Below are 56,467 nucleotides of genomic sequence, written 5' to 3'. Positions count from 1 at the left end.
CGGATCGCGTCCAGCGGCGGGTTGGTGACCTGGGCGAAAAGCTGGTGGAAGTAGTCGTAGAGCAGCCGGGGCCGGGTTGACAGCGGCGCGATCGGGGTGTCGGTGCCCATCGAGCCGAGCGGCTCCGCCCCGGTACGGGCCATCGGGGCGAGCAGGATCTTCAGCTCCTCCTCGGTGTAGCCGAAGGCCTGCTGCCGGCGGCGCACCGAGTCGTGGGTGTACACCACGTGCTCCCGGGCGGGCAGGTCACCGAGGTCGATCAGACCGGCGTGCAGCCACTCGTCGTACGGCTGCGCGGCGGCCAGCTCGGTCTTGATCTCGTCGTCCGAGACGATCCGGCCGTTGACCGTGTCGACCAGGAACATCCGGCCCGGCTGGAGGCGGCCCTTGGCGACCACCGTGGCCGGGTCGAGGTCGAGCACACCCGCCTCGCTGCCCAGCACCACCAGCCCGTCGGCGGTCCGCCACCAGCGGCCCGGCCGCAGGCCGTTGCGGTCCAGCACCGCCCCGACGATCTCGCCGTCGGTGAAGGCGACCGACGCCGGGCCGTCCCACGGCTCCATCAGGCTGGCGTGGAACCGGTAGAACGCGCGCTTGTCCGGGCGCATGGCCGGGTCGTTCTCCCACGCCTCCGGGATCATCATCAGCACCGCGTGCGGCAGGCTCCGGCCGGCCAGGTGCAGCAGCTCCAGCACCTCGTCGAAGTTGGCCGAGTCGGAGGCGGCCGGGGTGCACACCGGGAACACCCGGCGGATGTTGCCGGGCAGGTGCGGGCTGCGCAGCAGCGCCTCGCGGGCCTGCATCCAGTTCCGGTTGCCCCGGATCGTGTTGATCTCGCCGTTGTGCGCGATGAACCGGTACGGGTGGGCCAGCGGCCAGGAGGGGAAGGTGTTGGTGGAGAACCGGGAGTGCACCAGCGCGATCGCGCTGTCGACCCGCTCGTCGGTCAGCTCCGGGAAGTACTCCGGCAGCTGGTCGGGGGTGAGCATGCCCTTCCAGGTCATCGTCCGCGCCGACAGCGACGGGAAGTAGGCGGTCACCCCCCGCTCGGCGGTCTCCCGCTCGGCCTGCTTGCGCACGCAGAACGCCACCCGGTCCAGGTCGATGCCGGACAGCGGGGAGCCCGCCGGGCCGGCCGGGGTGTCGGTGAGCCGGCGCGCGGCCAGGAAGAGCTGCCGGATGCGGGGCATCGCCGCCAGCGCGGTCTCGCCCAGGCCGCTCGGGTCGGTCGGCACCTCCCGCCAGCCGAGCACCTCGGCCCCCTCGACGAGGGCGTACTTCTCCACCACCTGACGGGCGCGGGCCTCGCCGCCGTCGTCGTCGGGCAGGAAGACCAGACCGGTGGCGTACTGGCCGGCCGGGGGCAGCGGGAAGTCCACCACCGCGCGCAGGAACGCGTCCGGCACCTGGATCATGATGCCCGCGCCGTCGCCGGTGTTCTGCTCGGCGCCCCGGGCGCCACGATGGTCGAGCCGGCAGAGCGCGCCGAGGCCGTTCGCCACCACCGCGTGGGAGCGCCGCCCGTAGAGGTCGGCCACGAAGGCCACCCCGCACGCGTCGTGCTCGTGCGCCGGGTCGTACAGACCGGTCGCGGAAGGGACCGGCTGCGGGCTGTGCGGGTACGGAAGGGCCACCGGGTCTCCTGTCGTCACTCAGGTTTTCTCATGGTCGGGACGACGTCGGCCCTGGGCGGTCTGTTGAGTCTACGTTAGGGCGACCCGGGCAGGGCCAGTGCGGATTGATCACACCTTCCAGACTCTGGGACGTGTAGTCTCGCGCGGTGGATCCTGCGCACCGCGACCTGTTCGACCGGTTGGAACGCTTCTACGACGCGGTGCCCCGCGACGCCGCCCGCGCCGAGGAACACGGCGGTCTGGTGCTGTTCGCCCGGGAGGGGGCCGGTTGGCCGTTCTACGCCCGCCCCCGCCTCGACGCCGACGCCCCACCGTCGCTGGCCGACCTGCACACCGTCCGGGAACGGCAGCGTGAGCTGGGCCTGCCGGAGGCCTTCGAGTGGGTGCACGAGACCACCCCGGACCTGCTCACCACCGCCCGCGCCGCCGGCCTGGGCGTGCTGGAGGCCCCGCTGATGGTGCTCGACCCGCAGGCCGACCCGCCCGACCCGGCGACGCTCACCGACGTACCGGTGCGGGTGCTGGACCCGGACGCGCCCAGCTTCGCGCTCGACGTGGCGGCCCGGCGCGCGGTCGCCGCGGTCGGCTTCTCCGCCGCCGGCACCGTCCCCGGCGACGCCGGCCCGGCCGAACGGGACGCCGCGATGACCGAGCTTGACGTGGCCGCGCTGGACGAGGAGCGGGCCGCGATCGCCGCCGGCCGCCGGCTGTCGGCGGTCGCCGGCACGCCGCAGGACGGGGTGCTGGCCAGCGGGATGGCGATGCGGGTCGCCGACGTCGCCGAGATCGCCGGGGTGGCCACCCTGCCGGCCGCCCGCCGCCGGGGGCTCGCCGCCGCGGTCACCGCCACCCTGGCCCGCACCCTGCGCGCCGCCGGCACCGACCTGGTCTTCCTCTCCGCCGGCAGCGAGGACGTCGCCCGGATCTACCTGCGCGTCGGCTTCCGCCGCATCGGCACCGCCTGCATCGCCGAACCCACCGCCCTCATCTGACCCGCCCTGACCCGGCCCTCACCCCGGTGATCAAGAGGTTTGCGGGTTGATCAAGAGGTTTGCGTCACCTCGGGCGCTCACCGTGACGCAAACCTCTTGATCACCGCCCGAAGGCGGCGCGCGGCGTGGGCGGGTGGGAGGGGGTCAGGGGGTGGGGGGACGCCAGGTGGCGGCGGTGGCGGCGGCACCGGAGAGCAGCCGGGGGGTGATCGTGCCGAGGGCCGCGTCGCGGGCGCGCAGGGCCAGCCGACCCCGGGTCTGGAGCACCGCCGACATCCGCCGGGTCTGCCGGACCACGGTGGCCGCGCGGGGCCGCCGCACCCGGTCGTACGCCAGCACGGCGTCGGGGAGCCGGGACTCGCGCAGCAACGACGACAGGGTGGCCGCGTCCTCGAACGCCAGGCAGGCGCCCTGCCCGAGGTGCGGTGGCATGGCGTGGGCGGCGTCACCGAGCAGCACCACCCCGCCCGGCCCGGCCGGGAAGCCGTACGAGCGGGGCAGCGGGCGCAGCTCACGGATCTCCTGCTGCACCAGGTCGGCGGGTTCGGTGGCGGCCAGCAGCTCACCGATCGGCGCGGGCCAGCCGGCGAACCAGCGTTGCAGGAGGGCGAGCTGGGTCTGCGGGGGCTCCGGCCGGGGTGCCCCGGCGGCGGTCGCCACCCAGTAGACGCCACCCCGGCGGGACGCCCCGGAGGAGCCGCGCTCCCCCAGCGAGGCGGCCACGAACCGGTAGCCGGCGCCCAGCACCTCGCCCCCGACCGGCTTGTCGGCCGGCACGGGGGCCCGGTACCAGGGGATCACCGCCCGCCAGGCGGCACAGCCGGAGCTGACCACGGCGGCCTCGGGGGCGAGCTGGCGGCGCAGCACGCTGTCCGTGCCGTCGGCGGCGACGACCAGGTCCGCCTCGACGAACTGGCCGTTCCACCCCACCCCGGGCCGCTCGGCGGCATCGGCCCGGACGTGGTCCACGGCGACCCCGGTGCGCAGCTCGACCCGCTCGCCGAGGCCGGCGATCAGCGCGTCGTGCAGGTCCTCCCGGTGCACCACCACCGGCATCCGGTCGGCCGGGGTGGGCCGGGGCTGCACCAGCCAGTGACCGTCGGGGCGGCGGATACCGCCGTCAGGCAGCGGGGTCGCGATGGCGTCCAGGCCGGCACCGACGCCGAGCACCTGCAACGCGCGTACCCCGTTGGGCCACAGCACCACGGCGGTGGGTTCCGGGCGCACCCGGTCGGCCCGTTCCAGCAGGGTGACCCGCCACCCGGAGCGGGCCAGCGCGCCGGCCACCGCCAGACCGCCGAGGCCGGCACCGACCACCACCGCGCTGCGCACGCCGCGCCCGCTCAGCTGTCCCGGTCGGTGGACCGGCCGGCGGCACCGGCGGACCGGTCGGCTCCGGCGGGCTCGTCGCCGGTGGACCGGTCGTCGGGGTCGGCAGGGGTATCACCGGCCGCCGGCCGGTCGACCCCGTCGTCGGCCGCCGGACCGTCCGCTGCGTCGGGCAGCACCCCGCTCTCCCGGTACGCGGTGAACTGTTCCTCGTCGACCACCCGGTACCCAGGCGGGGGGGCCGTCGGGCCCCCCTTGCCGGTGGCGGCGAGGTCGACCTGGGAGACGTCGCTCCCGGCGCCGTCGGTGGCGGGAACGGCGGCGGGGGCGTCGAGCGGGATCAGGAACTCGCGGGGCCCACGCACCCGCAGGAAGTAGATCAACGCACCGAGGAAGACCAGGCCGGCGGTCCACACGTTGAGCCGCAGACCGAGGATGTGGTTCGCCTCGTCGGTGCGCATCAGCTCGATCCAGAACCGGCCGGCGGTGTAGCCCATCACGTAGAGCGCGAAGGCCCGGCCGCGCCCGAACCCGAACCGCCGGTCCAGGGCGAACACCAGGCCGGCGACGCCGAGGTTCCACAGCGCCTCGTAGGCGAACGTCGGATGGTAGAGGCCGGGTTCCAGGATGGGCTGGTTGGCGTCGTCGCGCAGCGCGTGCCCGGGGTTGTCCGGGTCCATCCGGTGGATCTCCAGGCCCCACGGCAGGGTGGTCCGCCCGCCGTACAGCTCGTTGTTGAACCAGTTGCCCAGTCGGCCCACCGCCTGGGCCAGCGGCAGGCCCGGGGCCAGGGCGTCGGCCACCACCGTCAGCGGGATGCCGAGCTGCCGGGCGGCGATCCACGCGCCGACCGCGCCACCGGCCACGGCCCCCCAGATGCCGAGGCCGCCCTCCCAGATGGCGAACGCCTTCCACGGGTCGCCACCGGTGCCGAAGTACTTCTCGGGGGAGGTGACGACGTGGTAGATCCGGGCGCCGATGATGCCGGTCGGGACCGCCCACACCGCGATGTCGAGCACCGCGCCGGGGGCGACGCCGCGCTGGCGCAGCCGATGCTCGGTCACCAGGCAGGCGACCACGATGCCGGCGACGATGCAGAGGGCGTACGCCCGCAGCGGGACCGGCCCGAGCTGCCAGACGGCGGTGGTCGGGCTGGGCAGCGCCGCCAGGGGCGTCATCGAGACGAGGGTCACGGGGGAACAGGCTACCGCTGCGGACGCCCGCCGTGGCACCCCGGTCCGGTCGGACCCCGGCCCGACCGGCCGCGCCGTGGTCCGGCCCGGTGATCCGCGCACGCCACCCCGGCCGGCGGCACGCCGGCACCCCCTCGTCGGGGGGACCGTCGGGTCGCCGGCACGCCGGTGCGATCACCAGGCGTCGGGGCGGGGGTCAGCGGGCCGGGTTGCGGACGCCCTCGGCGAGTTCGGCGGAGAGGGTACGCAGGGCGGCCAGCCCCGCGTCGAGGTCCGGCGCGTCCAGCAGCCGGCGGATCAGCGCGCTGCCCACGATCACCCCGTCGGCGTACCCGGCGACGGTGGCCGCCTGCGCGCCGGTGCCGACACCGAGCCCCACCCCGACGGGCAGTTCGGTGGCCTCCCGCACCCGGGAAACCAGCACCGGTGCGGCGTCGGAGGTCTGCGACCGGGCCCCGGTGACCCCCATGATGGCGGTCGCGTAGACGAAGCCCCGGCAGTGCTCGACGGTCATCCGCAGCCGGGCGTCGGTCGACGACGGGGAGACCAGGAACGTCCGGTCCAGGCCGTACGCCTCCGAGGCGGCCAGCCACTCGCCGGCCTCCTCGGGGATCAGGTCGGGGGTGATCAGGCCGGTGCCCCCGGCGGCGGCCAGGTCCCGGGCGAACGCGTCCACCCCGTACTGCTCGATCGGGTTCCAGTAGGTCATGGTGACCACCGGGGCACCGGTGGCCGCGACCGCCTCGATGATGCGCAGCGTGTCGGCGGTGCGGACGCCACCGGCCAGGGCGATGTCGCTGGCCTTCTGGATCACCGGGCCGTCCATCACCGGGTCGGAGTAGGGGATCTCCACCTCGATGACGTCCACCCCGGCCTCGACCATCGCGGTCATCGCGGCGATGCTGCCGTCGACGGTCGGGAACCCGGCCGGCATGCAGCCGACCAGGACGGCCCGCCCGTCGGCGCGGGCCTTGTCGAAGGCCACCCCGATCCGGCTCACGGTCTCACTGCTCCTTGTCGAGGATGCCGAAGTACTCGCCGGCGGTGTGCACGTCCTTGTCGCCCCGACCGGAGAGGTTGACCACCAGGACCGGTTCCCGGCCCAGTTCGGCGGCGAGCTGCGGGGCGATCTGCACCGCGCCGGCCAGGGCGTGCGCGCTCTCGATCGCCGGGATGATCCCCTCGGTGCGGCAGAGCAGCTCGAACGCGGCCATCGCCTCGGCGTCGGTCACCGGCTGGTAGCGGGCCCGGCCGCTGTCGTGCAGCCAGGCGTGCTCCGGGCCGACGCCGGGGTAGTCCAGACCCGCGGAGATCGAGTGCGACTCGATGGTCTGACCGTCGGCGTTCTGCAGCACGTACGTGCGGGCGCCGTGCAGCACCCCCGGGGTGCCGCCGGTGATGCTGGCGGCGTGCCGGTCGGTGTCCACGCCCTCGCCGCCGGCCTCGAAGCCGTACAACCGCACGTCGGTGTCGGGGACGAACGCGTGGAAGATGCCCAGCGCGTTGGAGCCGCCCCCGACGCAGGCCAGCACCGCGTCGGGCAGCGCGCCGGTCAGGTCGAGGCACTGCCGGCGGGCCTCGTCGCCGATGCCGCGCACGAAGTCCCGGACCAGCTCCGGGAACGGGTGCGGGCCGGCGGCGGTGCCGATCAGGTAGTGGGTGTCGTCGACGTTGGCGACCCAGTCCCGCATCGCCTCGTTCATCGCGTCCTTGAGGGTGCGCGAGCCGGTGGTCACCGGGATCACGGTCGCGCCGAGCATCCGCATCCGGGCCACGTTGAGCGCCTGCCGCTCGGTGTCCACCTCGCCCATGTAGACCACGCACTCGAGGTCGAACAGGGCGGCGGCGGTGGCGGTGGCCACCCCGTGCTGACCGGCGCCGGTCTCGGCGATCACCCGGCGCTTGCCCATCCGCCTGGTGAGCAGCGCCTGGCCCAGCACGTTGCGCACCTTGTGCGCGCCGGTGTGGTTGAGGTCCTCCCGCTTGAGCAGCACCCGGGCACCGACCTTGGCGGAGAACCGCTCGGCGGGGTAGAGCAGCGAGGGGGTGCCGGCGTAGTCGCGCAGCAGGGCGTCGAACTCGGCGCGGAACTCCTCGTCGGTCATCGCCTTGCGGTACGCGGCGTCCAGCTCGTCGAGCGCCGCGACCAGCGCCTCGGGAACGAACCGGCCACCGAAGCGGCCGAAGTGGCCGGCGGAGTCGGGGAACCGCTCGGCCGTCTCCCCGGCGCTCACGCCGCCGCTCCCCGGCCGGTCGCGCGCCGACGCACCGTCGCGTCGCCGGTGACGAATCGCTCGCTCATCGCGATGTCCTCTCGCTGCGCGGATCTGCCCGTCGGGGTCAGCGCGCCGGGCGGGGCGTGGCCGGGTGGTTCCCGGCGTTGACCAGCTCGGCGACCGCCTCGCGGGGGCTCTTCTGGGTGACCAGCCCCTCGCCCACCAGCACGGCGTCGGCGCCGGCCGAGGCGTACCGGATCAGGTCGTGCGGGCCCCGCACCCCCGACTCGGCGATCTTGACGACGCTGCTGGGCAGGCCGGGGGCGATCCGCTCGAACACCGACCGGTCGACCTCCAGAGTACGCAGGTCACGGGCGTTGACCCCGATCACCTGCGCGCCGGCCTCCAGGGCCCGGTCGGCCTCCTCCTCGGTGTGCACCTCGACCAGCGCGCACATGCCCAGCGACTCGATCCGCTCCAGCAGCCCGACCAGGGCGTTCTGCTCCAGCGCGGCGACGATCAGCAGCACCAGGTCGGCACCGTGCGCCCGCGCCTCGTGCACCTGGTAGCTGGAGACCACGAAGTCCTTGCGCAGGACCGGCACCTGCACGGCGGCCCGCACGGCCGCCAGGTCGTCGAGGGAACCGCCGAACCAGCGCCCCTCGGTCAGCACACTGATCGCCCGCGCGCCGCCGGAGGCGTACTCACCGGCCAGTTCGGCCGGGTCGGCGATCTCGGCCAGCCGGCCCCGGCTCGGCGAGGAACGCTTCACCTCGGCGATCACGGCCACGCCGGGCTTGCGCAGGGCCGCGTACGCGTCCAGCGGTGGTGGCGCGGCGGCGGCCAGTTCCCGCAGCCGCTCCAGCGGAAGCTGCTCCTGCCGCCGGGCCACGTCCTCACGGACGCCGGCCAGGATCTCGTCGAGCACGCTTCCGGACGCCGCCGAACCGGCCCCGTCCCCCTCTGCGTGCGCATGCTCAGCAGTCACCAACGGACTCCCCTCTCCGGGTGTCATGGGCCGATGCTAGGGGGCGCCACCTGGCGACAGTCGCCGGGGGTATGGCGCTCCTCACGAGATGGGCTGTGGCATGATGCCGGACCTCCGGTGAACGGAATGTCACGCAGCGCCACCGGACCCGTCGGTGGGTGTCATCGACACCCGTCGTCCGGGACGCCCCAGACCATCGATCGATGCCCATACGCTATGAGATCACGCCCGGGCCCGGCGCGCAGCTCGACGGGAGCGGCCCGACGGCTGTGACCAAGCTCAAGAAGGGCCGTGCCGCGCAGGTGGGGGCCGTTGACCGGGCCGTCACCCGGGCGAAACGTGAGCCCGGCAGCATCGGTGTCGGGCAGACTCGACGATGCGCCTGCCCACCATCGGATCTCATCGTGCGGGGTGACCTATGAGCACTGCGGGGCCGAACGCCGGCATCGGACTCACCACCATCTCCCGGACCGTCGCCTCGCTGGCCGTCGAGGTGGTGCACACCGTCGAACGCGTCGTGGTGGGCGAGGGCCGGGTGCGTACCGCGCGGGGCAACGCCTGGGAGGCGGTCTGCGCCGACCGGGCCCGCGCCGACCAGCGCGCCGCCCTGGACCGCCTGGTCGCCGAGCTGGCCGCGAGCCGGGCCGCGACCCGGGACCGGCAGGCCGCCCGCGCGCCGCAGCCGGTCAGCTGACCGTCGGGTCCTCACCCCGGTCCAGCGCATCCCACGCCTCCCGGTTGCCCCCCTCGGCGATCGGCCGGCCGGCCGGCCCGTCGGCGCGGACCGTCCGCTCGTAGCGGGCACCCATCGCCGGCCAGGCCGCGCCGCGGCGCGCGGTGAGCAGCCCCCCACCGGCCGCCACCAGCCCGCCGAGCAGGCAGAGCGCCGGCCACTGCCGGTGCACCTCGACGCCGCCGGTGGCGACCAGCCCGTAGCCGCCACCGGCCGCCACCGCCAGGCCGAGCAGGGCGACCAGGCCGCCCAGCAGCCGCCGGACCAGCCCCCGGGTGGCCAGCACCGCGCCGCCGCCGGCCAACGCGACGAGCGCCAGCGCCGACAGCCACGGCAGCAGGTCCGCACCGGAACGCTCCTGCCGGCTCGACGGCAGCGCGCCCCGGGCGACCACCTCCACCGACCAGGTCCGGGTCGCCGCCCAGGCCGCCAGACCCGCGCCGGCCAGGCAGAGCAGCACCGCGTACGTCAGCTCGCGCCGGCCGGTCGACGGGCCGTCGGTCGCCGTCGTCGCGGCGGCCCCGGTGCCGCTCACCGCGCCGGTCGCAGGGTCTCGGCGGCGGCGATGGCGGCCAGCACGGCGGCGGCCTTGTTCCGGGTCTCCTGGTCCTCGGCGGCCGGATCGGAATCGGCCACCACCCCCGCCCCGGCCTGCACGTACGCCCGGCCGTCGCGGATCAGCGCGGTCCGGATCGCGATCGCCATGTCGAGGTCTCCGCCGAACCCGAAGTAGCCGACGGTGCCGCCGTAGAGGCCCCGGCGCACCGGCTCCAGCCCCTCGATGATCTCCATGGCCCGCACCTTCGGCGCCCCGGACAGGGTGCCGGCGGGGAAGGTGGCGGCCAGCGCGTCGAACGCCGTCCGGTCGTCGCGCAGGGTGCCCACCACCGTGGAGACGATGTGCATCACGTGGCTGTACCGCTCGATGGTGGCGAACTCCGGCACCTGCACGGTGCCCGGCCGGCACACCCGGCCCAGGTCGTTGCGGCCCAGGTCGACGAGCATCACGTGCTCGGCGCGTTCCTTCGGGTCGGCCAGCAGTTCGGTGGCGAGCCGGGCGTCGGCGACCGGGGTGGCCCCGCGCGGCCGGGTGCCGGCGATCGGGTGCAGCATCGCCCGGCGCTGCCCGTCGGTGTCGGCGTTGACCTTGAGGTGCGCCTCCGGGGACGAGCCGACGATGTCGAACCCGTCGAACCGGAGCAGGTACATGTACGGGCTCGGGTTGGTCGTGCGCAGCACCCGGTAGACGTCCAGCGGGTCGGCGTCGGTGGCCCGCTCGAACCGCTGGGCCAGCACGATCTGGAAGCACTCGCCGGCCCGGATCGCCTCCTTCGCCGCCTCGACCGCCTTCGGGTAGCCGCCGTCAGGGGTGCGGCTGACCACGTCGCCGGCCGGCGGCCGGCCCACCGTCGAGATCATGGGCGGAATCGGTCGGGACAGCGCGGTGGTCATCGCGTCGAGCCGCCCCACCGCGTGGTGGTAGGCGGCGGTGACCCGCTCGGCCCGGTCCGGGTCATCCAGCGGCGGCAGCACCGCGTTGGCGACCAGGATCGCCGAGCCGTCGTAGTGGTCCAGCACCACCAGGTCGGTGGCGAGCATCATGCCCAGCTCCGGCAGGCCCAGGTCGTCCTCGGTCAGCTCGGGCAGCCGCTCGAACCGGCGGATCAGGTCGTACCCCAGGTAGCCCACCATGCCGCCCGTCAGCGGCGGCAGGCCGGCGGCCGGGTCGGGCGTCCCACCGGCGAGCGCCGCGACGGTCTCCCGCAGCACGTGCACCGGGTCGCCGGAGACCGGCACGCCGGCCGGCGGGGTGCCGGTCCACTGCGCGACGCCGTCCCGTTCGACCAGGGTGGCGCTGCTGCGCACCCCGATGAACGAGTAGCGCGACCAGGCCATGCCGGCCGAGCCGACGCCCTGCTCGGCGGACTCCAGCAGGAAGGTGCCCGGCCCACCGGCCAGCTTGCGGTAGACCCCCACCGGGGTCTCCGCGTCGGCCAGCAGCCGCCGGGTCACCGGCACCACCCGCCACCGGGCCGCCGCCTCGACGAAGCCCGCCAGGTCGGGACTGAGCGCACCGTCGGTCACGGTCGGACCCCCTGCACCACCGGGAGTTCGGTGAAGAAGCAGGTGCGCTCGCCGGTGTGGCAGGCCGCGCCGACCTGGTCCACGCCGACCAGCAGCGCGTCGCCGTCGCAGTCCAGCGCCACCGAGCGGACGTACTGGTGGTGGCCGGAGGTGGCGCCCTTGACCCAGTACTCCTGCCGGCTGCGCGACCAGTAGGTGGCCCGGCCGGTGGTGAGGGTGCGGTGCAGCGCCTCGTCGTCCATCCAGGCGACCATCAGCACCTCGCCGGTGTCGTGCTGGCGCACGACCGCGGCGACCAGGCCGTCGGGGGTGCGGCGCAGCCGGGCGGCGACGGCCGGGTCGAGACGGGAGGGGCGGACCGCGCCACCGGGTCCGCCGTCGCGGGGGGAAGAGTCAGGTACGGGCACAGTTACCGATTGTCCCGCACGCGGCGCGGGCACCTGCGGGCCGTCCCCGACCGCCCGGGACAGCTGGGCGACGTACCGCTCCAGCCGGCCGTCGCACAGGGCGCGGGCGAGGTCCGGGCCGGCGGTCTCGGCGACCCGGTCGGCGTACGGGCGCACCAGCGGGAGCACCCCGCTGACCAGGCGGGCGGCGGCGACACCGACCTCGACGGTGCCGCCGGGGCGTACCCCCAGGCAGAGCAGCATGTCGTCGCGGTAGCCGGGCGGCGCGACCGGCAGGTCCAGGGCGGCGGCGAAGGCGGCCCGGCGGGACGCCACCCGCACCCCCGGGTTGGCCGGGCGCAGCACGGACGGGCAGAGCCGGGCCAGGTCGGCGGCGGCCAGCCGGACGCCGCACGGGTCGTCGGCGGCCAGCGCCCCGGCCACCTTGCCGAGGGTGGCCACCAACTCCTCCAGGCGGGGCTGGTCGGCGGGCTGGCAGAGCACCGGCAGGTCGATCCGGCGACGCCAGGTCGGGTCGGCCCAGAGCAGCCGGGTGGGGGTGGTCACCGGCAGTCCGAACGCCCAGTCGGCCGGTTCGCCGAGCCGGTCGACCCAGGTCCGGACGTCCCGGGCGGCCACCGACACGTGCACGATCCGCCCGTCGACCTCGGCGAGGTAGGCCCGGCGGGCGTCGTACGGCGTCCCGGTCGGCCACCGACCGCGGGCGGACCCGCCCGGTGGGTCCGCCGGTCCGGTCGCCGCGCCGCGCCGCGTGCCGCCCATCCGGCCCGGCGGCCCCAACGGCGCGGACCGGCCCGCCGCACGGGCCTGCTCGGGTGCGACCGCCGGGGCCGACGCGCGGCACGGACCGGGCCCGCCCGACGTCGTCGCCGGGGTGGGCCCGGTCGTGCTCACCAGGACGTCGAGGTCGACGTCGCTGTACGCGGTGGCGGCCCGCCGGGCGTGGCTGCCCCGCAGCAGGATCCCGACCACCGGGCGCTCGGCGGACGCGCGCAGCCGGTCGGTCCAGTCGGCCAGGAAGGCGGCCTCCGGCAACGGAGCGTGATCCACCGCGCCATCGTGCCGTAGGTCCGATCGGGGCGCAATGCCCGAAGGCGGACTTCCTGTCCGGTCCGAAGGCTGACGCCCGGTCCGAAGCCAAGTGTCCGAAGATGTCGATCGATGGGCTAGTGCCCGACCGTCCGCATCCCGGCCGCCGGATACCGCTCGCCGGCCACCGCGTCGACGGGGACCGCCTCCCGTAGCCGGGCCTGCTGGTCGGCGGTGAGCCGCAGGTCGGCGGCGGCGGCGTTCTCCTCCAGGTAGCGGACCCGCTTGGTGCCGGGGATCGGCAGCACGTCCTCGCCCTGGGCGAGCAGCCAGGCCAGGGCGGCCTGGGCCGGGGTGCAGCCGATCTCCTCGGCCACCGCCCGCACGGCGGCCACCAGCCGCAGGTTGGCGTCGAGGCTGTCCGCCGCGAAGCGGGGTGCCCCCGCCCGCCAGTCACCCTCGGTGAGCTGGTCCCGGCCGGTGATCGCCCCGGTGAGCAGCCCCCGCCCGACCGGCGAGTACGCCACCAGCGCCACCCCCAACTCCCGGCAGGTGTCCAGCATCTCCCCCTCGACGTCCCGGGTGAACAGGGAGTACTCCATCTGCACGGCCGCGACCGGGTGCACCGCGTGGGCCGTGCGCAGCGTCGCCGGGCTGACCTCGGACAGGCCGAGCAGGCGTACCTTGCCCGCCGCGACCAGCTCGGCCATCGCCGTGACGGTCTCCTCGATCGGGGTGCCCGGGTCGCGGCGGTGCAGGTAGTACAGGTCGATGGTGTCCACGCCGAGCCGGCCGAGGGAGGCGTCACAGGCCTCGCGGGCCCAGGCGGCGCTGCTGTCGACGTACGCCCCGGAGCCGTCGGCGTGGGGCCGGTTGCCGAACTTGGTGGCCAGGAAGACCTCGTCGCGGCGGGCCCGCACCACCGGGGCGAGCAGCCGCTCGTTGGCGCCGAAGCCGTACATGTCGGCGGTGTCGAGATGGTTCACGCCCAGGTCGAGGGCGCGGTGCAGGGTACGCGTCGACTCGGCGTCGTCCTGCCCGCCGTAGGCGAAGCTCATGCCCATGCAGCCCAGTCCGATGGCGGAGACCTCCGGACCGCCCGCCCCGATCCGTCGACGGATCATCGCCCCTCCTCCGTGCAGCGATAGGTTTCGATCTTGTAGTTGAGCACCTTGAGGTCCTCCTCCAGTTCGGCCATCCGGGCCAGTACCCGGACCCGGTGGGCCTCGAACAGCGCCCGGCGGGCGGCCCGCGTCCGGTCGCCCTGGCGGGCCAGTTCGGCGTACCGGCGCATGTCGCGCACCGGCATCCCGGTACGGCGCAGCCGGGTGAGCAGCACCAGCCAGTTCAGGTCGGCCTCGGTGTAGCGGCGGCGGCCGGCCGAGTCGCGGCCGACCGGAGCGACCAGCCCCTCCTGTTCGTACCAGCGCAGTGTGTAGGTGGTCAGGCCGACCCGCGCCGCCGCCTCGCCGACCGACAGGCCCCGCTCCCGCGTGCTGATGTCCACGCCGTCCAGGCTTCCAGTTCGAGCGCACTCGAAGTCAACCGTTGCGCGCCGGCGGGTAATTCATCTAGCGTTGATTTCAACAGGTGATGAGTTTTCGAGGGAGGCGCGATGGACGACGCCATCGCCGTCCGCGACCTCGTCGTCGACCGGGGTCGACGACGGGTGCTGGACGGCATCGGCTGCACGGTGCCGCGCGGCACGGTCACCGGGCTGCTCGGCCCGAGCGGCAGCGGCAAGACCACCCTGATGCGGGCCGTCGTCGGGGTGCAGACGATCAGCTCCGGCACGGTCACCGTGCTCGGCCACCCGGCCGGCGCGGCCGAACTGCGCCACCGGGTCGGCTACCTGACCCAGGCCCCCAGCGTCTACGCCGACCTGACCGTCCGGGAGAACGCCCGCTACTTCGCCACCCTCCAGGGGCGCAGCGCCGCCGACGCCGACGCGGCGGTCGGCGACGTCGGCCTGGCCGCCGCCGCCGGCCAACTGGTCGGCACCCTCTCCGGCGGGCAACGCAGCCGGGCCTCACTGGCCTGTGCGCTGGTCGGCGAGCCGGAACTGGTCGTCCTCGACGAGCCCACCGTCGGGCAGGACCCGGTGCTGCGGGCCGACCTGTGGGCCCGGTTCCACGCCCTGGCCGCCGCCGGCACCACCCTGCTGGTGTCCAGCCACGTGATGGACGAGGCGGCCCGCTGCGACCGGCTGCTGCTGATCCGCCAGGGCCGGCTGATCGCCGACGACACCCCGGACGCGGTCCGCGCCGCCACCGGGGTGGACGACCTGGAGGAGGCGTTCCTACGGCTGATCCGGGCCGCCGGGGCGGAACCGACGGGCACCGGGGAGGCGGCGTGAACCCGACGATCCTGGCCGCCACCACCGGCCGCATCCTGCGTCAGCTACGGCACGACCGGCGTACGGTGGCGCTGCTGGTGGTGGTGCCGACGGTGCTGCTCACCCTGGTCTACTTCATGTACGCCGACCAGCCGGCCCCGCCCGGTGCGCCGTCCCCCTTCGACCGGGTGGCCCTGGTGATGCTGGGCTTCTTCCCGTTCATCATCATGTTCCTGGTGACCAGCATCGCGATGCTGCGGGAACGCACCAGCGGGACGCTGGAGCGGCTGCTCACCACCCCGCTGGGCAAGCTCGACCTGCTGTTCGGCTACGGCATCGCGTTCGGGCTGGCCGGGGTGGTGCAGTCGACCGTCGCCGCCGCGGCGGCGTACCGGCTGCTCGGGTTGACCACCGCCGGGTCCGCCGGGCTGGTCGTGCTGATCGCCGCGGTCAACGCGGTGCTCGCCGTCGCGCTGGGGCTGTTCTGCAGCGCCTTCGCCCGCACCGAGTTCCAGGCGGTGCAGTTCATGCCGGTCGTGGTCGCCCCGCAACTGCTGCTGTGCGGGCTGTTCGTGCCGCGCGACCAGATGGCCGGCTGGCTCCAGGCGGTCAGCGACGCGCTGCCCCTGTCGTACGCGGTGGAGGCGCTCCAGGAGGTCGGCGCGCACTCCGCACCGACCGGCCTGATGTGGCGGGACGTGTCGATCGTGGCCGGCGCGGCGGTGCTGGCCCTGGTGCTGGCGGCGGCGACCCTGCGCCGGCGCAGCGGGTGAGCCCGGTGGCCCGACGCACCGGCCGCCGCCCCGGCAACCAGGACACCCGGGAGGCGATCCTCGCCGCTGCCCGGTCGGCGTTCGCCGAGCGCGGCTTCGACGCGGCCTCGATCCGGCAGATCGCCACCGCCGCCGGGGTCGACCCGGCCCTGGTGCACCACTACTTCGGCAGCAAGGAGGAGCTGTTCCGGGCCACCGTCGACATCCCGGTCGACCCGGGCGCGCTGCTGCCCGCCGTGCTGGCCGGCGATCCGGACGGGATCGGGGAACGGCTCGTCCGCACGTTCCTCGGGGTGTGGGACTCGCCGGCCGGTGGGGCGGCGGTGGCGCTGCTGCGTTCGGCGACCAACAGCGAGTGGACGGCCCGGCTGATGCGCGAGTTCCTGACCACCCAGGTGCTGCGCCGGGTGCTCGACCAGCTCGACGTGGACCCGGCGGAGCTGCCGCTGCGCGGTGGGCTGGTCGCCACCCAGATGATCGGACTGGCCATGATGCGCTACGTCATCCGGCTGGAGCCGGTCGCCTCCGCCACCGCCGACACCCTGGCCGCCGCCCTCGGCCCCACCATCCACCGCTACCTCACCGCCCCCCTCTCTCCCGCCGCTCCGCCGCCCGCCGCCCCGCCGCCCGCCACTCCGCCGCCCGCCGCTCTGCCCCGGTGATCAAGAGGTTCGCGTCATGCCTGGCGTCCGCCCTGACGCGAACCTCTTGATCACCAGGCCGGGCCGGGACCGGGCCGGGTGGGACGCGCAGCAGCCCGTGGCTGGAGGGGCCACGGGCTGCGGCGGGCTAGTCGCGGTCGGTTCGGGTGTTGGCGGGGTGACGGTGCGGGCGGGGGTGGGCGGCGGAACGGGTGCAGAGCAACGGGTGCAGCACCCGGGACAGCTCCGACAGGTCACTCACCGGTTGCGGGAACGGCAGGCGGGCGCGACGCCTGTCGCCGGGGCCGCCGAGCGCCACGACCAGTCCGTACCGGTCGAGTCGGACCACCCGGGGCTCACCGCCGGTCAGGTCGAGCCGGCGGCGCAGGTAGGCCGTCACCTGCGGCAGGTGGTGGTCGGCGAGGTCGGCCAGCAGGGCGGCCTCGTCGGCGTGCAGCGGGTCCGGTTCGGCGGCGGCGTAGTCGCCCGGATCGACCCGGTGCACCACGCCGGCGGTCTCCAGCCGGGCCTCGGCCACCTCGAAGCGGTGCAGCCGGAACCGGCTCCCGACGTCGAGCAGGTCGCCGGTCGGGTCCACGGCGGCGAACTCGACTGCCGCCTTGCGGGCCGGGTCGCCGGTCAGCGGCACCGCCCAGCCGGACACCCAGGCCCGGCCGGTCGACGGCGCACCGGCGGCCGGGGGCAGGTCGAGCACGTCGAGCACCACTGCCACGTCCCGCGCGGCGACCGGGTCCAGCTCGGCGGCGAGGTCGCTGAAGACCGGGACGAGCAGCAGCACCCGCCCCTCCGCGTCGGTGGCGTGCCGGACGTGGAACGGGCCGGGGCGGTGGGCGAGGTGCACCAGGCCGGGTAACCGACCGGCCACCAGGGTACGGATCAGCTCAGCAGGGGTCGGAGCCACGGGCACCTCCGAAAAAGGTTAGCCTTACCTAACCCGCAGAGTAGAGCACCGGGGCGACCACGTCCACCGGACGCCATTCCCATCGGTGGGCAGCCCGTGGATCAGCGGGTCTGCTCCAACCACGACGCGTAGAGCAGGGCGTACACCGAATCCGGATCACGCAGCAGCTCCTCGTGCGGACCCCGCTGGACGATCCGGCCCCGGTCCACCACCACCACCTCGTCGGCCGCCTGCGCGGTGGACAACCGGTGCGCGATGGCCAGCGTCGTCCGCCCCCGGGTCACCGCGTCCAGGGTGCGTTGCAGGCGCACCTCCGTGGCCGGGTCGACCGCGCTGGTCGCCTCGTCCAGCACCAGCAGGTCCGGATCGGCCACGTACGCCCGGGCCAGCGCCACCAACTGCCGCTCCCCGACGCTCAACGCCTCCCCCCGCTCCCCCACCGGGGTGGCCAGCCCGGCCGGCAGGCCGTCCAGCCAGTCGGCCAGGCCCAGCTCGGTGAAGGCGGCCGTCAACTCCGCATCGGTCAGCTCGGGACGGGCGAAGCGGACGTTCTCCCCGACCGTGGCGTCGAACAGGAACCCGTCCTGCGGCACCATCACCACCCGGGACCGCAGCGAGTCGAACCGCACCTCGTGCAGCGGCACCCCGGACAGCAGCACCCGCCCCTGCGTCGGGTCCATCAGCCGGGTGAGCAGCTTCGCGAAGGTGGTCTTGCCGCTGCCGGTCTCACCGACCACCGCCACCCGGCTCTTCGCCGCGATGTCCAGGGTGACGCCGTGCAGCACCGGCGGCCCACCCGGATAGGCGAACGTCACGTCGGCGAACCGGATGTCCAACGGACCGGCCGGCAGGTCCCGGCCCTGCTCCCCCGGATCGGCCACGTCCGGCGCGATGTCGAGCACGTCGAGCACCCGCCGCCAGCCGGCGATGGCGTTCTGCGCCTCGTTGAGCACCTCGGTGGCGATCTGCACCGGCTGGATGAACAGGGTGACCAGGAACAGGAACGCGGTGAGCTGGCCGACCGACAGCGTCCGGTCCACCCCCAGCGACACCCCGACCACCACCACCCCGGCCAGCGCCACCCCGGCCGCCAACTCCCCCACCGAGCTGCCCATGATGCTGATCCGGATGGCCCGCTGCTGGGCCAACCGCTGCCCCTCGATCGCCGCGTCCAGCCGCCGGGCCGTGCGCCCCGAGACGCCGTACGCCCGGATCACCGGCGCACCCACCACGCTCTCGGCGATCGTGCCGAGCAGCGTGCCCGTCCGCTGCCGGACCACCCCGTAGGCCCCGGCCAGCCGACGCTGCAACAACCGGATGATCATGACCGCCGGCGCGAAGGCGACCAGCACCACCAGCGTCAACTGCCAGGAGTACGCCAGCATCACCGCCGTGGTGACCGCGAGCTGACCCAGGTTGACGACGAGGATGACCCCGCCCCACTGGAGGAACTGGGTGATCTGGTCGACGTCGCTGGTCACCCGGGACACCAGCGACCCGCGCCGCTCCGACTGCTGGTGCAGCATCGACAGGTCGTGCACGTGCCGGAACGCCCTGGTCCGGACGTTGGCCAGCGCGGTCTCGCTGACGGTGAACAGCCGCCGCATCATCAGGTAACCGCAGACGGTGGTGAGCACCAGCACCGCCGCCGTGGCGGTGACCACCGTGACGATCACCCCGAGATCCGGCCCGTCGGGTACGGCGATCCCCTGGTCGATACCGCGCTGCACCGCCACCGGCACGGCCACCCGGCCGACCATGTAGACCAGCGCCAACGCCAACGTGCCGGCCAGGCCGGTACGCAGCTCCGGCGAGAGCGCCAGCCCCCGCCGCAACGTCTGCCAGGTCCCCTCGGTCCGCTCGACCGGCTCGTCCCCGCCACCCTCGCCCACCGGTGCCGACCTCTCGCTCGCGACTGCGGGGCTCCGCTGCGCTGCACTCCTCGCGCTCACCGGTCCACCTCGATCTCCAGGCCCGTCGGCAGCGGGGCGACCTCGTCGTACGTCCGGTTCTCCGCGCGTTCCTGTTCGGCCTGCTCGTAGGCGGTGACCAGGTCGACGTAGCCGGGCACGGTGGCCAGCAGCTCGGCGTGGGTGCCCCGGGCCAGCACCCGGCCCTGCTCCAGGTAGATCACCTCGTCGGCGAGCGCGATGGTGGCCCGCCGGTACGCCACCACCAGGATCGACGCGGCGGCCGGCTGCCCGGGGGCCGGGGCGCGCAGCCCGGCCAGGATGGCGGCCTCGACCCGGGGGTCGACCGCGCTGGTGGCGTCGTCGAGCACCAGCAGCCGGGGCCGGCCGGCCAGGGCGCGGGCCAGGGTGAGCCGTTGCCGCTGGCCGCCGGAGAGCGAGGTGCCCCGCTCACCGACCATGGTGTCCAGCCCGTCGGGGAGGGCGGCGACGAAACCGTCGGCCTCGGCCAGCCGCAGCGCCGCCCAGACGTCCTCGTCGTCGATGCCCGGCCGGTCCAGGCTGATGTTGGCCCGGACGGTGTCGTCGAAGACGAACGGCACCTGGGCGACCAGGGCGGCGGTCGAGGCGAGCGACGCGGCGGTGAGCCGGCGCACGTCCACCCCGTCGAGGGTGACCCTGCCGTCCTCCGGGTCGACCAGCCGGACCGCCAGCGAGGCGATGGTGGACTTGCCGGCCCCGGTCGGCCCGACCAGCGCCACCGTCCGCCCGGCGGGCACGGTGAAGGCGACCTCGCCGAGCACAGACGTCCCGGGCAGGTGCGCCTCGGCGGGCTCGTAGCCGAAGTGGACGCCGTCGAAGGCGAGGGTCGCCGGGCCGGCGGCGTCGTCGAGGGTGACCTCGCCGTAGGGCATCTCGCCGGTGGCGTCGAGCACCCGGCTGACCCGGTCCCACCCGGCCACGCTGCGCGGCAGCTCGGCGAGCACCCAGCCGATCGCCCGCACCGGGAAGGCCAGCACGGTGAACAGGAAGGCGACGCTGACCAGTTCGGTGACGGTGATCGCGCCCTGCCGCAGCCGGACCGTGCCGACCACCAGCACGGCCAGGGTGCCGAGGCTGGGCAGCGTCTCCAGCAGCGGGTCGAAGACGCCGCGCAGCCGGCCGACCGCGATCAGCGAGTCCCGCAGCTCCCGGGCCCGGCCGGCGAACCGGGCGGTCTCCTGGGCCTCCCGGCCCATGGTCTTGACCACCAGCGCGCCGTCGAAGCTCTCGTGGGCGATGCCGCTGACCTCGGCCCGCAGCCGTTGGGCGCGGGCCTGGCGGGGGGCCATCCGGCGGGAGTAGACCACGTTGAGCGCGAACAGGGCGGGGAACACGGCCAGGCCGACCAGGGCGAGCGCCCAGTCGGTGACGAACAGCGAGCCGACCGCGCCGACCAGCATCACCAGCGTGCCGACCGCGAACGGCAGCGGCGCGATCGGGTACCAGGCCGCCTCGACGTCGGAGTTGGCGTTGGACAGCAACGTGCCGGTGGCGTTGCGGTGGTGCCAGGCCAGCGGCAGGTCCAGGTAGCGGCGGGTGACCCGGCGACGGTAGGCGGCCTGGAGGCGGAACTGCATGTAGCCGGCCCCGAGCCGTCGGCCGAAGATGCCGACCACCCGCAGCACGCTGATCCCGAACAGCGCCACGGCGGCCAGCGCCACCGTGCCGGTGCCGACCTCGCCGGCCTCGACCGCCGGCACCACCACGTCGCCGACGACCGCGCCGACCACGTACGCGCTGGCGATCACCAGGCCACCGAAGAGCACGCTGCCGGCGACCGCGACCGCGAAGATGCGCGGTTGTTCCCGGATCGCCCGGCCGAGGACCCACAACCCCCGGCGGATCACGTCCCGACTCGTCCCGCTCGCCACGCTCTCCCCCGCCGTAAGCCGCAATTATCTCCCTTATCCTTACCGCTCCCGGCCACCGCCGCCGCCCGGCGGCGTATGTCCACCGTCACGTCCCGCCCGCGCCCGTCGCGGCGGGTCTCCGCCGCGCCGACGGCGGCCCGCCGACCTACGATCGCTGCATGCCGCGGTACGCCCGAGCGGAGCGCGAGGCGCTCGCCGACCTGATGCTGGAAGTGGGCCCGGACGCCCCCACGATCAACGAGGGGTGGACCGCCCGGGATCTCGCCGCCCACCTGGTGGTGCGGGAGCGCCGGCCCGACGCCGCCGGCGGCATCCTGCTGCCGCCCCTGCACGGGTACGCCGAGCGGGTGCGGCTGCGGGTCGCCGCCCGTCCCTGGTCGGAACTGGTCGACCAGGTGCGCCGCCCCCCGGTGTGGAGCCCGGTCAGCAATCCGCTGACCGACGAGCTGGCCAACACGATGGAGTTCTTCATCCACCACGAGGACGTCCGGCGGGCCCGCCCGGGTTGGCACCCCCGGGACGTCCCGGCGGGGCTGGCCGCCCGGCTGTGGAAACCGGTGTCCCTGCTGACCCGTACCCGGGCCCGACGTTTCCCGGCGCACCTGCTGGTGCAGGCCCCCGGCCACGGCGAGCTGACCGCCGGCCGGGGCGGTGACCGGGTACGGCTGGTCGGTCCCCCCGGTGAGCTGGTGCTGTTCCTGTCCGGCCGGCAGCGGGTGGCCCGGGTCCAGCTCGACGGCCCACCGGCGCTGACCGAACGGCTACGGACGGCCGCGCTGGGGTTGTGAGCCCGGCCGCCGGCGTCACCTCGCCCGGGGCCGCCGCGGCGGACACCCTGCGCGGCCGGTTGATCACCTGGCGCAGTGAAGCACGTCGCTGTTCGCGGCAGGGGTGGAATCGGTCACCCCGGCCGCCCCGACAACGACTGGTGTCGATCTCCTTGCCGTACTCTCCGGCGACGCCGCTCGTGGGGGGCGGCCGACTGGGGACGCCATGCGAAGCTTCGACGTCTCGGCGCTGTACGAACCACCGTTCGTCAGCCGCCGGCACGTCGCCACCGACCGGGTGGCGACAGAGAGCCTGGAGTGGGCCCGCGGGCAGGGCCTGATCGGGGTCGGACCGTCGGCCTCCCGGCTGCACCGGGCCGGCGCGGCCGAACTGGCCGGACGCGCCTGCCCGCGGGCGCCGGTGGCCCGGCTACGACTGCTCACCGACCTGTTCTCCTGGCTGTTCGTCATGGACGACATCTGCGACGACGACGGCCTGGGCAGCGCGCCGGCCACCCTCGCACCGATGGTCGCCGCGCTGCTGGACGTGCTCGACCGGCACGGCGGGCCGACCGACACCGGGGCGTGGGCCGGCCCGGGCGGACCAGCCGGGGCGCCCACCGCGTGGGGCCGACCGGTCGGCGACGGTGTCCACCCGGCCGACCGGGACACCACGGCCGGGGCACTCGGCGTCGCGCTGGCCGACCTGTGCCGGCGGGTGGCCGACGAGCGCCGGCCCACACTGCTGCTGCGCCTGGTGAGCCAGTTGCGGGAGTACCTGCTGGCACTGCTGTGGGAGGCCGCCAACCGGGAGCGCCGCCGGGTCCCCGGGGTGGCCGAGTACCGCCAGATGCGCCGGCACACCGGCGGCGTACGCCCCAGTCTCACCCTCACCGACCTGGCCTACGGCTGCCCGCCCGACCCGGCGCGGCGGGTCGATCCGGCGCTGCTCGCCCTGGACGACCTCGCCGTCGACCTGGTCTGCTGGTGCAACGACCTGTTCTCCTACCGCAAGGAGCGGGACGCGGTGGCCGACCCGCACAACCTGGTGACCGTCCTCGCCGCGCAGCACGGCCGGGGCGAGGCGGCGGCGTTCCAGGTGGCCGCCGGGTGGTTCAACGACGGGCTGGCCGGCTACCTGGTGCGGGAGGCGGCGCTGGTCGCACACGCCGGGTCGACGGTGACGCCCTATCTGGCGGCCCGCCGCGCCTGGCTGCGCGCCACCTACGACTGGTCGATGCGGGCGGACCGGTACGCCGGGCCGGCCGGTGAGCCCGGCGGGACTCAGCCGCCTCACAGGTTGGAGGGCTAGCCGATGCCCGGGTGCAGGCAATACCCTTCGGTAACCGCAGAGCGACGTGACCCCCGTCACGTCACCCACCCCCGAAGGCGGCAACCTCGATGGCTCTCGATGTCCCATACCGTTCCATCCCCGATATGTTCCGCAAGCGGGTGGCCGCCACCCCCGACCAGCGCGCCTTCGCCCACCCGGCGGCGGACGACTCGGGGCCGGTCTGGTTGACCTGGGCGCAGGTCGGCCGGCGGGCCGACGCGGTCGCCGCCGGCCTGCACGGGCTCGGGGTCGGGCTGGAGGACCCGGTGGCGATCCTGGCCAACACCCGGCTGGACTGGATCATCGCCGACTTCGGCATCATGTGCGCGGGCGGCGCGACCACCACCGTCTACCCCACGACCGAGCCGCAGGACGCGACGTACATCATCGCCGACTCCGGCTCCCGGGTGCTGTTCGCCGAGAACCCGGCCCAGGCGGCGAAGGTGGCAGGCGCGCAGTTGCCCGCGCTGACCCACGTGGTGCTCTTCGACGGCACCCCCGACCCGACCGCCGCCGTGCCCCAGCTCACCCTGGCCGAGCTGGAGGAGCAGGGCGCGCGGGCGCTCGCCGCCGACCCGGGCCTGGTGGACCGGCTGATCGCCCCGGTCGGCCCCGAGCACCTGGCCACGCTGATCTACACCTCGGGCACCACCGGCCGGCCGAAGGGGGTCGAGCTGCTGCACGGTGGCTGGTGCTGGGAGGGGGTGGTGCAGGCCGAGACGGGCCTGCTGCGCGACGACGACGTGCAGTACCTGTGGTTGCCGCTGTCGCACTCGTTCGGTAAGACGCTGCTGTGCGGCTCGACGCACGTCGGCCTGCCCACCTACGTCGACGGCCGGGTGGACAAGCTCGTCGACCTGCTCGGGGTGATCCGGCCGACGCTGATGTGCGGGGCACCCCGGGTCTACGAGAAGGTCTACAACAAGGCGGTCACCACCGCGCAGGACGCCGGGGGCGCCAAGGCGAAGATCTTCGCCTGGGGGGTCGAGGTCGGCAAGCAGAAGGTCGCCCTGGAGCAGGCCGGCCGGCCGGTGCCGGGCCTGCTGAAGGCCAAGTACGCGGTGGCCGAGAAGCTGGTGTTCAGCAAGCTCCAGGCCCGCCTCGGCGGCCGCATCCGGGTGCTCGTCTCGGGCGCGGCCCCGCTGAGCGCCGAGATCGCCACCTTCTTCGCCGCGGCCAACCTGCCGATCTCCGAGGGGTACGGCCTGACCGAGACCAGCGCCGGCAACTTCGTCAACCCGCCCGACGGGCTGCGGATCGGCACGGTCGGCCGGGCGATGGGCGACCTGGAGTGCCGGATCGACACCGACGGGGAGATCCTGGTCCGCGGCCGGCCGGTGATGCGCGGCTACCACAACCTGCCCGAGGAGACGGCCGCCGCGTTCACCGAGGACGGCTTCTTCCGTACCGGTGACATCGGCAGCCTCGACGACGACGGCTACCTGCGCATCACCGACCGCAAGAAGGACCTGGTCAAGACCTCCGGCGGCAAGTACGTCGCGCCGTCGCACATCGAGGGCATGTTCAAGGCCATCTGCCCGTACACCTCGCAGGCGATCGTCATCGGCCAGGCCCGCAACTACTGCACCATGCTGGTCAGCCTGGACCCGGACGCGATCCGGGGCTGGGCGGCGGGCGGCCCGCTGGAGGGCCGCGACTACGCCGAGATCGTCGCCTCGCCCGAGGCCCGCGCGATGGTCGAGGAGCACGTCGCCCAGCTCAACACCAAGCTCAACCGCTGGGAGACGATCAAGAAGGTGACCGTCCTGCCCCGCGACCTGACCATCGAGGACGGCGAGATGACCCCCTCGCTGAAGATCAAGCGGCGCGGCGTGGAGAGCAGCTTCGCCGCCGAGATCGACCGGATGTACGAGGGCAGCCTGGCCGAGATCTGAGCCCCGCCGACCGGCCGGCGTCCGTGTCCCCCCGTCCCGGGACACGGCCGCCGGCCGGTCACAGGTGCTCGTGACGCCACCGGCTCTGTGCCTCCTCGACGGCTTCCTCCTGTGCCAGGGCCAGCCGGCGCACCCGCCGCCGACGGCGGCCCTGGCTGCGGGTCTGCACCGCGGCAAGCACCACGCAGACCAGCGCCAGCAGGGCCAACGCGCCCACCTCGGGCACCCGGGCCCCGGCCGGGGCGAGCGCCGACAGGGCCAGCACCGCCAGCACCGGCGGCCAGCGCAGCACCCGGCTCGCCCGCAGCTCGCAGGCCACGAGGCTGAGCAGGTAGAGGCCCACCCCGCCCCAGAGCACCAGCACCCAGAAGCCGCCCAGCGGCACCCCCCAGGTCGGGGTGTCCGGGTCGGCCACCTCGGCCAGCAGGTCCTTGAGGCCGAGGGCGAAGAAGATCACCCCGGCGATGATCGGCAGGTGCAGGTAGGTGTAGACGTCGCGGGCCAACCGGGCCCTGCCCACCGGATCGCGGCTGCGGTGCAACGCCTGCTCCAGAGCGAGCGCCAGGGTGTCGAAGTAGGCCCACCACAGCACCGACGCGACGGCGATGCCGAACACCGCGGCGATCACCACCGGCCAGGTCAGCGGCAGGCCGGTGACGAACTTCGGGCCGGCGCCGAGCGCGATGATCGACTCGCCGAGCGCGATCAGCACCATCAGGGCGTGCCGTTCGGCCCAGTGCCCGGCGGAGAGCACCGCCCAGTACGTCCCGCCGAGGCGGATCCCGGCCACGTACTCCAGCAGCAGGGCCAGCGTCCAGAGGGTGAGTTGCAGGACGGTCGCGGTGCCGTCGACGGCGACCCGGTGGGGCAGCAGCGCGGAGGCGACCAGCAGCGCCGTGGCGGCCACCGGCAGCAGCGCGAGCCGGGTCCACTGCCGCCACCGGGCCGGGTCGCCCCGGGCCAGCACGCCGAAGACCCCGAGCTGGCAGGCCCGGACGAGGAAGTAGCAGCCGGCGAAGACCAGCGGTCCGTTCAACCCGCCAGGCTCGTCGACGAACGCCCCCGGCATGCTCAGCGCCAGCAGGAAGGTGGCGGTGACGGTGAGGAAGCCGAGCAGCGGCAGCGGCCCCTGGTCGGCGCGGACCGCGTTGCCCAGCCCCGCGAAACCGGTCCAGCACCACCACAGCAGGCCCAGCACCAGCAGGCAGCGCAGCAGGTTGGCCCCGGTGGGCTCCTGCGAGGTCAGCGCGGTGACGGTGAAGAACGCGAAGACGAAGACCAGGTCGTAGAAGAGTTCCAGCCGGGTGGTCCGGGAGCCGGGCGCACCGGGCCGGATCCCGTGCCACCGTCCCGGGCCACCCACACCGGCAGTGTCCCAGCCGGGGCCGCCCGGTCAGGCCGGTTCGCCCCGACCGGCGACCCGGCCGACCGACGGCGACGGTCGCCCGTCCGGTGTCGCTGCCCCCGGGCGGGACCGTTGCAGCCGGGGACCGTCGCGGGCGTCCGGCTCAGGCGATGACGGCCGGTTCCCGCCAGCGCGGCCGACCCGCGCCCCGGTCGAGGTCGTAGCGGATCGCGGCCAGCCGGCCGACCGCCTCCACCAGGTCGGCGACGGGCAGCGTGAACGGCAGCCGCAGGAACCGTTCCAGGGTGCCGTCCAGGCCGAACCGGGGACCGGGCGCCAGCCGTACGCCGACCTCCTCGGCCGCGCGGGCCAACGCGCTGGAGATCGGGCCGTCCAGCTCGACCCAGAGGGTGACGCCGCCCCGGGGCACGTCGAAGCGCCAGTCCGGCAGCCGTTCGGCGAGCACGGCGAGCAGCGCGTCGCGCTGGGTGACCAGTTGTGCCCGGCGGGCCGCGACGATGGCCGGGGCCTGGGCGAGCAGGTGCACCGCCACCAGTTGGTCGAGCACCGGGCTGGCCATGTCCACCCCGACCCGGGCGGCGGCGAGCCGCTGCACCTGCGGGGCGGAGGCGCGGACCCAACCGATCCGCAGGCCACCCCAGTACGGCTTGCTCATCCCGCCGATGGAGATCACCCGGGAGTGCCTGTCGAACACGGCCATCGGCGGGGGCAGCGGCGTGCCGTCCAGCGGCAGGTCCACGAAGGACTCGTCGACGACCAGGTCGGTGCCGGCGGCGTGGGCGGTGGCGACCAGCCGCTCCCGCAGCTCGGCGGCCATCAGGTGCCCGGTCGGGTTGTGGAACTCGGGGATCAGGTAGGCCAGTTTCGGCCGGGTCTGCCGGACGCTGCCCAGCAGCAGGTCGGCGTCCCATCCGATCCCGTCGACGGCGAGGCCGTGGGTGGTGATCCGGGCCCGCCGGGCGGCCAGCGCGGCGAGCGCGTTCGGATAGGTGGGCGACTCGACCAGGACGTTCCCGCCGGGCACCAGGGCCAGCCGCAGCACCAGGTCCAACGCGTGCTGGGTGCCGCTGGTCACCATGATCTGCTCGGCGCTGGTCGGCAGCCCCCGCTCGGTGTACGCCCGCGCGACCGCCTCGCGCAGCTCGATGATGCCGGTCGGGTGGTAGCCCGCGCCGGACAGGTACCGGGGCAGGTCCTCCACGGCGGCGCGGGCGGCCGGGACCAGTTCGGGCGGGGCGGCCAGCGCGGCCACCCCGAGGTCGATCATGTCGCGGTCGTCCAGCGGGGTCCACAGGCCGGTGCTGGCGACCCGGTGGGTGCCGGGCAGCATGGTCCAGCTTCCCGCGCCGCGCCGGCTGGCCAGGTGGCCGGTCTCCCGCAACTGCCGGTACGCGGCGGTGACCGTGGTACGGCTGATCCGCAGCGCCTCGGCCAGCTCCCGCTCGGCCGGCAGGCGTACCCCCAGGGGGAGCCGACCGTCGGCGAGCAGGCCCCGGACGGCGGCGGCGAGCGCGGCGTAGTCGGGGCTGCGGCGTCGGCCGGGCAGGGCGTGCCACTGCCCGAGCAACCGCGCCAATTGGACCCCTCGCACCTGGCTGGTCACGGCCACCCCTTCGGAATTGGCTCTTCAGTGGGCGATATTGGACCCTAGGGTGGCATGCATGGCTCCGATTGGCAATCTCCGGCACCGGCCCGGCCGCCGGCTCACCCAGCTCTACGCCGGGCTGGTCCTCTACGGGGTCAGCATGGCCATGATGATCCGTTCCGGGCTCGGACTGGACCCGTGGGACGTCTTCCACCAGGGGCTTTCCCGGCAGACCGGCCTGTCGTTCGGCACCGTGACCATCGCGGTAGGCGCGCTGGTGCTGCTGCTCTGGATTCCGCTGCGGCAACGCCCCGGGCTCGGCACGGTGAGCAACGTGGTGGTGATCGGGCTGGTGGTCGACGCCACGGTGGCCCTGCTGCCGGCCGGGTGGCCGCTGCCCGCCCGGATCGCCCTGCTGCTCGGCGGCATCGTCGCCAACGGCGCCGCCACCGGCCTCTACCTCGGCGCGCGGCTCGGCCCCGGCCCCCGCGACGGTCTGATGACCGGGTACGTCGCCCGCCGGCCGGGCCGCTCGGTCCGGCTCGTCCGCACCGTGATCGAGGTCACCGTGCTCGCCCTGGGCTGGCTGCTCGGCGGCACGGTCGGCGTCGGCACCGTCGCGTACGCCCTCGGCATCGGCCCGCTGGCCCAGTTCTTCATCCCCCGGTTCGCCCTGCCCGACCCGCCGGCGACGGCCCCCACCGCCCCGCGAACCGGCTCCCCGGCACCGGTGTCCACCCCGCCGTGCGGCGCTGCGTCCGGGAGTGGCCACGCTGAGCTGCGCTGACAGGACAGGGGGAAAGTAGGTGTTTCCTCAACGGACACCTAAGGGCATCATTCGTGCATGGGGGAGAACGCGTGGCGCTGGACGGACGCCTGGATCTTCGTGTCACTGGTGATCGCCAGCGGGGCCGGACGGCACCGGCGCGCGGCGGATTCCCGCCGCCCGGAAGGGGTACGGCTCACCGACGTGCTGTCCACCGCCGACCACCTCAACCAGGCGATACCCGAACGGCAGGACGTGGAGACAGCGGTCCGGAGGCTGGTCGGCGCGGGGCTGGTCACCGTCTCCGACGGCTGGTTCCGGATCACCCCGGACGGTGAGCAGCTCTGGCGTACCCGGCCCCGCGCCGGGGTGGGTGGCACGGTCGACAGCATGCAGGGGGTGCTCGTCCGGCGGCACACCCCGGGCAGCGCGGACTGGCAACTGGCCGAGGAGGAGCACGCCGCCGCCGTCCAGGAGTACGTGGTGCGGTCGATCCCGGCCCCGCGCCGCTCGCCCGAGGGGCAGAGCGGGCGCTGAGCCGCCCAGCGGACGCGGTCGGCCCGCCCCCGGGGTGGGCCGTCGCGCGGGCTAGGGTCAGCGCACGGGGTGGCCCGCGTCGCGCAGGGCGTCCTTGACCTCGCCCACGGTCAGCTCGCCGAAGTGGAAGACGCTGGCGGCCAGCACCGCGTCGGCGCCCGCCCCGATCGCGGGCGGGAAGTGCGCCACCCGGCCCGCGCCGCCGCTGGCGATCACCGGCACGTCGACCACCGCCCGGACCGCCTCGATCAGGGTCAGGTCGAAACCGGCCTTGGTGCCGTCGGCGTCCATCGAGTTGAGCAGGATCTCCCCCGCGCCCAGCTCGGCCCCGCGCGCCGCCCACTCGACCGCGTCGAGCCCGGTGCCCCGGCGACCACCGTGGGTGGTCACCTCGAAACCGCTGGGGGTGGTGCCGGCGGGTGCCCGCCTCACGTCCAGCGACAGCACCAGCACCTGCCGGCCGAACCGGTCGGCGATCTCGGCGATCAGCTCGGGACGGGCGATGGCGGCGGTGTTCACCCCCACCTTGTCGGCCCCGGCGCGCAGCAGGGTGTCCACGTCGGCGACCTGGCGTACGCCGCCGCCGACGGTGAGCGGGATGAACACCGACTCGGCGGTGCGGCGTACCACGTCGAGCATGGTGCCCCGGTCGCTGGAGGAGGCGGTGACGTCCAGAAAGGTCAACTCGTCCGCGCCGGCCCGGTCGTACGCCGCCGCCAGCTCCACCGGGTCACCGGCGTCGCGCAGGTCGAGGAAGTTGACCCCCTTGACCACCCGACCGGCGTCCACGTCCAGACACGGGATCACCCGCACCGCCACCGTCATGCCCCGAGCCTATCCAACGCCCCCGCCCCGCCACCCCACCCCGCCCCACCGACCCCACCCCGCCGACCCCGCCACCGCACCGGTGATCAAGAGGTTTGCGTCAGTTCGATCTCAAAGGGTGACGCAAACCTCTTGATCACCACGGGCGGGCAGGGGCGCGGCGGGGTGGGGCGGGCGGGCAGGAGGGGGGTCAGAGGCGGACGAGCATTTTGCCGAGGTTCTCGCCGCGCAGCAGGCCGAGGAACGCCTCGGGGGCGTTCTCGATGCCGTCGACGATCGTCTCGTCGTAGGAGAGCTTCCCCTCGCGCAGCCAGCCGGCGACCTCGGTGACGAACTGCTCGCGCAGGCCGCCGTGGTCGCCGACCAGGAAACCGCGCAGGGTGAGCCGCTTGCCGATGACCAGCGCCAGGTTGCGCGGCGCGGCCGGCGGCTCGGCCGCGTTGTACTGCGCGATCATCCCGCAGATGGCGGCCCGGCCGTGCAGGTTCATCGCGCCGATCGCCGCCTCCAGGTGCTCGCCGCCCACGTTGTCGAAGTAGACGTCGATCCCGTCCGGGGCGGCGGCCTTCAGCGCGTCGCGGACCGGACCGTCGTGGTAGTCGAAGGCGGCGTCGAAGCCGAGCTCCGTCAACCGGGCCACCTTGGCCGGCGAGCCGGCGCTGCCGACCACCCGGCCGGCGCCCCGCAGCTTGGCGATCTGGCCGACCATGCTGCCCACCGCGCCGGCCGCGCCGGAGACGAACACCGTCTCCCCCGGTCGCATCGCCGCCACGTCGAGCAGCCCGGCGTACGCGGTCAGCCCGGTCATCCCGAGCACGCTCAGGTAGGCGGTGACCGGGGCGAGGTCGGGGTCGACCCGGCGGGCGGAGCCGGCGTCGAGCAGCGCGTACTCCCGCCAGCCGAGCCCGTGCAGCACGGTGTCGCCGACGTCGATCCCGGCACCGCCGCCGGCCACCACCTCGCCGACCGCGCCACCGTCGAGCGGCGCGTCGAGGGCGAACGGCGGCACGTAGGACTTCACGTCGTTCATCCGGCCGCGCATGTACGGGTCGACCGAGATGAACCGGTTGCGGACCACGATCTGCCCCGGCCCCGGGGTGGGCACCTCGGTCTCGACGAGGCGGAAGTTGTCGGCGGTCGGCCAGCCCTGCGGGCGGGAGGCCAGGTGGATCTCACGGTTGCTGCTCATACGGTGTCGTCCTCTCGTACCCGATGGTGATGGCCCTGGCGCGGCGGTCAGGCCGCGGCGGCCTCGCGCACGGTGAGGGTCACCTCGATGTTGCCCCGGGTGGCGTTGGAGTAGGGGCAGACCTGGTGGGCGGCCTCGACGAGCTGCTGGGCGGCGGTGCGCTCGACGGCCGGCAGGTCCACCACCAGGGTGACGGCCAGGCCGAAGCCGCCGCTGCCGTTCGCGCCGATGCCGACCTCGGCCTCGACGACCGAGCCGGTGACGTCGGCCTTGCTGCGGCGGGCCACCGTGCGCAGCGCGGAGTGGAAGCAGGCCGCGTAGCCGGCGGCGAAGAGCTGCTCCGGGTTGGCCGCGCCGCCCGCGCCGCCCATCTCCTTCGGGATGGCCAGGTCCAGGTCGACGGTGGCGTCGGAGGTGCGGACGTGGCCGTTGCGGCCGTCGCCGGTGGCCGTCGCGGAGGCGGTGTAGAGCACCTGCATGGGGATCACTGCTCCTTCTGTCGGTGGATCGTCTCGGTGACCCGGGTGAGGGTGTCGCGCAACGCGACCAGTTCGGTCTCGTCGAGGCCGGTGGAACAGGCCACCCGCAGCGGCACGTCGGTCATCCGCTGGCGCAGGGCCGCGCCGTCGGCGGTCAGCCCCACCTCCACCCGCCGCTCGTCGAGCGCGGAGCGGGTGCGGACCACCAGGCCCGCCGCCGCCAGCCGCTTGAGCAGCGGGGAGAGGGTGCCGGAGTCGAGCCGGAGCGCGGCACCCAGCTCGGAGACCGTGGGCGGGTCGTCGCCGCGCTCCCAGAGCACCAGCAGCACCAGGTACTGCGGGTAGGTGAGCCCGAACTCGTCGAGGAGGGGCCGGTACACGTCGGTGAGCGCCCGGGACGCCGCGTAGAGCGCGAAGCAGACCTGGTCGCGCAACACCAGATGGTCACTCACCCGGAAAACGTAGCCCGCAATTCAATTGCGCACAACTTATCCGGGCCGGGAGTGACAGCCGTCTCCCGGCCCGACCGACCTACCGGGCCGGCGGACCGGATCGGGCCGGCCCGGCCGGGCCGGATCAGGACGGCGGGAGGTGCGCCTCCAACTCGATCTCGACCAGATGGTCCGGATCGAGCAGACCGGCCACGACGACCATCGTGGCGGCCGGCCGGACCGCGCCGAAGACCGCCTGGTGCGCCCGGCCCACCTCGTCGACGAAGAGCCGGTCGGTCACGTACATCCGGGTCCGCACCACGTCGGTCGGGCCCGCGCCCACCTCGGCCAGCGCGGACAGGCCGATCCGCAACGCCTGGGCGGTCTGCGCCGCCGCGTCACCGACGTGCGTCACCACCCCGTCGACAGTCGACGTGCAGCCCGACGTCCAGGCCGAGCGGCCGGCCCGGACCACCCGGGAGTAGCCGTACCGGGCCTCCCACGGGCCGCCCGAGCCGAGCCGGGTGACGGTCCCGTCGTCCGGGTCCGCCGCGTCGGTCACCCCGCGGCCCGCAGCGTCGCCAACGCCTCGGCCACCGTGAACGCGCCCGCGTACAGCGCCTTGCCGGCGATCACACCCTCCACGCCGGCCTCCTCCAGGGTCGCCAGGGCCCGCAGGTCCTCCAGGGTCGACACGCCACCCGAGGCGATCACCGGGGCGTCGGTACGGGCACAGACCTCCCGCAGCAGGTCCAGGTTCGGCCCGCGCATCGTGCCGTCCTTGGTGATGTCGGTCACCACGTACCGGGACGCGCCGGCGGCGTCCAGCCGGGCCAGCACCTCCCACAGGTCACCGCCGTCGCGGGTCCAGCCCCGCGCCGAGAGGGTACGACCCCGCACGTCCAGGCCGATCGCCACCCGGTCGCCGTACTCGGCGCAGATCCGGTCGCACCACTGCGGGTCCTCCAACGCGGCGGTGCCGATGTTCACCCGAGCCGCCCCGGTGCCCAGCGCGGCGCGCAGCGACGCGTCGTCGCGGATGCCACCGGAGAGTTCCACCCGCACGTCCAGTTTGCCGACCACCTCGGCCAGCAGGGCGGCGTTGGAGCCCCGGCCGAACGCGGCGTCCAGGTCGACCAGGTGGATCCACTCCGCGCCGTCGTTCTGCCAGGCCAACGCCGCGTCGAGCGGGTCGCCGTAGGCGGTCTCGCTGCCGGCGGCGCCCTGCACCAGCCGGACGGCCTGGCCGTCGGCGACGTCCACGGCGGGCAACAGGGTCAGGCTCACGTTTCCTACTCCTCGTTCAGATCCGACGGTCCAGGGCGATCACCACGATCGCCGGCAGGACCAGAAGCAACAGCACGACCAGCACCACCCGCAGCGCGAGATCGTCGACGAACACCCAGATCAGCGCCAGCGCCGCCGCGGTCAACCCGATGATGGCGGCCCGCTCGCCCCGGGTACGCCGGGCCAGCCGGCCCGTCCGGCCCCGCCGCCACTGCGGGGTGACCCGGCGGACCAGGGCGCGCCGGCGACGACGCCGGGCCAGCCGACGTTCCCGCACCACCCGCTCGCGGGCGGCCTGCACCTCCCGGGCGGCCCGCCGCCGGGCCCGCTCCTTGCTCACCGCGCACCCGGCCCGCGCCGGCCGGCCCCGCCCCGGCGCTCAGTCAACCGTGGCCAGCCAGTTGCGCAGCAGCACCGCACCGGTCTCGGCCGACTTCTCCGGGTGGAACTGGGCCGCCGACAGCGGACCCCACTCCACCGCCGCGACGAACTCCGTGCCGTGGTGGGCGGTGGTGACCGTGACGCCCGCCTCGCGCAACGACACCTGGTCGAGCACCCCGTAGGAGTGCACGAAGTAGAACCGGCTGTCGGCGGGCAGCCCGGCGAACAGCACCGACCCGGCCGGCGGGGTCACCGTGTTCCAGCCCATGTGCGGCAGCCGGTCGGCGGGCAGCCGGGTCACCCCGCCCGGCAGCAGCCCCAGCCCCTTGGTCACCACGCCGTGCTCGTCACCGTGGGCGAAGAGCACCTGCATGCCGACGCAGATGCCGAGCACCGGACGGCCGGCGGCTACCCGTTCGGCGATCACCGGGCCGGCACCCGACGCCTCGATCCCGGCCATGCAGGCCGCGTACGCCCCGACACCCGGTACCACCAGGCCGTCGGCTCCGGCGGCGGCGGCCAGGTCGGCGGTGACCGTAACGTCCGCCCCGGCGTGGGCCAGCGCCCGCTGCGCCGAACGCAGGTTGCCCGAGCCGTAGTCGAGCACCACGATCCGCTTGCCGGTGCCGTGCGCGCCCATCAGCCCTCCCCGGGTAGCAGCCAGAGCACCCCGCCGACGGTGGCCAGCACGGCGAGCAGCCCGGTGACCACGATCGCACCGCGCGGCGCGTCCTGCCGGTACAACGACCAGGCCCCACCGACCAGGATGCCGGCGAGGATCAGCAGCAGGGTCGGCAGCACCGGGCCCATCAGCGCCGCCCTCCGGTCCCGACCGGGCCGCTCACAGCGCGCCCTTGGTGCTGGGCACCACACCGGCGGTGCGCGGGTCGAGCGCGGTGGCCTCCCGCAGCGCCCGGGAGACCGCCTTGAACTGGGCCTCCACCACGTGGTGCGCGTCCGGGTGGCCACCGGGCCGGGCCGCCCGCAGCACGTCCACGTGCAGGGTGACCCGGGCCGCCTGGCCGAAGGACTCCCAGATGTGCCGGGTCATGCTGGTCGGGTAGACCGGCCCGATGTACGGCGACAGCGCCGGCTCGTCGTGCACCACGTACGGGCGGCCGGACAGGTCGACGGCGGCCCGGACGAGCACCTCGTCCATCGGGACGGTCGCCGAGCCGTACCGCCGGATGCCGGCCTTGTCCCCCAGCGCCTGGTCGAACGCGGCGCCCAGGGCCAGCGCGGTGTCCTCCATCGTGTGGTGGGCGTCGATCTCCAGGTCGCCGACGGTGCGCACGGTCAGGTCGAAGCCGCCGTGCCGGGCGATCTGGTGGAGCATGTGGTCGTAGAAGCCGACCCCGGTGCTGATCTCGGCCCGGCCGGTGCCGTCGAGGTCGATCTCGACGAGGACCTTGGTCTCCTTGGTGATCCGCTCCACCCGGGCGGTGCGACTCATGACAGTTTCTCCATCGCGGTGAGGAAGGCGTCGGTCTCGGCGGGGGTGCCGGCGGTGACCCGCAGCCAGCCGGGCAGACCCACGTCGCGCACCAGCACCCCGGCGTCGAGCAGGGTCCGCCAGGCCGCCGACTGGTCGTCGCCGACGGCGAACAGCACGAAGTTGGCGTCGCTGTCGGCCACCCGGTGCCCCCGGGCCCGCAGGGTCGTCACGATCCGGTCCCGCTGCTCCTTGATCGCGTCGACGGTGCCCAGCAGGACGTCGCGGTGGGCCAGCGCCGCGCGGGCGGCGGCCTGGGTGAGCGCCGAGAGGTGGTACGGCAGCCGGACGAGCTGCACCGCCGCCACCACCGCCGGGTCGGCGACCAGGTAGCCCAGCCGGCCACCGGCGAACCCGAACGCCTTGCTCATCGTCCGGGTCACCACCAGCCGCGGGTGCCCGGAGAGCAGGCTCAGGGCGCTGGCCGTGCCGGGCCGGGCGAACTCGGCGTACGCCTCGTCGAGGACCACCATGCCGGGGGCGACGTCGAGCACGGCGGCGACCACCGCCGGGTCGAGCGCGGTGCCGGTCGGGTTGTTCGGCGAACAGAGGAAGACCACGTCGGGGCGGTGCGCCCGGACCTGCGCGACCGCCTCGTCGGCGGTCAGCCCGAAGTCCACCCCCCGCTGCACCGGCACCCACCGGGTGCCGGTGCCCAGGGACAGCAACGGATGCATCGAGTACGCCGGCACGAAGCCCAACGCGCTGCGCCCCGGCCCGCCGAACGCCTGGAGCAGCTGCTGCTGGATCTCGTTGGAGCCGTTGGCCGCCCAGACCTGCTCGGCGGTGATCCCGTGCCCGAGGTAGCCGGCCAGGTCGGCGCGCAGCGCCACCGCCTCCCGGTCCGGGTAGCGGTTGAGGTCGCGCAGCTCGGCGGCGAGCGCCTTGCCGATCGCCTCCACCACCGGCTCGGGCACGGCGTAGGAGTTCTCGTTGGTGTTCAACCGGACCGCCACGTCGAGCTGCGGCGCCCCGTACGGCGAGCGGCCCCGCAGGTCGTCGCGGATCGGCAGGTCGTCCAGGGTGGTCACGACGCCTCCCCGGCGAACCGCACCGCGACCGCCTGCCCGTGCGCCGGCAGGTCCTCCACGGTGGCCAGGGTCACCACGTGCGGCGCGACGTCGCGCAGCGCCTCGCGGGTGTACTCCACCAGGTGCACCCCGCGCAGGAAGGACTGCACGGACAGCCCCGACGAGTGCCTGGCGCAACCCCCGGTGGGCAGCACGTGGTTGGAGCCGGCGCAGTAGTCGCCGAGCGACACCGGCGCCCACGGCCCGACGAAGATCGCGCCGGCGTTGCGGACCCGCAGCGCCCAGTCGCGGGCGTCGCGGGTCTGGATCTCCAGGTGCTCGGCGGCGTACGCGTCGACCACCCGCAGCCCGTCGGCCAGGTCGTCGACCAGCACGACGCCGCTCTGCTCCCCGCCGAGCGCGGTGCCGACCCGCTCGGCGTGCTTGGTCGCCGGCACCTGCCGGGCCAACTCCCGGTCGACCGCGTCGGCCAGCTCGACCGACGGGGTGACCAGCACGCTGGCCGCCAGCGGGTCGTGCTCGGCCTGGCTGATCAGGTCGGCGGCGACGTGCGTCGGGTCGGCGGTGTCGTCGGCCAGCACGGCGATCTCGGTCGGGCCGGCCTCGGCGTCGATGCCGACCACGCCGCGCAGCAGCCGCTTGGCGGCGGTCACCCAGATGTTGCCCGGCCCGGTGATCATGTCGACCGGCGCGCAGCGCCGGGTGCCCTCGGCGTCGACGGTCGACCCGTACGCCAGCATGGCGACCGCCTGGGCGCCGCCGACGGCGTACACCTCGTCGACGCCGAGCAGCGCGCAGGCGGCGAGGACCCGGGCGTCGGGCAGGCCGCCGTTGTCCTGCTGGGGCGGGCTGGCCACCACCAGCGAGCGGACCCCGGCCGCCTGGGCCGGCACCACGTTCATCACCACGGTCGACGGGTACATCGCCAGCCCGCCGGGGACGTAGAGGCCGACCCGGTCGACCGGCACCCAGCGCTCGGTGACCGTGCCGCCCGGCACGACCTGGGTGGTGTGGTCGGTGCGCCGCTGGTCGTCGTGCACCCGGCGGGCGCGGGCGATCGACTCCAGCAGGGCGGCCCGCACGTCGGGGTCGAGCACCCCCTCGGCCGCGGCGATCGCCTCGGCCGGGACCCGCAGCACCGGCGGGCAGACGCCGTCGAACCGTTCGCTGGCCTCCCGGATCGCCGGGTACCCATGGTCCCGGACCGCCTCGACGAGCGGGCGGATCCGCTCGACCGCCACGGAGACGTCGAGCTGGGCACGGGGCAGCAGGCGACGCGGGTCGGAAACCCCGCCGCGCAGGTCGATCCGTTTCAACACGCCCCCGAGTCTAGGCGGCGGCCCGGGGGGCGACCCGCGCCGCCCGTACCGCGGGACGGTGAGCCGGGACACGCCGACCGCGCCGGATCGGGCTACGCTCGGACGCGTGACCGCACGGCTGCCGGTGTTTCCCCTCGCAACGGTGCTCTTCCCGGGTCTGGTGCTGCCGTTGCACATCTTCGAGGAGCGGTACCGCCACCTGGTGCGGGACCTGGTCGGGCAGCCCGAGGGGGTGCCCCGCGAGTTCGGCGTGGTGGCCATCCGCTCCGGCTGGGAGGTCGCCCCGGGCGCGGGCCGGGCCGCCCCGGGCGGCGGCGAGGTGACCCTGCACGAGGTGGGCTGCACCGCCGAGCTGCGTCAGGTCACCGAGCTGGACGACGGCGGCTTCGACATCGTCACGGTGGGTCGGCGGCGGTTCCGGGTCGCCGGGGTCGACCGGGAGGCCGCCCCCTACCTCACCGCCGACGTCGAGTGGCTGCCCGAGCCGGCCGGCCCGGACGAGGCCGCCGAGCTGCTGGCGGCCCGGGTGATCGCGGTGTTCCGGCAGTACCTGGGCCTGATCCGGGACGACCCGCAGGAGCTGTCCGAGCAGCTACCGGAGGACCCGACGGTGCTGTCGCACCTGGTGGCGGCCACCGCCGTGCTGACCCTGGCCGACCGGCAACGGCTGCTCGCCATCGACGACACCGCCGCCCGGCTCCGCGCCGAGCTGCGGCTGCTCAACCGCGAGTCGGCCCTGCTGCGCCAGGTGCGGGCGGTTCCGGTGCCGCTGTCGGAGCTGGCGTCCCCGCCGGCCCCCAACTGACCCCGCCGGCCGGGCCGACGGCGTCCGGCGCACCGACCGCACCGGGCGCACCCAGCGCGTCCGGCCAGCCGGGCCCGCCGGGCTCCGGTTCCGGGCGCAGCGACGGCCACCGCGACCAGCCGGCCAGCAGGGTGTACGTGACGGCCGCGGCGAACGCGGCCAGCAGCAGGTTGCCGTACGGCACGGGCAGCACGCCGAAGAGCCGGTCGATGCCCCCGGCCCGCAGGTCGGCCGGCTTGCCGAAGGACGTGCCGGCCGGGGCGGTGTCGAGCAGCCGCTGGTAGCCGTCCAGCCCGATCCGGCGGCCCACCTGCCAGGCGACCAGGGCCGCGCCGAGCGCGCCGACGGTCAGCGCGACCAGGTTCACCGGGCCCCGGCGGCGGCGCAGCAGCGTCCACACCGCGATCGCGGCGAGCACCCCGAACCCGATCCCGAGCAGGCTGAACCAGCCGTCGGCGGCGATCGGCTGCTCCGGCTGGGGTTGGGCGTAGACGGCGCCCTCGGCGGTCTTGAGCACCGGGGTGTCCGGAGCCAGCGCGGCCCAGAGCAGCCCCAGCGGCGCTCCCAGCGCGGTCAGGCCCAGCACGAGGCCGGCCGCCACCGCCCGGGTGTGCCGGGGCCGCTGCTCCCCCGGCTGCGCCGGCCAGCCGGACGGCGGCCACGGCAGGTACGACCCGCCCCGGTCGTGGCCGGGCCCGGCCGGTTCGGGTTCGGCCGCGGCGTGGCCGGGCGCGGTCGGGGCGTGTCCGGGCGGGGGCGGGGCGTGTCCGGGCGGGGGCGGGGCGTACCCGGGCCCGGCCGATGGCCCGTCGGCAGGTGGCCCGTCGGCCGGTGTCCCGGTCGGGACGGCGTGCGGGGTGGGCGCGGCACCCGCCGGGGTGTCGGCGGGGCGGTGCGGATCGGGGGTGTCCGGGCTCACCCGATGATCCTCTCAGGCGGGGCGGTACGGCGGGGCGGCGGAGCCCGTACCACCCCTCACCGGGCGAACGGTTCCAGCATCACCGAGGCGGCCCGCAGCCACGCGGCCCGGGTCTCCGCCTGGAGCTGGTGGTACTCGATCGACGAGCCGGTCTCCAGCACCGGGTCGTACGGCACGACGGCGACGGCCCGGGTCCGGGTGGCGAAGTGCCGCTCAAGGTCGTCCTGGAGCGTCGACCGGCCGGGGGTCGGGCAGGAGATCAGGGTGACCGCGTTGTCGGCCAGCTCGCCCATGCCCTCCTCGTGCAGCAGGTCGAGCATCCAGTCGGCGCTGAACGCGGCGTCCTCGCGGGGCACGGTGGTCACCACGAGCTGGTCGGCGGCGTGCATGACGGTCCGCCAGTTGGGGCTCTCCACGTTGTTGCCGGTGTCCACGCAGACCACGTCGTGGGTGCGGCGCAGCAGCTCCAGCACCCGCTTGACGGTGAACTGGTCGAGCCGCTGGGCGAAGCGAGGGCTCTCCTCCCCGGCCAGCACGTCGTACGAGCCGTCGGAGGCGTGCCGCAGGTAGTCGTCGAGGGATTCCAGCAGCTCCGCGCCGTCCCGGATCTCGATGTGCGCCAGGTCGCTGATCAGGTGCCGGATCGTCCGGGCGTGCCGGGCGCTGCCGGCGCGCAGGCCGAGGGTGCCGCGCAGCTCGTTGTCGTCCCAGGCGAGCACGCCCCGGCCGCGGACGCTGCCGACGGTGGCGGCGGCGAGCACCGTGGCGGTGGTCTTGTGCACCCCGCCCTTGGGGTTGGCGAACGCGAGCACCCGGGGGGTGCCGAGGTCGCGGCGGAGGATGCCGGCGGCCCGTTCCTGCTCGTCCTGGGGGCCCTGCTGACGCCACTCGATGCGGGCCGGCTCGATCCGGGCCGGGTAGCCCCGGTCGGCGGTCACCGCCGGCGGGTACGCCGCCGGCTCGGGCTGGTACGCCGGCTCGGGCTGGTAGGTCGGCTCCGCCTGGTACGTCGGCTCGGGCTGGTAGACCGGCTCCGGCTGGTACGTAGGCGTCGCCGGGTAGCCGGGCTCGGGGTACGCCGCCGGCTCGGGGTAGGCGGGTTGCGGCGGCTGGTACGTCGGCTCCGGGGGCGCGTAGCCGGGCGTGCGGTAGCCGTTGTCGAGCAGCGCGTACCGGGACTCGGGGGGCGGCGGCTCGGCCCGGTAGCCGTTGTCCAGCAGCGCGTAGCGGGACGGGACGACCGGCGGCTCCGGCGGCCGGGCCGGCTCCGGCAGGTATCCGGGGTCGGCCGGGTAGCCGCCGGGGGCGCGGTGGCCGGGATCGGCCGGATAGCCCTGGCCTGCCCGGTAACCCTGGTCGACCGGATAGCCCGGGTCGGCCCGGAGGCCCGGGTCCACCCGGTAGCCGGCAGCGGCGCGGTAGCCCGGATCGGGTCCGTAGCCGGGATCGGGTCCGTAGCCCGGCTCGGGCGGTGGCGGCACGGCGGCCGATCCGCGGCCGGACCAGCCACCACCGGGTGGCCGGCCGGGCAGCGGCTCCCGGGGCGGGTCCTCGCCACGACGGTCCGGCTCCGCCGGTTCGGCGGCGCGTCCCCCGAGGCGGGCGCGCTCGAAGAGCGTCCGCCATCGCGGTGCCGGTTCGGCCGACCGGCCCCAGCCGGTCTCGGTGCCGTCCAAGGCTCGCCCTCCCGCGCCGTCGATCTCCGCCTGACAGGCTACGAACGAAACCCTATTCGGACCACACCGGTCTGCACACATCTCCCGGGGACAATACTTACCGCGATCGGAGGGGCGACGCACCGCGACGGGAGTCCGGGGAGGTGGGGGCGGGGGTCGGCACCGACCGGCCGGACCCGATCCCGGTCGGCGACGGTGCCGGGGCGATCACACCGGGTGCTCCTTCCGACGAATCGCCCATCCCGCGCCCGCCGCCGGGACCCGCCACCGGACGTCCGGGCCGGTCGACGGGACGTCCACCCGCTCCGGCGGGACGTCCCGGCCGGGAGCGGGTCAGCCGGGTGGGGTGGCGGTGTCGGCGGGGGGCCGGGCCACGTCCCGCTGCTCCGGCAGCGGCGGCAGGAACACCGTGCGGTCCAGCCGGGTCACCTCCGGGGCCGGGTCGACCGCGCGGACCCCGTCCCGCCCGGCCGTGGCTCGCAGGGCGGCCGGCTCGGCCCGGACCACCGCCGCGTAGACGCAGGCGCACGCCGACCGGTAGCCGGCCGCCTCCCGCGCCGCGACCTGCGCCCCGGTCTCGTACCCCCGGCGGGTCGCCGGGTCGGTGCCGGCGGCGGCCCGGGTGCGCTGGTCGGCGGCCTCCCGGTCCTTGCGGTCGGCGAGGCCGGCCATGCCGGCGGTGACGTCCTGCGGCAGCCGCTGCGCCGGCAGCCGGACCACCTCGGTCTGCCGGTCGGGCAGCGGCACCCGCACCACCACCGCCGTGACCTCGACGCCGGCCAGCAGCGCCGGAAGCTCGCCCGGCGCGACGTACCTGTCGAAACTCACCAGCGCGTACGCCCCGGCGGTCAGCGCGGCGAGTTCGGCCCGGCTGGCGGTGGCGTAGCCGGGCAGCGAGTCCCCGGGCAGCACCCCGACCCGGGTCACCTGCCCGACCGTGCGGTCACCGACGGGTGCCGGCCGGCGGGCCGACCAGCCGGCGGCGAGCAGCACCGCGCCGACGGCGAACACCGCCGTGGTGACCAGCCACCGGGCCGGCCGGGACGCCCCGACGGCCGGGTCGCCGGTCGCCCGGTCGCCGGTCGCCTGGTCGCCGGTGGCCGGGGCGTCGTCGCCGCCCGGCCCGGGACCGTCCGGCGGATCGTGCCGCACGGTCAGTCGCGCAGGATCGTCAGCGCGCGGGCCAGGTCGTCCGGGTACTCGCTGACGAAGGTCACGTCGTCGCCGGTGCGCGGGTGGGCGAAGGTCAGCGACCTGGCGTGCAGCCACTGCCGGCGCAGTTCGAGCCGGGCCGACAGGGTCGGGTCGGCGCCGTAGGTGAGGTCGCCCACGCAGGGGTGCCGCAGGGTCGAGAAGTGCACCCGGATCTGGTGGGTACGCCCCGTCTCCAGCCGGACGTCGAGCAGGCTGGCCGCCGGGAACGCCTCGATCGTGTCGTAGTGGGTGACGCTCGGCTTGCCGTCGGAGACCACCGCCCAGCGGTAGTCGTGGTGCGGGTGCCTGTCGATCGGGGCGTCGATGGTGCCGCGCGACGGGTCGGGGTGCCCCTGGACCACCGCGTGGTAGCGCTTCTCCACCTCGCGGTACTTGAACGCCCGCTTGAGCGCGGTGTACGCCTGCTCGCTCTTGGCCACCGCCATGATCCCGGTGGTGCCCACGTCGAGGCGGTGCACCACGCCCTGCCGCTCGGCGGCCCCGCTGGTGGAGATCCGGTGCCCGATCGCGGCCAGGCCGCCGATGACGGTCGGGCCGGTCCAGCCGGGGCTGGGGTGGGCGGCCACCCCGACCGGCTTGTCCACCACGACGATGTCGTCGTCGGCGTAGACCACGGTCAGCCCGGGGACCGCCTGCGGGACCACGGTCGGCGGCGCGACCGGGGCGGGCAGCGTCACCTCCAGCCAGGAGCCGGCCCTGACCTTGTGCGAGTTCTGCCGGGCCGCGCCGTCGACCAGCGCGTCCCCGGCGTCGACCAGCGCGGCGGCGGCGGTGCGGGAGAGCCCGAACAGCCGGGACACCGCCTGGTCGAGCCGCATGCCGTCGAGGCCGTCCGGGACGGGCAGGGACCGGTGGTCGCCACCGGTGGCGGTGGAGGTCATGCCCGCTCCCGGGGTTCGGCGTCGGTCGGCGTGGTCTCGGCGGGCACCGGCCCGGTGGACGGCCCGGCCGCCGCCGGGGCGGGGTCGCCCTTGCCCCCGATCCGCCGCCCGTCGCGCTGCCGACCGGTCAGTTCCAGCAGCACGGCCAGCAGCACCCCGGCGACCAGGCAACTGTCGGCCAGGTTGAACACCGGCCAGACCTGGCCGTACGGGTCGAAGAGGCTGACCATGTCCACCACGTGCCCGACGAAGTGGCCGGGCGCGCGGAAGATCCGGTCGGTGAGGTTGCCCAGCGCCCCGCCCAGCACCAGCCCCAGGGACACCGCCCAGGGCAGCGAGCGCAGCCGCAGCGCCATCCAGGTGATCCAGCCGACCACCCCGATGGTGATCAGCGGGAACACCCAGGTGTGGTCGGCACCGATGCTCCACGCCGCGCCGCTGTTGCGGGTCAGGGTGAGGTAGACCGCCCCGCCCAGCAGGCGGACCGGCGCACGGTCGTCGAGCAGTTGCAGGGCGAGGTGCTTGGTGAGCAGATCCGTCAGCAGCGCGGTCAACGCGATGCCGACGAGGAGCACGACCGCCCTGCGGCGGGGCGTACGGCCGGCCGGCTCGGTGGTGCCGGGTCCGGCGGTCGGTGCTGTGGTCATCGACTCCCCATCGACTGTCCCGACGGCGCAGGTCCGCCGTCTCGCGAGGTCACCGGGGAGCGGACGTCAGCGCCGTTCCTCCAGCTGCTTGCAGGTCACGCAGAGGGTCGCCGACGGGAAGGCCGCGAGCCGCTCCACCGGGATCGGGTTCCCGCACCGCTCGCACCATCCGTAGCCGCCCTCGTCGAGCCGCTCCAGGGCACGCTCGACCTGGGTGATCCGTTCCCGGATGCTGTTGGCGAGGGAGATCTCCTGCTCGCGTTCGAACGTCTTGGTGCCGGTGTCGGCCTGGTCGTCCCCGGCCGAGTCGGTCAGCCGGTCGCGCTGCAGCTCGGTGATCTCGCTCAGCGTCTGATCGTACTCGGCGCGCAGCTCGTCGCGTCGGGCCGCCAGGGCCGCCCGGATCTTCTCGGTCTCCGCCGTGCTGCGGGTGGCCTTCGCCGTCGGTTTGCGACCGGCGGTCCTGGTGTCGGCTGGCTTCGCCATCGTCAGCTCCCTCAGCCGCGGGACGCGGCGCTCGGCGGTGCCCGGACAGGGTCCGCCGACGTGGCGTCCCCGGGTAACAAAACGGGCGCACGGCAACGGTGGCCGCGCACTCCGGAGGTTGGCAAGAATACGGAACGTACAGGCGTCCGACAACGTGCCGCACTGTCGTACCGCTATTCAGCCCCTAATAACCGCTAATTGGGGCAAAACGAAGACTAGCAGATCAGCCGTCCCGATCCTCGCCGTACTCGCCGAACCACCGGGCCAGGCGACCCCGTCGGCTGATCGCCCGCAGCCGCCGCTCCGCCTCGTCCCGCACCCCGGCGGTCGCCACGATCAACATGCTGTCCCCGGTCTTGAGCCGGGTGTCCGCGCCCGGCACGAACCCCACCCCGTCGCGCAGCACCAGGGTCACCGACGCGCCCACCGGCAACCGCAACTCGTCCACGTGCACCCCGGCCAGCCGGGACCCCGCCGGCACCTCCAACTGGAGCAGGTCCGCCCGCATCCGCTCCAGCGGGGCGGTCTCCACCCGGATCTCGGCCGGCTCGGCCGGGGCGGTCACCCGCAACCGGCGGGCGGCCGGCGCGAGCGTGCCCGCCTGGAGCACCGTGAAGATCACCACCAGGACGAAGACCGCGTCGAACAGCCGGTCCGCCCCGGGCACCCGGGCCGACAACGGGATGGTGGCCAGCACGATCGGCACCGCGCCACGCAGCCCCGCCCAGGACAGGAAGAGCTGTTCGCGCAGGCCCACCCGGAACGGCAACGCCGACACCAGCACCGACAGCGGCCGGGCCAGCAGCAGCAGGGCCAGCCCGGTGACCACCGCCGGCACCAGCGCGATGTGCAGCCGCTCCGGCGTGGCCAACAGCCCGAGCAGCACGAACAACCCGATCTGGGCCAGCCAGGCCAACCCGTCGGCGAACCCCAGGATGGCCTGCCGGTGCGGCAGCCGGGCGTTGCCGAGCAGCACCCCGGCCACGTAGACGGCGAGGAACCCGGAGGCGTGCAGCACCGCACCGGCGGCGTACGCCAGCACGGTGAACCCGACGGCGGCGATCGGGTACAGGCCGGACGAGGGCAGCGCCGCCCGGCGCAGCGCGAACCGGCCGGCCAGCCCGGTGGCCAACCCCACCGCCGCACCCACCCCCAGCTCGTAGCCGACCAGGAAGACCTCGAACCACCACGGGTGCTCCACCGGCCCGGTGCGCGACAACAACACCACCAGGATCACCACCGGGGCGTCGTTCATGCCCGACTCGGCCTCCAGGGCGGCCACCAGCCGGGGCGGCAGCCGCAACCGGCGCAGCGTCGCGAAGACCGCCGCCGCGTCGGTGGAGGAGAGCACCGCGCCGTAGAGCAGCGCCAACCGCCAGTCCAGCCCGAGCAGCAGGTGCACCACCAGGCCGACGACGACGATGCTGACCAGCACCCCGACGGTGGACAGCGCGCCGGCCAGCCCGAGCACCGGGCGCAGGGTGCTCCACCGGGCGGTGAGCCCACCCTCGGCGATGATCACGATCAGCGCGCAGAACCCCAGCACCCGGGTCAGCTCGGCGTCGTCGAACCGGATGCCCAGCCCGGCCTCGCCGATCGCCACCCCGAGCGCGAGATAGACCAGCAGACTCGGCACACCCAGCCGGGTGGAGAACCGCACCGCGCCGATCGCCACCAGCAGCACGGCCGCCCCGAGGAGCAGGGCCAGATCCAGTCCCGGCGTCACGGGCGCCCCACCCGGGGCGTCGTCACCCGGCCGATCCGTCGCGCAGCCGCCGCAGCAGCCCGGTGACCTCCGGCGTCGCCCCGTCCACCAGGAAGAGCTTGTCCCGGCTGGCCGCGCCGGTGCGCAGCGCCACCGCCGCCGGGCGGACCCCGAGCGCCCCGGCCAACGCCCGGCGGGCCGCCTCGGTGGCCCGGCCGTCCACGGCCGGCGCGGTCACGGCGATCACCAGGGCGGGACCGTGCGGGCCGGCGAAGCAGCCGCCGACCCGGGGGCGGGACGCGCCGGGCTTGACCCGTACCGCGACGGTCACCGTGTCGTCAGTGGGCATCGACACCGGCCTCAGCGGGGGTAGGTGTCGGCGAGCAGGGCGGTGTCCGGGTTGCACAGACCGCACGGGGTGAACCCGAGGGAGACCGCCTCGTGCACCGGCAGCGGCTCGTGGTCCCGTTCGATCAGGTGGGCGCAGGAGAGCAGGTGGTAGCGGGGGTGCCCGTCGACCACCCGCACCTCGGCGTCGAGCTGGGCGACCCGGGCGGCGTCGGCGGGAGGCACCCGCTGGGCGGGCGGGTCCCACGGTGACGCGGCGTCGTCCGAGTGCTCCCAGGGCGGCGCGAGATCGTCCCCGGCCGCCCAGGCCGGGTCGTCCGGGTCGGGCCGGGCGGGGTCGATGGCCGGGTCCCAACGGGGGTCGTCCGGGTCGGGCCGGGCGGGATCGGTGGCCGGGTCGGGGGTGCGGTCGGTCGCCGGGTCGGCGCGGCCGGCGGTCGTCCGGTCCGGCGCGGCGGACACGAGGACGGGCTCCCAGGGTGCCTCCGCGTCGGGCTCCCAGGCACCGGCGTCGGGGCGGGTGGACACGTCGACGGGGTCGCCGGCCACCGGCGCGCCGGGTGGTTGCCGCCACCCGGCGTCACCGGTGCCGAACGTACTCGCGGGGTACGTCGTCGGTTCGTCCGACGGCGTGGTCACGGCCGGCGGCATGGTCGGGCGGGACTCCGTCGCGTCCCGACCCCGCGTCTTCTCCGCCGCCCTCGCCCGGGTGACGGCTGCCTGGCGGGCACCGGCCACCAACGCGACGGCGGCCAGCAGACTGGCCGCGATGGAACTGGTCAACAACGTGCTGGAGCCGTCGACGAGACCGAACGCCAGCAGGACGACCGCGACGAGGATGAGCAGCAGACTGGCGACTAGCACAGCTCACCCCCGCCGCGTCGTGGGTCGTCGGCTGGGTCGGCGACCGTCGGGGGACGGCCGCCGACCGTGGATCAGCGACCTGCTTCGAGGGCGCCGGAGCGACCGCCGCCGTACGAGCCGGCGAGGCCGGCCGCGGCGAGGCCGTTGCCACCGACGGCACGGGTGCCCTCGGCGCGGGTCATCTCGGCCTCGAGGCCCTGGCCGCGACCGTCGAGGTCCCGCAGCTGGCTCTCCAGGTACGCCTTGAGCCGGGTGCGGTACTCGCGCTCGAACTGCTTGAGCTCCTCGATGTGCTTCTGCAGGGCGGTCCGCTTGGCGTCCAGGCCACCCATGGCCTCCTGGTGCCGCTGACGGGCGTCACGCTCCAGCGCGTCGGCCTTGGCCCGCGCCTCGCGGGTGACCTCCTCGGCCTTGGAGCGCGCCTCGGAGAGCAGCTGGTCGGCCTCCCGACGGGCGTCGGAGACGTGGTCGTCGGCGGTGCGCTGGGCCATCATCAGCACCCGCAGCGCCTGCTGCTCGCCGTCGCCGCCGACGGCCGGGCCACCGGTGGTGCGGACCTGCTCCAGCTCGGCCTGCATGGCGCGGGCGGCCTGCTCGGCGGCGGCCTTGTCGCGCTGCACCCGGTCGAGCTGGGCCTTGACGTCGTTGAGCTCCGCCGCCAGCCGGGCATCGCCACCGGGGCCGGCAGGGGCCCCGCCACGACCGCCGCGCTCCACCTGGGCGCGCAGCTCGTTGTTCTCCTCGATCAGACGGGCAAGCTCACGCTCGACCTCGTCCAGGAAGGCGTCGACCTCCTCCTCGTCGTACCCCCGCTTGCCGATCGGCGGCTTTTTGAAGGCGACGTTGTGCACGTCGGCCGGTGTCAGCGGCATCGAAACTCCTCGGGTCAGTTGCGGCCGCGAAAGCGCGCGCTGGTCAGGAGAAGTTCCTGATCAGCGGATCTAACACAAACCTCATCAGCACGAACAGGATAACCAGGAGCACAAGGGAGGCCAGGTCGATGCTCACGGTACCAATTCGCAGTGGGGGGATCACCCGCCTCAACGCCTTGAGAGGCGGATCAGTGACGCTCCACACGGACTCGAGTCCGGCGGACGCGCCACGCCCCGGTTGCCACCGACGACCGTACTGGAGGACGGCACCGAGAACGAATCGGGCCAGCAGCACGATAAGGAAGACGTACAAGATCAGGTAGAGCAGTTGGAACATGATCGACAACACGGCAGCGACGTCCCTCGGTCGGGTGGACTTAGCTCAGGGAGAAAAAGCCGCCCTCAGCGATCTTGGCTTTGTCCTCCGCGGTGACCTGGACGTTGGCCGGTGAGAGCAGGAACACCCGGTTGGTCACGCGCTCGATCGTACCGCGCAGCCCGAACGCCAGCCCGGCGGCGAAGTCCACCAGCCGGCGGGCGTCGGCCTCGTCCATCTCGGTGAGGTTGATGATCACCGGTACGCCGTCGCGGAAGTGCTCGCCGATGGTCCGCGCCTCGCGGTAGGTGGTCGGGTGCAGGGTGGTGATCTGGTAGCGCTGCTCCTCCTCGGCCACCACCGGCCGCTCCCGGGGCGACGCCTGCGGCGCCAGCGCGAGATTGTCCCGGGTGTGGTAGCTCAGCGCGCCCGAGGTGTCCGCGCCACCGGACCGGGTGATCGACCGGACGCTGGCCCGCTCCGGACGCTCCGGGCGCTCGGCGCGCTCCGGACGCTCGTCGTCGGCCCGGTCGGCCTCGGCCAGCCGGGCCGACCGCTCGGTCAGCCGGCCCCGGTCACCGAGGCGCGGACGCGGCGCCGGCGGCTCCTCCGCGTCGTCCTCGTCGTCGTCGGCGAACTCCTCGGCGTACCGGCTCGACCGGTACCGCGACTCGCGGTAGCCGGGCTTGTCGTAGCCCTCGTCGTAGCCCCGCTCGTCGTCCTCCTCGACGAGACCGAGCCAGACCCCCGCCTTGCGCAGTGCACCCATCCCGCGCCCTTCCGTCCGCCGTGCGGCACGCACCCCCGTGCCGTGTCGCCATGATCGCGAGTGGATCCATGCCCACCGGATCAGAGCGGCAATCCCCGACGTGCGATTCGCGGCTCGCCCGTCGTGGCCCCCGACCGGGGGCGCCACCCCTGAACAACACTGATGTAATTTGCTTCTACCGCGGTCAGGCTACCGCAGCGTGGAACGCATTCCGAGCAACGCGCTGCCGACGCGGACATGTGTCGCGCCGTACCCGATGGCCGCTTCCAGGTCGCCGCTCATCCCGGCGGAGAGCACGGTGGCCGTCGGATACCCGACCCGGAACTCCGCCGCCACCTCGGCCAGCCGCGCGAACGCCCGCTCCGGCTCCCAGCCCAGCGGCGCCACCGCCATCAGCCCGGCCAGCCGCAGCGCCTCCGCGCCGGCCAGTGCCTCGGCCACCGGGCCGAGCCCCCGCTCGGGGTCGGCCGCGCCCGGCAGGGCACCGCCACGCGCCGGGTCACCGTCCAGGCTGACCTGCACCAGCGTCGTCAACGGACGGTCCCGTCCGGACTCGGCGGCGGTGCCCAGCGCACGGGCCAACCGGACACTGTCCACCGAGTGCACCACGTCGGCGTAGCGCACCACCGAGCGGGCCTTGTTGCGTTGCAACTGGCCGATGAAGTGCCAGCGGACGGCCGCGCCGGCCGCCGCCACCTCGGCCGCCTTCGGTGCGGCCTCCTGGTCCCGGTTCTCCCCCAGGTCGGTGACCCCGAGCCCGGCCAGCGCGACCGCGTCGCCGGCCGGGTACGTCTTGGTCACCGCGATCATCGTCACCCCGGACGGGTCCCGGCCGGCGGCGGCGCAGGCGTCGGCGATCCGGGCCCGCACCGCGGCCAGCCCGGCCGCGAGCGCGGCGCGCCGGTCGGCACCCACCGGATCGGGCGCGGCGGTCATCGGCCGGGCCGTCCGGTCGGCGACGCGGTGGCACGACCCACCGGGGACCCGCCCGACGGGGGCGGGGTGGCGTGGCCGCCGGCGTGGTTGTCCGTCATCGGCGGGATCAGGAACCGTTCTTGAGGAAGTCGGGCACGTCGACGTCGTCGAAGAGCACCCGGCGCGGCGACTGCTGCGGCGGCGGCATGACGGCCGGCGCGGTGACCGCCGGGGCCTGCGGCGTGGGCTGGTTCTGGTTGCTCTTGCGCGGCGACTCGGACGCCTTGTACGCGGGCGTGCCCCCGTCGAAGCCGGCGGCGATCACGGTGACCCGCACCTCGTCGCCGAGCGCGTCGTCGATGACCGCGCCGAAGATGATGTTGGCGTCCGGGTGGGCCGCGTCGGTGACCAGCTGCGCGGCGTCGTTGATCTCGAACAGACCCAGGTCGGAGCCGCCGGCGATGGACAGCAGCACCCCCCGCGCGCCGTCCATGCTCTGCTCCAGCAGCGGGCTGGAGATGGCCGCCTCGGCCGCCTCGACCGCCCGGTTCTCGCCGCGGGCGCTGCCGATGCCCATCAGCGCGCTGCCCGCCCCGCTCATCACGCTCTTGACGTCGGCGAAGTCCAGGTTGATCAGACCGGGCGTGGTGATCAGGTCGGTGATGCCCTGGACACCGGAGAGCAGCACCTGGTCGGCGGTGCGGAAGGCGTCCATCATGCTGATCCCGCGGTCGCCCAGCGCGAGCAGCCGGTCGTTCGGGATGACGATCAGCGTGTCGCACTGGTTGCGCAGTTCGTCTATCCCCGCCTCGGCCTGCACCTGGCGGCGCTTGCCCTCGAAGGAGAACGGCCGGGTCACCACGCCGATGGTCAGCGCGCCGAGCTTGCGGGCGATGTTGGCCACCACCGGAGCGCCGCCGGTGCCCGTGCCGCCGCCCTCGCCGCAGGTGACGAAGACCATGTCGGCGCCCTTGAGCACCTCCTCGATCTCGTCGCGGTGGTCCTCGGCGGCGTTCTTGCCGACGTCGGGGTTGGCGCCCGCGCCGAGCCCCCGGGTCAGCTCCCGGCCGACGTCGAGCTTGACGTCGGCGTCACTCATCAACAACGCCTGCGCGTCGGTGTTGATCGCGATGAACTCGACGCCCTTGAGCCCAACCTCGATCATGCGGTTGACGGCGTTGACGCCGCCGCCGCCGATGCCGACGACCTTGATGACCGCCAGGTAGTTGTGCGGAGGTGTCATCTCCGGTCCTTTCCCTTCGAGATTGGCTCGCAGCGCCCCGGTACGGCGTGGCCCAGACCGGTGGTCGACGAGCTGTCACCAGCGAGGATCAGCGGTGAACCCTAACCCTCTACTAGAGGCTTACAGTTATGTCAACCACTGATCCTCTTCGGGGCAACGTAAGCGCCCCCACGCCGAGAGCCAAGGACCCCACCGGCGTGTCGCCGCCGGGAGCGTAACGACTCACGTTCGCTGCGGACCTCACCGGAACGTGACCACGTCCGGCGCGCTGACGTCGATCGTGTCGGCCTTCCGACCGAGCAACGCCGTCGCCACCCGCGCCTTGTCCTCGCCCCGGGTGGCGTCGCCCCACACCACCGTCCGCCCGTCGCGCAGCCTCAACCCGATCCGGGCCAGCCCCTCGACGCCCACCTCGACCAGCACCGCCCGCAACTGCGGGGTGAGCACGGCCAGCACCTGCAACGCCGCGCGGGTGCCCGGGTCGTCCGGCCCCGGCGTGGCCAGCCGCACCAGCGGCAGTCCCTGCGGGGCGCGGGGCAGCTCGCGGAACACCACCCCGCTGGCGTCGAGCACCACGAACCGGTCGTCGCGCGGCACCGCCGCCACCCCGGTGCGCTCCACCACCGTCACCACCAGGGTGCCCGGCCAGTCGCGGCGGACCGTGGCCCGCTCCACCGGGGGCAGCCCGCCGATCCGCCGGGCCGTCGCCGCCAGGTCCACCCGGGCCAGCGGCACCCCGTCCGGCACCGCCGCCGCGTCGCGCACCTCGACCGGGGTGACCAGCCGGGCCCCCTCCACCCGGACCTCACGCACCCCGAACAGGCCGGAGCCGAGCACCGTCCAGGCCACCAGGGCGGCGAGGACCAGCACCCCGGCCAGCACCGCCCAGGGCAGGGCGGCCCGCATCCGCCGCTGCCGGGCCCGCGCCATGAACCGCCGGGTGGACGCCGGGACGGCGTCGCTGCCGGCCCGCACGAGCTGCCAGCGCCGCGCCGGGCCACGTCGGGGGCCGCCGTCCGCGCCCGTGGCACGGCCGGTCCGGCCCCGGGCCGGGCCCGGGCTCATCCGGCGGTGAAGGCCGTGCCGTCCCGGCCCGACGCGGTCGCCGGCCCGGTCACCCGGGCGGTCAACGCGTCGAGCAGCTGGTCGCCCAGCAGCGAGATCGGCGGAGCGCCCATGGTCACCACCACGTCGCCGGGGCGGGCCCGGCGGACCACCTCCACCGGCGCGTCGTCGAACGAGTCCACGAATACCTTGTGCGCCGCGTCCAGCGGCACCGCCGCCAGCAACGCGGCCGACCCCTCGCCCGGCTGGCGCAGCTCACCGGGGCCGAAGACCTCCAGCAGCACCAGTTCGTCGGCGATGCCCAGGGCGGCGGCGATCTCCGCCTGGAGATCGCGGGTGCGGTAGAGCCGGTACGGCTGGAACACCACGATCAGCCGGCCGTCGCCGGCCACCTCCCGCAGCGTCTGCAGGGCCAGCGTCATCGAGGTCGGGTGGTAGGCGTACTCGTCGTAGACCAGCACCCCGTCGGCGACGCCCTTGCGCTCGAAGCGGCGGCGCACCCCGGGGAACGCGGCCAGCGCCGCCTCCGCCGCCGCCACCGGCAGGCCGAGCAGGTGGGCGGCGAGCACCGCCGAGGCGCTGTTGAGCCCCATGTGCCGCCCCGGCACCGGCAGCCGGATCTCGCCCAGCGACCGGCCGTCCAGCGCCGCCAGGTACCGCACCCCCTGCGCCGACGAGGCCATCTCGGACAGCCGCAGGTCGGCGTCGGCCGCCTCGCCGTACGTCCAGACCCGCCGCCCCTCGGCGCGCAGCGTCTCGGCCAGCCGCCGCCCGCCCGGGTCGTCGGCGCAGGTGATGACGTACCCGGCCGGGTCGGTGAGCCGGGCGAACTCGGCGAAGGTCGCCTCCAGGGTGGCCAGGTCGCCGTAGGTGTTCAGGTGGTCGGCCTCGATGTTGGTGATGATCGAGACGAACGGGCGGTAGATCAGGAACGACCTGTCGCTCTCGTCCGCCTCGACCACGAAGTGCTCGCCGGTGCCGTGGTGCGCCCCGGAGCCCACCTCGGAGATCTCCCCGCCGATGACGAAGGACGGGTCGACCCCGGCCTGCTGGAGCACCATGGTCACCATCGAGGTGGTGGTGGTCTTGCCGTGGGTGCCGGCCACCGCCACCGTCCGCCGGCCGGTCATCGCCGCCGCCAGCGCCTCGGAGCGGTGCAGCACCCGCAGCCCGCGCCGCCGCGCCTCCACCATCTCCAGGTGGTCCTGCCCGATGGCCGAGGAGTAGACCACGGTGTCCACCCCGTCGAGGTTGGCCGCCTCGTGGCTCATGTGGATGGTGCCGCCCAGCGCCCGCATCCCGGCCAGCGACGGCCACTCGCGCAGCTCGCTGCCGGAGACCGGCAGGCCCCGGGTGAGGAAGAGCCGGGCCAGGCCGCTCATGCCGACCCCGCCCACCCCGATCAGGTGGATCCGGCCCAGGTCCTCCGCGGTGAGCGTGCCGGCCGGGGTGAACTGCGCGGTGTTCATGCCAGGTACCTTCCCGTCGCGCTGGACCGGCTCACCGGGCCACCGCCTCGTAGACGAAGTTGAGCAGGGCCACGTCGCCGTCGCGTCGCCCGTACGCGGCGGCGGCGGCGCCCATCGCGTACAGCCGCTGCGGGTCGCGCAGCAGGGGCAGCACGGTGCGCTCCAACCAGGCCGGGGTCAGCTCGGCGTCGTCGACGAGCAGCCCGCCGCCGGCCTCCACCACGGGCAGCGCGTTGCGCTTCTGCTCCTGGTTGGAGTGCGGGTACGGCACGTAGATGGTGGGCAGCCCGATGGCGGCCACCTCGGCGCAGGTCATCGCCCCGCCCCGGGCCAGCATCAGGTCGGCGGCGGCGTAGCCCAGCTCCATCTCGGACAGGTAGGGCAGCGCCACGTACGGCACCGGCAGGTCGGTGGGGATCGGCACCGGCTCGTTGCGGGCGCCCATCACGTGCAGCACCTGCACGCCGTTGCGGGCCAGTTCCTTGGCCGCGCCGGAGACCGCCAGGTTGATCGACCGGGCGCCCTGCGAGCCACCGGCGACGAAGAGCACCGGCAGGTCGGGGCGGAGTCCGAAGTGGGCGCGGGCGGCGGCCCGCACGGCGTTGCGGTCCAGCCCGGCGATGCCCCGGCGCAGCGGCACCCCGACCACCCGGGCGTCGCGCAGCGCCTCGGCCTGGGCCGGCTGGTGCGGGAAACCGACCGCGATGTTCTTGGTGAACTTCATCCCGAGCCGGTTGGCCACCCCCGGCGGGACGTTCACCTCGTGGATGACGATCGGCATCTCGCGCCGCCAGGCGGCCAGGTAGCCGGGGACGGAGACGTACCCGCCGAAGCCGACGACCACGTCGGCGGCGACCTCGTCGATCACCTTGCCGGCGGCGCGGGCCGCCTTCCACATCCGGTCCGGGGTGCGGACCAGGCCCATGTTGACCGAGCGGGGCAGCTGGTAGGCGGGGATCTGCCGCAGGTCGTAGCCGGCCGGCGGGATCAGCTCGTTCTCCAGGCCCTTGGGGGTGCCGAGGCAGGTGATCCGGACGCCCGGGTCGTGTCGGCGCAGGCAGTCGGCGAAGGCGAGCAGCGGGTAGATGTGCCCACCGGTGCCCCCTCCACAGAGCACCACCGAACGCAGCGGACCCATCAGCGTCTCCTCTCGCTCGCCGGCCCGCCCCGGGTCCGGTCCTGCCGGACGCCGCGCGGTACGGCCTGATCGTCGGGTCGCCGCCCGCGCGCCCGGGGTACGGACCCCGGGGCAGCCGGTGGCGACGCCGGTCGGCTCCGCGCACCGGGAAGCGGCGGCAACGGGGCCCAGACTAGTCGGACCCATCGGGCGGGCGGACGGGCGTGCAGGGCTCGGGCCGCGTCGGGTTCGGCGCGGGCGAAGGAGGCGAGCATGCCCACCGCGGCCAGGGTGACGACCAGGGCGCTGCCGCCGTCGGAGATGAACGGCAGCGGTACGCCGGTCAGCGGCAGCAGCTTGGTCACCCCACCGATGTTGATCACGGCCTGGCCGACCAGCCAGGCGGTGACGGCGGTGGCGGCGAGCCGGCGGAACGGGTCGGCGACCCGGCGGGCGATCCGCAGCCCGGTGTAGGCCAGCACGGCGAACAGCACCAGGATGACGGTGCAGCCGACCACGCCCAGTTCCTCGGCGATGACGGCGAAGATGAAGTCGTTGTGGGCCTCCGGCAGCCAGCCGAACTTGACGCTGCTCTTGCCCAGCCCGACGCCGAACCAGCCGCCGTGCTCGATGGCGTTGCGGGCCTGGACCATCTGCCAGCAGCCCTCCAGCGCCTGCTCGACGCAGACCTTGGGGTCGGGCGTGTCGAGGAACGAGGTGAGCCGGGCCAACCGGTAGTTCTCCTGGCCGCGCGCCCCGGAGCCGGCGCCGAGCGAGGCCACCGCGATCAGCAGGCCGACCCCGACCAGGCCGACCGCGGACAGGGCGGCGAAGACCCGCAGCCGCACCCCGGCCGCCCAGAGCAGCCCGACGACGATGGCCAGCAGGCAGAGCATGCTGCCCAGGTCGTTGTAGCCGACCAGCACGAACAGCAGGCCGACCACCGGGAACAGCGGGGTGGCCAGTTCCCGCCACCAGCCCAGCGCGGCGCCCTTGCGGGCGATCACGTGCGCGCCCCACAGCACCAGCGCCAACTTGGTCAGCTCGGCGGGCTGCACCTGGATCGGCCCCAGGTAGAGCCAGAGCAGGTGGGCCCGCAGCGGCCCCAGCGAGGTCAGGCCGAACAGCGCGTCCAGGGCCACCAGCAGGTTGAGCACCAGCAGCAGCACCACCGCCGCCCCGAGCAGCGGCCGGCCCAGCGAACGGAAGGTGGTGGCCGGCAGCCGCTGGCAGGCCCAGAACGCGACGATGCCGATCACCGCGAAGATGGCCTGCTTGGTCACCGAGGCGGCGGCGTCGCCGGCCTCGGCGTAGTCGCGCACGCTGGTGGCCGAGAAGACCATGGTCAGGCCGATCAGCAGCAGCAGGCCGG

The 56,467-nt window shown here is 74.7% G+C and carries 57 protein-coding genes and 1 pseudogene (2 of these 58 only partly in view); 11 read left to right on the top strand and 47 right to left on the bottom strand.

The window, feature by feature from the left end; genetic code table 11:
- Positions 1-1,634, bottom strand: the start of a protein-coding gene (gene gltB / locus B5D80_RS07695; RefSeq protein WP_088643086.1) for a glutamate synthase large subunit. 3,022 nt of this gene lie to the left of the window's left edge; the window shows 1,634 of its 4,656 coding nt (coding positions 1-1,634); the start codon lies at positions 1,632-1,634; its stop codon lies off the left edge, out of view.
- 146 nt (positions 1,635-1,780) lie between these two features.
- On the opposite strand from gltB, the gene B5D80_RS07690 reads away from it, so the two are divergent.
- Complete coding sequence (locus B5D80_RS07690; RefSeq protein ID WP_088643085.1) at positions 1,781-2,626, top strand: GNAT family N-acetyltransferase; 846 nt, start codon at positions 1,781-1,783, stop codon at positions 2,624-2,626.
- Between the two features lie 144 nt (positions 2,627-2,770).
- Here the strand turns inward: B5D80_RS07690 and B5D80_RS07685 are convergent, their stop codons facing one another.
- From B5D80_RS07685 to trpC, 5 genes are all read right to left on the bottom strand, one after another.
- A complete protein-coding gene (locus tag B5D80_RS07685; protein ID WP_088643084.1) occupies positions 2,771-3,958 on the bottom strand; it encodes an FAD-dependent oxidoreductase in 1,188 nt (395 codons plus the stop codon).
- An 11-nt stretch (positions 3,959-3,969) separates the two neighbouring features.
- Complete coding sequence (lgt, locus tag B5D80_RS07680; protein WP_169733042.1) at positions 3,970-5,148, bottom strand: prolipoprotein diacylglyceryl transferase; 1,179 nt, start codon at positions 5,146-5,148, stop codon at positions 3,970-3,972.
- A 196-nt stretch (positions 5,149-5,344) separates the two neighbouring features.
- Positions 5,345-6,148 (bottom strand): tryptophan synthase subunit alpha, encoded by an 804-nt coding sequence (trpA, locus tag B5D80_RS07675; protein ID WP_088643083.1) that lies wholly within the window; start codon positions 6,146-6,148, stop codon positions 5,345-5,347.
- 4 nt (positions 6,149-6,152) lie between these two features.
- The gene (gene trpB / locus B5D80_RS07670) at positions 6,153-7,382 is read right to left on the bottom strand and encodes a tryptophan synthase subunit beta (RefSeq protein WP_088643082.1); all 1,230 of its coding nucleotides are present in this window, start codon (positions 7,380-7,382) and stop codon (positions 6,153-6,155) included.
- 106 nt (positions 7,383-7,488) lie between these two features.
- Positions 7,489-8,292 (bottom strand): indole-3-glycerol phosphate synthase TrpC, encoded by an 804-nt coding sequence (gene trpC / locus B5D80_RS07665; protein ID WP_176738808.1) that lies wholly within the window; start codon positions 8,290-8,292, stop codon positions 7,489-7,491.
- Between the two features lie 478 nt (positions 8,293-8,770).
- Between trpC and B5D80_RS07660 the strand changes: the two genes are divergently transcribed.
- Entirely contained in the window at positions 8,771-9,046 is a 276-nt protein-coding gene (locus B5D80_RS07660) for a hypothetical protein (protein WP_088643080.1), read from the top strand.
- Here the strand turns inward: B5D80_RS07660 and B5D80_RS07655 are convergent.
- The 6 genes and pseudogenes from B5D80_RS07655 to B5D80_RS07635 all read right to left on the bottom strand — a co-directional run bounded on the left by B5D80_RS07655 (position 9,039) and on the right by B5D80_RS07635 (position 14,113).
- Positions 9,039-9,620, bottom strand: a complete 582-nt coding sequence (locus tag B5D80_RS07655; RefSeq protein WP_088643079.1) for a Trp biosynthesis-associated membrane protein — start codon at positions 9,618-9,620, stop codon at positions 9,039-9,041. The two genes, B5D80_RS07660 and B5D80_RS07655, sit on opposite strands and share 8 nt — an antisense overlap.
- The gene (locus B5D80_RS07650) at positions 9,617-11,170 is read right to left on the bottom strand and encodes an anthranilate synthase component I (protein WP_088643078.1); all 1,554 of its coding nucleotides are present in this window, start codon (positions 11,168-11,170) and stop codon (positions 9,617-9,619) included. The genes B5D80_RS07655 and B5D80_RS07650 overlap by 4 nt, the downstream gene beginning before the upstream one ends.
- Entirely contained in the window at positions 11,167-11,610 is a 444-nt protein-coding gene (gene hisI / locus B5D80_RS34205; protein ID WP_421486875.1) for a phosphoribosyl-AMP cyclohydrolase, read from the bottom strand. Before hisI ends, B5D80_RS07650 begins: the two co-directional genes overlap by 4 nt.
- Before the next feature lie 147 nt (positions 11,611-11,757).
- Positions 11,758-12,339 (bottom strand): annotated as a pseudogene (locus tag B5D80_RS34760) (phosphoribosyl-AMP cyclohydrolase); the annotation flags it as partial.
- Positions 12,340-12,743: 404 nt separating this feature from the next.
- Positions 12,744-13,730, bottom strand: a complete 987-nt coding sequence (locus B5D80_RS07640) for an aldo/keto reductase (RefSeq protein ID WP_088643077.1) — start codon at positions 13,728-13,730, stop codon at positions 12,744-12,746.
- Positions 13,727-14,113 (bottom strand): MerR family transcriptional regulator, encoded by a 387-nt coding sequence (locus tag B5D80_RS07635; RefSeq protein ID WP_088643076.1) that lies wholly within the window; start codon positions 14,111-14,113, stop codon positions 13,727-13,729. The genes B5D80_RS07640 and B5D80_RS07635 overlap by 4 nt, the downstream gene beginning before the upstream one ends.
- 108 nt (positions 14,114-14,221) lie before the next feature.
- Between B5D80_RS07635 and B5D80_RS07630 the strand changes: the two genes are divergently transcribed.
- Genes B5D80_RS07630 through B5D80_RS07620 form a run of 3 tightly spaced genes read left to right on the top strand, consistent with a single transcriptional unit; the run spans position 14,222 to position 16,376 of the window.
- Positions 14,222-14,962 carry an ABC transporter ATP-binding protein gene (locus tag B5D80_RS07630; RefSeq protein WP_088643075.1) on the top strand — a complete coding sequence of 247 codons (741 nt, stop codon included), beginning with the start codon at positions 14,222-14,224 and terminating at the stop codon, positions 14,960-14,962.
- Positions 14,959-15,714 carry an ABC transporter permease gene (locus B5D80_RS07625; protein WP_088643074.1) on the top strand — a complete coding sequence of 252 codons (756 nt, stop codon included), beginning with the start codon at positions 14,959-14,961 and terminating at the stop codon, positions 15,712-15,714. Before B5D80_RS07630 ends, B5D80_RS07625 begins: the two co-directional genes overlap by 4 nt.
- 5 nt (positions 15,715-15,719) lie before the next feature.
- A complete protein-coding gene (locus B5D80_RS07620; protein ID WP_088643140.1) occupies positions 15,720-16,376 on the top strand; it encodes a TetR/AcrR family transcriptional regulator in 657 nt (218 codons plus the stop codon).
- A 127-nt stretch (positions 16,377-16,503) separates the two neighbouring features.
- On the opposite strand, the gene B5D80_RS07615 is transcribed toward B5D80_RS07620, so the two are convergent.
- From B5D80_RS07615 to B5D80_RS07605, 3 genes are all read right to left on the bottom strand, one after another.
- A complete protein-coding gene (locus tag B5D80_RS07615) occupies positions 16,504-17,277 on the bottom strand; it encodes a DUF2470 domain-containing protein (RefSeq protein WP_088643073.1) in 774 nt (257 codons plus the stop codon).
- A gap of 101 nt (positions 17,278-17,378) precedes the next feature.
- Positions 17,379-19,169 carry an ABC transporter ATP-binding protein gene (locus B5D80_RS07610; RefSeq protein WP_088643072.1) on the bottom strand — a complete coding sequence of 597 codons (1,791 nt, stop codon included), beginning with the start codon at positions 19,167-19,169 and terminating at the stop codon, positions 17,379-17,381.
- A gap of 56 nt (positions 19,170-19,225) precedes the next feature.
- Entirely contained in the window at positions 19,226-21,100 is a 1,875-nt protein-coding gene (locus B5D80_RS07605) for an ABC transporter ATP-binding protein (RefSeq protein ID WP_088643071.1), read from the bottom strand.
- 158 nt (positions 21,101-21,258) lie between these two features.
- On the opposite strand from B5D80_RS07605, the gene B5D80_RS07600 reads away from it, so the two are divergent.
- The 3 genes from B5D80_RS07600 (at position 21,259) to B5D80_RS07590 (ending at position 25,095) form a co-directional block, all read left to right on the top strand.
- On the top strand, positions 21,259-21,888 hold the full coding sequence (locus tag B5D80_RS07600; protein WP_088643070.1) for a TIGR03085 family metal-binding protein: 630 nt from the start codon (positions 21,259-21,261) through the stop codon (positions 21,886-21,888).
- A gap of 205 nt (positions 21,889-22,093) precedes the next feature.
- Positions 22,094-23,179, top strand: a complete 1,086-nt coding sequence (locus B5D80_RS07595; RefSeq protein WP_088643069.1) for a terpene synthase family protein — start codon at positions 22,094-22,096, stop codon at positions 23,177-23,179.
- An 89-nt stretch (positions 23,180-23,268) separates the two neighbouring features.
- Positions 23,269-25,095, top strand: coding sequence for an AMP-dependent synthetase/ligase (locus tag B5D80_RS07590; protein ID WP_088643068.1), 1,827 nt, complete (start codon positions 23,269-23,271; stop codon positions 25,093-25,095).
- A gap of 58 nt (positions 25,096-25,153) precedes the next feature.
- Here B5D80_RS07590 and B5D80_RS07585 read toward each other — a convergent pair whose 3' ends face one another.
- Together B5D80_RS07585 and yczR are read right to left on the bottom strand one after the other, a co-directional pair.
- Positions 25,154-26,458, bottom strand: a complete 1,305-nt coding sequence (locus tag B5D80_RS07585; RefSeq protein WP_245854317.1) for a low temperature requirement protein A — start codon at positions 26,456-26,458, stop codon at positions 25,154-25,156.
- A 145-nt stretch (positions 26,459-26,603) separates the two neighbouring features.
- Positions 26,604-28,064: a MocR-like transcription factor YczR gene (gene yczR / locus B5D80_RS07580; RefSeq protein ID WP_088643138.1), complete on the bottom strand. Its 1,461-nt coding sequence runs from the start codon at positions 28,062-28,064 to the stop codon at positions 26,604-26,606.
- Positions 28,065-28,122: 58 nt separating this feature from the next.
- Here yczR and yczE point away from each other — a divergent pair, with 58 nt between their 5' ends.
- The gene (gene yczE, locus B5D80_RS07575) at positions 28,123-28,833 is read left to right on the top strand and encodes a membrane protein YczE (RefSeq protein ID WP_088643067.1); all 711 of its coding nucleotides are present in this window, start codon (positions 28,123-28,125) and stop codon (positions 28,831-28,833) included.
- A 57-nt stretch (positions 28,834-28,890) separates the two neighbouring features.
- A complete protein-coding gene (locus tag B5D80_RS07570) occupies positions 28,891-29,349 on the top strand; it encodes a hypothetical protein (protein ID WP_088643066.1) in 459 nt (152 codons plus the stop codon).
- Positions 29,350-29,406: 57 nt separating this feature from the next.
- Here the strand turns inward: B5D80_RS07570 and hisF are convergent, their stop codons facing one another.
- From hisF to hisD, 12 genes are all read right to left on the bottom strand, one after another.
- Entirely contained in the window at positions 29,407-30,174 is a 768-nt protein-coding gene (gene hisF, locus B5D80_RS07565) for an imidazole glycerol phosphate synthase subunit HisF (RefSeq protein ID WP_088643065.1), read from the bottom strand.
- A gap of 190 nt (positions 30,175-30,364) precedes the next feature.
- Complete coding sequence (locus B5D80_RS07560) at positions 30,365-31,363, bottom strand: NADP-dependent oxidoreductase (RefSeq protein ID WP_088643064.1); 999 nt, start codon at positions 31,361-31,363, stop codon at positions 30,365-30,367.
- Between the two features lie 47 nt (positions 31,364-31,410).
- Entirely contained in the window at positions 31,411-31,842 is a 432-nt protein-coding gene (locus B5D80_RS07555) for an organic hydroperoxide resistance protein (protein ID WP_088643137.1), read from the bottom strand.
- Positions 31,843-31,847: 5 nt separating this feature from the next.
- On the bottom strand, positions 31,848-32,294 hold the full coding sequence (locus B5D80_RS07550) for a MarR family winged helix-turn-helix transcriptional regulator (RefSeq protein WP_088643063.1): 447 nt from the start codon (positions 32,292-32,294) through the stop codon (positions 31,848-31,850).
- A gap of 124 nt (positions 32,295-32,418) precedes the next feature.
- A complete protein-coding gene (locus B5D80_RS07545) occupies positions 32,419-32,835 on the bottom strand; it encodes a RidA family protein (protein ID WP_088643062.1) in 417 nt (138 codons plus the stop codon).
- Positions 32,832-33,560 (bottom strand): bifunctional 1-(5-phosphoribosyl)-5-((5-phosphoribosylamino)methylideneamino)imidazole-4-carboxamide isomerase/phosphoribosylanthranilate isomerase PriA, encoded by a 729-nt coding sequence (gene priA, locus B5D80_RS07540; protein WP_088643061.1) that lies wholly within the window; start codon positions 33,558-33,560, stop codon positions 32,832-32,834. Before priA ends, B5D80_RS07545 begins: the two co-directional genes overlap by 4 nt.
- A gap of 16 nt (positions 33,561-33,576) precedes the next feature.
- The gene (locus B5D80_RS07535) at positions 33,577-33,900 is read right to left on the bottom strand and encodes a hypothetical protein (RefSeq protein ID WP_088643060.1); all 324 of its coding nucleotides are present in this window, start codon (positions 33,898-33,900) and stop codon (positions 33,577-33,579) included.
- 39 nt (positions 33,901-33,939) lie between these two features.
- On the bottom strand, positions 33,940-34,581 hold the full coding sequence (hisH, locus tag B5D80_RS07530; RefSeq protein ID WP_088643059.1) for an imidazole glycerol phosphate synthase subunit HisH: 642 nt from the start codon (positions 34,579-34,581) through the stop codon (positions 33,940-33,942).
- On the bottom strand, positions 34,581-34,751 hold the full coding sequence (locus tag B5D80_RS33640) for a hypothetical protein (protein ID WP_168222542.1): 171 nt from the start codon (positions 34,749-34,751) through the stop codon (positions 34,581-34,583). The genes hisH and B5D80_RS33640 overlap by 1 nt, the downstream gene beginning before the upstream one ends.
- A gap of 31 nt (positions 34,752-34,782) precedes the next feature.
- Positions 34,783-35,394 (bottom strand): imidazoleglycerol-phosphate dehydratase HisB, encoded by a 612-nt coding sequence (hisB, locus tag B5D80_RS07525; protein WP_088643058.1) that lies wholly within the window; start codon positions 35,392-35,394, stop codon positions 34,783-34,785.
- Positions 35,391-36,464, bottom strand: a complete 1,074-nt coding sequence (locus B5D80_RS07520) for a histidinol-phosphate transaminase (protein ID WP_088643057.1) — start codon at positions 36,462-36,464, stop codon at positions 35,391-35,393. The genes hisB and B5D80_RS07520 overlap by 4 nt, the downstream gene beginning before the upstream one ends.
- Positions 36,461-37,783 (bottom strand): histidinol dehydrogenase, encoded by a 1,323-nt coding sequence (hisD, locus tag B5D80_RS07515; RefSeq protein WP_088643056.1) that lies wholly within the window; start codon positions 37,781-37,783, stop codon positions 36,461-36,463. The genes B5D80_RS07520 and hisD overlap by 4 nt, the downstream gene beginning before the upstream one ends.
- A 106-nt stretch (positions 37,784-37,889) precedes the next feature.
- Between hisD and B5D80_RS07510 the strand changes: the two genes are divergently transcribed.
- Positions 37,890-38,588 carry an LON peptidase substrate-binding domain-containing protein gene (locus B5D80_RS07510; RefSeq protein ID WP_088643055.1) on the top strand — a complete coding sequence of 233 codons (699 nt, stop codon included), beginning with the start codon at positions 37,890-37,892 and terminating at the stop codon, positions 38,586-38,588.
- On the opposite strand, the gene B5D80_RS07505 is transcribed toward B5D80_RS07510, so the two are convergent.
- From B5D80_RS07505 to B5D80_RS07420, 18 genes are all read right to left on the bottom strand, one after another.
- Positions 38,503-39,507 carry a DUF2567 domain-containing protein gene (locus tag B5D80_RS07505; protein ID WP_088643054.1) on the bottom strand — a complete coding sequence of 335 codons (1,005 nt, stop codon included), beginning with the start codon at positions 39,505-39,507 and terminating at the stop codon, positions 38,503-38,505. The genes B5D80_RS07510 and B5D80_RS07505 overlap by 86 nt on opposite strands.
- Before the next feature lie 56 nt (positions 39,508-39,563).
- Positions 39,564-41,183 (bottom strand): MinD/ParA family ATP-binding protein, encoded by a 1,620-nt coding sequence (locus B5D80_RS07500; protein ID WP_088643053.1) that lies wholly within the window; start codon positions 41,181-41,183, stop codon positions 39,564-39,566.
- 333 nt (positions 41,184-41,516) lie between these two features.
- Positions 41,517-42,335 carry a hypothetical protein gene (locus B5D80_RS07495; protein WP_211291422.1) on the bottom strand — a complete coding sequence of 273 codons (819 nt, stop codon included), beginning with the start codon at positions 42,333-42,335 and terminating at the stop codon, positions 41,517-41,519.
- A gap of 2 nt (positions 42,336-42,337) precedes the next feature.
- Positions 42,338-43,279, bottom strand: coding sequence for an RluA family pseudouridine synthase (locus tag B5D80_RS07490; protein ID WP_088643052.1), 942 nt, complete (start codon positions 43,277-43,279; stop codon positions 42,338-42,340).
- Positions 43,276-43,926, bottom strand: a complete 651-nt coding sequence (lspA, locus tag B5D80_RS07485; RefSeq protein ID WP_088643051.1) for a signal peptidase II — start codon at positions 43,924-43,926, stop codon at positions 43,276-43,278. The genes B5D80_RS07490 and lspA overlap by 4 nt, the downstream gene beginning before the upstream one ends.
- A gap of 66 nt (positions 43,927-43,992) precedes the next feature.
- A complete protein-coding gene (locus B5D80_RS07480) occupies positions 43,993-44,412 on the bottom strand; it encodes a TraR/DksA family transcriptional regulator (protein WP_088643050.1) in 420 nt (139 codons plus the stop codon).
- Between the two features lie 223 nt (positions 44,413-44,635).
- Positions 44,636-46,138, bottom strand: coding sequence for a potassium/proton antiporter (locus B5D80_RS07475; protein ID WP_088643049.1), 1,503 nt, complete (start codon positions 46,136-46,138; stop codon positions 44,636-44,638).
- A gap of 22 nt (positions 46,139-46,160) precedes the next feature.
- Positions 46,161-46,466 (bottom strand): DUF167 domain-containing protein, encoded by a 306-nt coding sequence (locus B5D80_RS07470; RefSeq protein ID WP_088643136.1) that lies wholly within the window; start codon positions 46,464-46,466, stop codon positions 46,161-46,163.
- Between the two features lie 11 nt (positions 46,467-46,477).
- Complete coding sequence (locus tag B5D80_RS35065; RefSeq protein ID WP_088643048.1) at positions 46,478-47,329, bottom strand: hypothetical protein; 852 nt, start codon at positions 47,327-47,329, stop codon at positions 46,478-46,480.
- 71 nt (positions 47,330-47,400) lie between these two features.
- On the bottom strand, positions 47,401-48,201 hold the full coding sequence (locus tag B5D80_RS07460) for a DivIVA domain-containing protein (RefSeq protein ID WP_088643047.1): 801 nt from the start codon (positions 48,199-48,201) through the stop codon (positions 47,401-47,403).
- Positions 48,202-48,244: 43 nt separating this feature from the next.
- Positions 48,245-48,550, bottom strand: coding sequence for a YggT family protein (locus B5D80_RS07455; RefSeq protein WP_088643046.1), 306 nt, complete (start codon positions 48,548-48,550; stop codon positions 48,245-48,247).
- Between the two features lie 28 nt (positions 48,551-48,578).
- Positions 48,579-49,286 carry a cell division protein SepF gene (locus B5D80_RS07450; protein WP_088643045.1) on the bottom strand — a complete coding sequence of 236 codons (708 nt, stop codon included), beginning with the start codon at positions 49,284-49,286 and terminating at the stop codon, positions 48,579-48,581.
- Between the two features lie 189 nt (positions 49,287-49,475).
- Entirely contained in the window at positions 49,476-50,222 is a 747-nt protein-coding gene (locus tag B5D80_RS07445; RefSeq protein ID WP_088643044.1) for a YggS family pyridoxal phosphate-dependent enzyme, read from the bottom strand.
- 106 nt (positions 50,223-50,328) lie between these two features.
- Entirely contained in the window at positions 50,329-51,444 is a 1,116-nt protein-coding gene (gene ftsZ / locus B5D80_RS07440) for a cell division protein FtsZ (protein WP_088643043.1), read from the bottom strand.
- A gap of 240 nt (positions 51,445-51,684) precedes the next feature.
- On the bottom strand, positions 51,685-52,509 hold the full coding sequence (locus B5D80_RS07435) for a cell division protein FtsQ/DivIB (RefSeq protein ID WP_088643042.1): 825 nt from the start codon (positions 52,507-52,509) through the stop codon (positions 51,685-51,687).
- Positions 52,506-53,978: a UDP-N-acetylmuramate--L-alanine ligase gene (murC, locus tag B5D80_RS07430; protein WP_088643041.1), complete on the bottom strand. Its 1,473-nt coding sequence runs from the start codon at positions 53,976-53,978 to the stop codon at positions 52,506-52,508. The genes B5D80_RS07435 and murC overlap by 4 nt, the downstream gene beginning before the upstream one ends.
- Before the next feature lie 31 nt (positions 53,979-54,009).
- A complete protein-coding gene (gene murG, locus B5D80_RS07425) occupies positions 54,010-55,116 on the bottom strand; it encodes an undecaprenyldiphospho-muramoylpentapeptide beta-N-acetylglucosaminyltransferase (RefSeq protein ID WP_088643040.1) in 1,107 nt (368 codons plus the stop codon).
- A protein-coding gene (locus B5D80_RS07420) for an FtsW/RodA/SpoVE family cell cycle protein (protein WP_088643135.1) crosses the window boundary here: on the bottom strand, positions 55,116-56,467 show its 3' portion. 64 nt of this gene lie beyond the right edge of the window; only the last 1,352 of its 1,416 coding nucleotides appear in the window; its start codon lies beyond the right edge, outside the window; its stop codon occupies positions 55,116-55,118. The genes murG and B5D80_RS07420 overlap by 1 nt, the downstream gene beginning before the upstream one ends.

Source organism: Micromonospora wenchangensis, from assembly GCF_002210435.1.
Lineage (GTDB): Bacteria > Actinomycetota > Actinomycetes > Mycobacteriales > Micromonosporaceae > Micromonospora > Micromonospora wenchangensis.
The sequence above is the reverse complement of the archived record's forward strand: the minus strand, read 5'-3'. Positions and strand labels throughout refer to the sequence as shown.

Excerpts from the sequence above, each read along its gene's own strand:
- B5D80_RS07660 (WP_088643080.1), top strand. The coding sequence starts at position 8,771 with ATGAGCACTGCGGGGCCGAACGCCGGCATCGGACTCACCACCATCTCC.
- B5D80_RS07640 (WP_088643077.1), bottom strand. The coding sequence starts at position 13,730 with ATGATCCGTCGACGGATCGGGGCGGGCGGTCCGGAGGTCTCCGCCATC.
- B5D80_RS07630 (WP_088643075.1), top strand. The coding sequence starts at position 14,222 with ATGGACGACGCCATCGCCGTCCGCGACCTCGTCGTCGACCGGGGTCGA.
- B5D80_RS07600 (WP_088643070.1), top strand. The coding sequence starts at position 21,259 with ATGCCGCGGTACGCCCGAGCGGAGCGCGAGGCGCTCGCCGACCTGATG.
- B5D80_RS07595 (WP_088643069.1), top strand. The coding sequence starts at position 22,094 with ATGCGAAGCTTCGACGTCTCGGCGCTGTACGAACCACCGTTCGTCAGC.
- B5D80_RS07590 (WP_088643068.1), top strand. The coding sequence starts at position 23,269 with ATGGCTCTCGATGTCCCATACCGTTCCATCCCCGATATGTTCCGCAAG.
- yczE (WP_088643067.1), top strand. The coding sequence starts at position 28,123 with ATGGCTCCGATTGGCAATCTCCGGCACCGGCCCGGCCGCCGGCTCACC.
- B5D80_RS07570 (WP_088643066.1), top strand. The coding sequence starts at position 28,891 with ATGGGGGAGAACGCGTGGCGCTGGACGGACGCCTGGATCTTCGTGTCA.
- hisF (WP_088643065.1), bottom strand. The coding sequence starts at position 30,174 with ATGACGGTGGCGGTGCGGGTGATCCCGTGTCTGGACGTGGACGCCGGT.
- B5D80_RS07560 (WP_088643064.1), bottom strand. The coding sequence starts at position 31,363 with ATGAGCAGCAACCGTGAGATCCACCTGGCCTCCCGCCCGCAGGGCTGG.
- B5D80_RS07555 (WP_088643137.1), bottom strand. The coding sequence starts at position 31,842 with ATGCAGGTGCTCTACACCGCCTCCGCGACGGCCACCGGCGACGGCCGC.
- hisH (WP_088643059.1), bottom strand. The coding sequence starts at position 34,581 with ATGGGCGCGCACGGCACCGGCAAGCGGATCGTGGTGCTCGACTACGGC.
- B5D80_RS33640 (WP_168222542.1), bottom strand. The coding sequence starts at position 34,751 with ATGGGCCCGGTGCTGCCGACCCTGCTGCTGATCCTCGCCGGCATCCTG.
- hisB (WP_088643058.1), bottom strand. The coding sequence starts at position 35,394 with ATGAGTCGCACCGCCCGGGTGGAGCGGATCACCAAGGAGACCAAGGTC.
- B5D80_RS07490 (WP_088643052.1), bottom strand. The coding sequence starts at position 43,279 with ATGACCTCCACCGCCACCGGTGGCGACCACCGGTCCCTGCCCGTCCCG.
- lspA (WP_088643051.1), bottom strand. The coding sequence starts at position 43,926 with ATGACCACAGCACCGACCGCCGGACCCGGCACCACCGAGCCGGCCGGC.
- B5D80_RS07480 (WP_088643050.1), bottom strand. The coding sequence starts at position 44,412 with ATGGCGAAGCCAGCCGACACCAGGACCGCCGGTCGCAAACCGACGGCG.
- B5D80_RS07470 (WP_088643136.1), bottom strand. The coding sequence starts at position 46,466 with ATGCCCACTGACGACACGGTGACCGTCGCGGTACGGGTCAAGCCCGGC.
- B5D80_RS07460 (WP_088643047.1), bottom strand. The coding sequence starts at position 48,201 with ATGCCGCTGACACCGGCCGACGTGCACAACGTCGCCTTCAAAAAGCCG.
- B5D80_RS07450 (WP_088643045.1), bottom strand. The coding sequence starts at position 49,286 with ATGGGTGCACTGCGCAAGGCGGGGGTCTGGCTCGGTCTCGTCGAGGAG.
- B5D80_RS07445 (WP_088643044.1), bottom strand. The coding sequence starts at position 50,222 with ATGACCGCCGCGCCCGATCCGGTGGGTGCCGACCGGCGCGCCGCGCTC.
- ftsZ (WP_088643043.1), bottom strand. The coding sequence starts at position 51,444 with ATGACACCTCCGCACAACTACCTGGCGGTCATCAAGGTCGTCGGCATC.
- B5D80_RS07435 (WP_088643042.1), bottom strand. The coding sequence starts at position 52,509 with ATGAGCCCGGGCCCGGCCCGGGGCCGGACCGGCCGTGCCACGGGCGCG.
- murC (WP_088643041.1), bottom strand. The coding sequence starts at position 53,978 with ATGAACACCGCGCAGTTCACCCCGGCCGGCACGCTCACCGCGGAGGAC.
- murG (WP_088643040.1), bottom strand. The coding sequence starts at position 55,116 with ATGGGTCCGCTGCGTTCGGTGGTGCTCTGTGGAGGGGGCACCGGTGGG.